The sequence below is a fragment of the Vreelandella nigrificans genome, assembly GCF_002374315.1.
GTDB lineage: Bacteria > Pseudomonadota > Gammaproteobacteria > Pseudomonadales > Halomonadaceae > Vreelandella > Vreelandella nigrificans.
The window spans coordinates 1-57,671 of sequence record NZ_NWUX01000003.1; the positions used below are offsets into that span (position 1 = coordinate 1).

A 57,671-nucleotide genomic window follows, 5' to 3' on the forward strand; every position below is an offset into this window, starting at 1 on the left:
TGCCTTGATATTTGGTGATTTATCACCCTCATCGGCAAGCGCCCACATGAATTACCTGATCAAATTGTTAAAGAGCTGTTTTCGCTGCTGAACTTCTTGTGAAGTTACTGGCCACCCGATGAACTGTTTGGCCTCAGCGAGGAAGGCGTATTCTACGCACTTCCTGGTGTTTGTCAATCACTGTTTTTCGATGAAGAAACTAATTCATCTCAAACGGCGCGCTTTCTAAAAAGCGTTAACTGCCTGACAAACCAAGGTTTTTACACCTTATTCACCGCTGGTAACGCTTGGCGTCCCCGGCAGCGGATGCGTACTTTACGGATTCGCTGCCGCTTTGGCAAGGCCTTTTTTCAATAAGTATGAAAAAGCCTCAGCTTGTGGGTTTTGCCTTGCGCATAACAGCCAATACCGGACCAGAGGCCACATAAGCACCAAACAGTAGTAACAACATTACTGAGGGCTCGACAGAGATCATCACGAAACCTAACACCACCGCCAGAAGCACTACAAAAGGCACCGGTTTTTTGAAGTCCAGATCTTTAAAGCTGTAATAGCGAATATTACTCACCATTAAGATACCTGCGGCACCAACGACAAACAGCATCAGTAGCTTGAAGCCCACAGCATCCGCATCGAAGCTATGGAAGGTCCACACACAGGCTGCCACCAGTGCCGCCGCGGAAGGGCTTGGCAACCCGATAAACCATTTCTTATCGACACTACCAATTTGCACATTAAAGCGCGCGAGACGTAAAGCGGCGCAAGCAACGTAGAGAAACGCAACAACCCAGCCGGTCTTCCCAATATCTTGCAGTATCCAGGTAAAAGCCACTAATGCAGGCGCCATACCAAACGAAACCATATCAGACAGACTGTCGTACTCAGCACCAAAGGCACTCTGAGTATTCGTCATACGGGCAACACGACCATCCAACCCATCCAACACCATAGCAATAAAGATAGCGACAGCAGCTGAGGTGAACTCACCATTGATCCCGGCGACGACCGCAAAAAAACCTGAAAAGAGTGCAGAGGTGGTAAATAAGTTGGGCAGCAGATAGATCCCTTTGCGGCGGATTTTTTTGCCGTCTTCGACGGCCTCCTCCACCACTTCCGTCTCCCGCAAAAAGACAGTGGCTAAATCCTCATTACCGATCGGCTCACTAGGGCCGTGAGCATCCGCCGAGGAGTTCATTGAATGCTCTTGATCACGAGCGTCCTGGGTCATAAGTGTCATCCGTTTAAAGTGAAGTCACGTGAACAGTGATCTCTTCATTCTACACGGTGAGCCGCGCTCAGCCAGCCTAATGCTGGTGAGTAGCTGATAGTGAGTGGTTTATAGATAGTGACAAACGACTCGGGGCGCGACAATGCGCGCCCCGAGGCTACAACTAATTTAACAGTGTTAACTAACTTAGCAGTGATAACCGCTTAGTTTTTAGATTTATCAACCAGTTGGTTGGCTGCAATCCACGGCATCATGCCGCGCAGCTTGGCACCGACCTGCTCAATTTCGTGCTCAGCATTCAGGCGACGGCGTGCAGTCATGGACGGATAGTTAGTGTTACCTTCCTGGATGAACATTTTGGCGTATTCACCAGTCTGGATACGCTTCAGAGCATTACGCATCGCTGCACGAGACTCATCGTTAATCACTTCAGGGCCCGTGACGTACTCACCGTACTCCGCATTATTAGAGATGGAGTAGTTCATGTTAGCGATGCCGCCTTCGTACATCAGGTCGACGATCAGCTTAAGCTCATGCAAGCACTCAAAGTATGCCATTTCCGGCGCATAGCCAGCTTCAGTCAGGGTTTCAAAGCCTGCTTTTACCAGCTCAACCGCGCCACCACACAGAACCGCTTGCTCGCCGAACAGGTCTGTTTCGGTCTCATCTTTGAAAGTGGTTTCGATGATACCGCTACGGCCACCACCAACGCCTGCTGCATAGGAGAGCGCCAGCTCTTTGGCGTTGCCGGATGCATCCTGGTGGATGGCAATCAGGTCAGGAATACCACCGCCTTTAACAAATTCAGAACGAACAGTGTGGCCTGGCGCCTTCGGCGCGATCATGATCACGTCGAGATCTTTGCGCGGCTCGATTTGATTGTAGTGAATGTTAAAGCCATGGGCGAAGGCTAGCGTTGCGCCCTCTTTCAGATTCGGCTCAATTTCCTGCTCATAGATAGCTTTCTGGTTTTCGTCCGGTGCCAAAATCATGACAACGTCAGCAGTTTTGCAAGCTTCCGGAACACTTGAAACTTTCAGGCCAGCTGCTTCAGCTTTAGCGGCTGAAGAGGAGCCTTTGCGCAGTGCAACGGTGACGTCAACGCCTGACTCTTTCAAGTTGTTCGCATGGGCGTGGCCTTGCGAGCCATAGCCAACGATAGTGACTTTTTTGGCTTGAATGAGAGACAGGTCGCAATCTTTATCGTAGTAAACGTGCATGGCGAAGCTCCAGAAATAGTATTTGATCAAAAAATGATCATTACATAGCGATGATTTTTTTATGACGCGTGTCAGCGTTGATGGCCACCTGCGCCGTCTTATGCAGCACTAGGATTAGGCGTTGGGATTACTCTACGCCAACACCACCATTGCGTAAAACGCTATATTTGCAACATACTATTTCACTTTATGAAATACAACTAAGGCACTGGCTACTTATGGATTTTCGTCTACTTAAGCACGTCGTAATACTCGCCGAAACGCTGCACTTTGGCCGTGCCAGTGAACTTTGCCATATCAGCCCATCAACACTAAGCCGCTCGATTCAGCAGGTAGAGAGCGAGCTGGGCACTCGCCTGTTTGAGCGTGACAACCGCCACGTCACACTCACCCCCCAGGGATTAGCATTTCAGCACTACGCAAGAGAGACGTTAGAGCAGTGGGAAACACAGAAACGCACTCTGACGGCCACCACAGCACAGCTACGCGGCGAAATCAGCATTTACTGCTCGGTAACCGCAAGCTATAGCTTCCTATACGAACTATTGAGCGATGTGCGCATCCGCCACCCAGGTATTGAGCTTAAGCTACATACTGGCGACCCCGCCGATGCCATGTCACGGGTATTGGAAGGCACTGATGACATGGCGATTACACCGCGCCCAAGGATTCCACCCAGCGCACTAGCATTCAAATCACTTACCCGCTCGCCACTGTTGTTTATCGCTCCCACCGAAATCCATGATTGGCTGCCACGCCAACCGCAAAGCTCTACCGCCGAGCAGTGGCAACACGTGCCTATGATTCTTTCGGAAGCGGGACTGTCAAGGGAGTACGCCAATACGTGGTTTAAAGCCATGGGTATTACGCCGCGTATTTATGCCCAAGTAGCAGGGCACGAAGCGATTGTGAGCATGGTGGGGTTAGGATTTGGCGTGGGTGTGGTACCAAAAATTGTGCTGGATAACAGCCCGTTGGCCGAACGGGTTCAGGTGCTCAATGTAAAACCCGAACTGCCTCACTATGACGTTGGGCTTTGCGTCCTTAATCGGCGGCTTAAAAACCCTATGATTGATGCCTTCTGGGCCACCGTTAGCCCGCGCTAATACCGTTTTACCCCTTCCATAAAAAAGCCGCTCCATAGAGGAGCGGCCTTCTCAATCAGTGTTAACCGTTTAAAGCGACAGTACCTTATCACCGCGGGCAATGCCGGAGACTCCGGTACGCGCCACTTCAAGAATGCCTACCGGCGCCATGGCCTGTAAAAAAGCATCTAGCTTCGAAGCGTCACCGGTGATCTGCACGGTGTAAAGGCTCGGCGTCACGTCAACGATCTGCGCGCGGAAAATATCTACCGTACGCTTCACTTCATCGCGGGCAGCGCCTAGTGCCTTCACTTTCACCAGCATTAGCTCGCGTTCAATATGGTTGCCTTCGGTTAAGTCAACCAGCTTCACCACATCAATCAATTTATTGAGATGTTTAGTAATTTGCTCAATTACTCGGTCATCACCAATAGTGGTCACGGTTAAACGCGATAGCGACGGGTCTTCAGTCGGGGCTACGTTAAGCGTTTCAATATTGAAGTTACGCTGGGAGAACAGCCCGACCACACGTGACAGAGCACCCGGTTCGTTTTCCATCAGAATCGAGATGATATGACGCATCAGGTACGCTCCGTTTTAGACAGCAGCATGTCACGCATGGCACCCAATGGCACCTGCATCGGATAGACGTGCTCGAAGGGGTCGACCTTCACATCCAGGAATACCAGCTCGTGCTTGTTGGCAAAGGCGCGCTCTAGCGCTGGCTCCAACTCATCAAGCGTATTCACAGTGATCGCGGTGAACCCGTAAGCCTCAATCAGCATATGGAAATCGGGTAGCGACTCCATATACGAGTGCGCATGACGAGATTTGTAGTTCAAATCCTGCCATTGGCGCACCATGCCAAGCGAGGCATTGTTGAGGTTTACAATTTTCACACCTACGCCGTACTGCTTACAGGTCGATAATTCCTGCATCATCATCTGGAAGCTGCCCTCACCAGTGACGCATACAACATCGTCCTCTGGGAAGTTTTGCTTAACACCCATGGCGGCCGGGAAGCCAAAGCCCATGGTGCCCAAGCCGCCTGACGTGATCAGTCGATTAGGCTTATCGAACTTATAGTACTGGGCAGCAAACATCTGATGCTGACCAACGTCCGTCGTGACATACGCTTCACCACGGGTGACACGGCATAGTGCTTCGATGACTTCCTGAGGTTTGAGCACTTCACCTGGCTTGGAAGGTTCATACAGCTTACCTTCACGCTCAGCACGCCAGCCGTCAATTTTCTGCCACCACTCGGCTAACGCTTCAGGCTGCGAAATTGACTGACCTTGAACGAGACTGATCATTTCATTAATAACACTAGACGCTGGCCCCACGATGGGCACATCAGCGCGCACCGTTTTAGATACCGAGCTGGGATCCACATCCACGTGAATAATTTTCGCCGTAGGACAGAACTTAGACGTGTTATTGGTCACTCGGTCGTCAAAACGCGCGCCAATCGCGATAATCAGGTCAGCGTGATGCATGGCCATATTGGATTCATAAGAACCATGCATGCCCAGCCAGCCCAGGCACTGCCTATCGCTCTGCGGATATGCGCCAATCCCCATTAGCGTGGTGGTAATCGGGAAGCCCAACTGTTTAACCAAGTCGGTCAGCCCTTCGCTTGCCTTACCAGTAACCACACCGCCGCCGGTATAGAAAACCGGGCGCTTGGCTTTCAGCATCAGCTCGACAGCTTTTTTTATCTGTCCGGTGTGGCCACGGGTAACCGGGTTGTACGAACGCAGCTTAACCTTTTTCGGGTAAACGTATTCGTAGCGCTCGGTTGGGGCGGTCATATCTTTAGGGATATCCACCACCACTGGACCAGGACGACCAGTAGACGCCAAGTAAAAGGCTTTTTTCAGCACTTCAGGAATTTCAGACGGATGACGAATCGAGAAGCTGTGCTTCACGATAGGACGGGTAACGCCCACGATATCGGTTTCCTGAAAGGCATCGTCGCCAATCAGATGACTCATTACCTGACCGCACAACACGACCATTGGTATAGAGTCCATGTAGGCGGTGGCAATACCGGTGACCGCATTCGTCGCGCCAGGGCCGGAGGTGACCAGCACTACACCAGGCTGACCTGACGCACGGGCATAACCGTCCGCCGCATGGGTCGCCGCCTGCTCGTGACGCACCAGAATGTGCTTCACTTTGTCTTGGCGGAACAGCGCATCATAAATATGCAGCGCCGCGCCACCGGGATAACCATAAATGTACTCAACGCCCTCATCTTGCAAGAAGCGGGCGATCATATCTGCGCCGGAAAGCAGTTCCACTGTGTTTCTCCCCTGAAGGTCTCGAGTGCGATCCGCAGGACATCCTGCGGTGTCGAGTGCGGCGGTATGCCGCTGCCGGCCCATGCCGGCACCTGATGCCAAACCCTGGCATATGGCCCGGTTAGGGCCTGCACTCTCATCACGACGGTTTGCCGTGTCGGGGCGTTGGCCAGGTCGAGCGGTTAGCCCAAGCCCGGAAGTCCTTCGGCGGGTAAAGGCCTTTGCCTACCCTTCGCGCGGGGATTAGGGGTTGCCCGTTGGTTCCGCGCCCGCAAATCAGGAACTCACAAGATTCTATTAGCTCTCTCAGCCTGTCAACCTCCTACCTGGACAAACGCAACAAACGTCGTAGAAAGCCATAAAAAAAGCCCTTCAAACTAAACCAGAAGGGCTTTTTAACTATTCGATTGCGCAAAAACGGTTCGATTGCGCAAAGACGGCTCAATTGCGCAAAGGCGACTCAGTTGCACAGATGCCAATTAGGCAAACACCAGTTTACCCTCCTCGGCACTGATATGGATGGTGTCGCCGGGGGCGTATTTGCCCGCTAGTAGATCCTGGGCAAGCGGGTTTTCGATGCGGCTTTGTATCGCCCGCTTAAGTGGCCGCGCGCCATACACCGGGTCGAAACCCACTACCGCAAGTTGCGCCATAGCTTCCGTACTGACCTCAAGCTTTAGGTCGTGCTCGGCAAGGCGTAGCTTCAAGCGCTCAAGCTGAATACCCGCAATCGCCTGAATCTGCTCTTGGCCAAGGGCGTGGAACACCACCACTTCATCGATGCGGTTAATCAATTCAGGCCGGAAGTGATTACCTACCACTTCCATCACCATGTTTTTCATTACTTCATAGTCACTGTCTTGATCACCACTAGAGTCACCGCCCATGCGCTGGATAATGTCCGAGCCCATATTGGAGGTCATCACAATCACGGTGTTACGGAAATCTACCGTGCGACCCTGGCCATCGGTTAAGCGGCCGTCTTCAAGTACCTGTAGCAGGATATTGAACACATCCGGGTGGGCTTTCTCCACCTCATCCAACAGCAGCACCGAGTAAGGCTTACGCCGCACTGCCTCAGTTAAATAACCACCCTCTTCATAGCCTACGTAGCCAGGAGGCGCACCAATCAAGCGAGCCACGGAGTGCTTCTCCATAAACTCAGACATATCGATACGCACCATCGCTTCTTCGGTATCAAACAGGAAGTTGGCCAGCGACTTACAAAGCTCGGTTTTACCTACACCGGTTGGGCCCAGGAACAAAAACGAGCCATTGGGTCGATTCGGGTCAGAAAGCCCTGCCCGCGAGCGGCGCACCGCGTTAGCCACTGCCTCTACGGCCTCATTTTGACCAATTACACGCTGATGCAGTGCCTCTTCCATGCGCAGTAATTTGTCGCGCTCGCCCTCCAGCATCTTGGAGACCGGAATGCCTGTCCAGCGGGAGACCACCTCGGCAATCTCCTCCTCGGTGACATTGGAGCGTAACAGTTGGTGGCTAGCAGTATCCGCTTCACCCTCGCCCGCTTCGCTGATTTTCTTCTCAAGCTCGGGGATTTTTCCGTACTGAATTTCCGACATACGCCCCAAGTCGCCTTGACGACGGGCCTGCTCTAAATCAATGCGCGCCTGCTCAAGCTCCGCTTTAAATTGGGCAGCTCCTTGAATACTGGCTTTTTCAGCCTTCCAGATTTCATCTAAGTCAGCATATTCACGCTCCAATTCGTGAATCTGGTTGTTCAGCGCCTCAAGACGCTTCTTAGTGGCCTCGTCGGTCTCTTTCTTAAGCGCCTCGCGCTCCATCTTAAGTTGGATCAGACGTCGATCCAGACGATCCATCTCTTCAGGCTTGGAGTCCAGCTCCATACGGATGCGTGAAGCAGCCTCATCGATCAGGTCAATCGCTTTATCAGGCAACTGACGATCAGTGATATAGCGGGTGGAGAGCTTGGCCGCGGCGATAATGGCCGAGTCAGTAATATCCACACCGTGATGCACTTCGTAGCGCTCTTTCAGGCCACGCAGAATGGCTACGGTATCCTCTTCGGAGGGCTCATCCACCAGCACTTTCTGGAAACGGCGCTCCAGGGCAGCATCTTTTTCAATGTACTTGCGGTACTCATCCAACGTAGTCGCACCCACGCAGTGCAGCTCACCACGCGCCAGAGCAGGCTTAAGCATGTTGCCCGCGTCCATTGCACCTTCGGCTTTGCCCGCACCCACCATGGTGTGCAGCTCATCAATAAATAAGATGACCCGCCCTTCTTCCTGGGAAAGCTCTTTGAGCACGGCTTTTAAACGCTCTTCAAACTCGCCACGGAATTTGGCCCCAGCCAGTAGTGAGCCCATATCCAGCGATAGCACGCGCTTATCTTTTAGGCCTTCGGGCACTTCGCCGTTGACGATACGCTGGGCTAAACCTTCAACAATGGCGGTTTTACCCACGCCAGGCTCACCGATCAGTACCGGATTATTTTTGGTGCGCCGCTGCAGCACTTGAATGGTGCGACGAATTTCATCATCGCGGCCAATCACCGGATCTAGTTTTCCATCTAGAGCCCGCTGGGTAAGATCCATCGTGTATTTGTTGAGCGCCTCACGCTGATCTTCAGCATTAGGGTCGTCCACCTTGGCACCACCACGCAGGCTGTTGATAGCAGCCTCCAAGCTTTTGCGGTTAATGCCCGCCTCTTTAAGCAGCTTGGTAATCGACGAATTCATTTCCAGCGCAGCCAGCAGCACCAGCTCACTCGCAATGAACTGATCACCGCGCTTTTGCGCTTCGCGATCGGTTAGATTGAAAAGTTTGATAAAGTCCCGTGAGGGTTGCACTTCACCGTCGAACTGCCCCACCTTGGGCAAGTTATCCAGTTGCTGCATTAGCCCATCACGTAGGCGAGAGCTGCTACCTTCGGCTTTTTCGACTAAGGCTTTAATGCCAGTATCTTTGGTATCTAACAGGGCCAGCAGCAGATGAGCTGGTTCAAGCTGATTATGGCCGCGGCCAACTGCCAGGGACTGCGCCTCAGCAATGGCGGCCTGCAACTTGGCAGTAAATTTATCAAATCGCATGGGTTCCTCCTGGGGGTGGCCGTGCGTTTGGACCCACGGCGTTTCCCGATAACCTGTCTTAAATGTGCTAAAAACGCTTAGCTTGACAAGTTAAATGGAGCCAGTTCCACGCTTTTCAAGAGGTCGAGGCGCAAACCACAGGCTTGCGAAATCGTTTATTAACGTTCGTTGATCCAGATCACACTTGCCATACGTCCAGTGTTGCCATTGTCACGACGGTAGGAGTAAAAGCGTGACTCGCAGGCGGTACAGAAGTGGCCGCCGCTAATATGGTGAATCCCCAACGCTTCTAGGCGAAAGCGCGCTAAACGATAAAGATCCGCCATATAGTGACCAAGGCGGTATGGGCTATGATCAAACGCCTCAGTGGTTTCGGGGTGTACCGCGACAAAGGCCCCATACACTTCAGGCCCCACTTCAAACTGAGCGTTGGAAATAGCCGGTCCCAGCCATACTAAAACTTCGTCTGGGTCACAGTTCATCGCCGCTACGGTAGCCTCCAACACCCCACCAGCCAGCCCACGCCAGCCCGCGTGAGCTACCGCCACTTGGGTGCCTCGGCGGTTACAGAACATCACCGGCAAACAGTCTGCTGTCAGCACAACACAGGCATAGTCGCTACTGCTAGCAACCGCAGCGTCGGCTTCTGGCGTATCACTTTGGTAGCGCTGTTGTACCCGCGCACCATGAGTTTGGTTCAGCCATAGCAACGGGCGCTCATCACCGACCTCTTTTTGGATAAGGCGACGGCAAAGCATCACGTGATCTTTATTATCGCCTACATGAGCCGCTGGGTTAAAAGCTGCAAAATCATCTTGGCTCGGCCCCGTTTCCCGAGTAGTGACAAACGCCCGCACATTGTCAGGTGCGGGCCAGTCGGGCAGCAGTAGCGTGGGCTTTAGATCAATCGCGTCGCTCATCGCATGGTCTCGTTGTCTTCGCGCAGGTAGTCCAACAACATTAACAGATCATCGGGTAAATCGGCATGAAAGGTAAGTGTTTCACCGCTTACGGGATGTACAAAACTGAGCTTGCGAGCATGCAGCGCTTGACGTGGAAATTCGCGCAGAATCTCTTTTAGTGGCTCGGCAGCGCCTGGCGGTAACTTGGCACGTCCACTGTATAACGGATCGCCAATCAACGGATAGCGTGCATGAGCCATGTGAACGCGAATCTGGTGGGTACGCCCAGTTTCCAGTTGACAGCGCACGTGGGTATGGGCACGAAAGCGCTCAACCACACGATAATGAGTAATGGCCGGCTTACCAGCCGTGGTCACCGCTTGGCGTTTACGGTCTTTTGGGTGCCTGCCAATAGGCGCATTGATGGTGCTGCCTGCTACCGGCTTACCAATCACCACCGCATCATACTGACGCGATACGCTACGCGCCTGGAGCTGCTCAACCAGAGCCGTTTGCGCAGGCAGCGTTTTAGCGACCATCATCAGGCCAGTAGTATCTTTATCCAGACGGTGCACGATACCAGCCCGGGGCACTTCTGCCAGGGAGGGGTGATGATGTAGTAAAGCATTCAACAGAGTGCCATCCGGATTGCCTGCCGCCGGATGAACCACCATGCCTGCTGCTTTATTAATCACCATTACCGCGTCATCTTCATAGACAATATCTAACGCGATATCTTGAGCTTCAAAACGGGTGTCTTCTTCGATGGTGGCTTTAAGTACTAGCGTTTCATGGCCATGGAGCTTTGCTTTAGGCTTTAGTTTGGCGCCGTCGACCGTTAATTCACCGGCGTTGATCCACGCTTTCAAACGCTCGCGGGAGTAATCGCTGAACAACTCCGCCGCGGCTTGGTCTAACCGGGCGCCTGCTAGCGTCGCGGGCACCCGCTGCGTGGCTTCAACAATACGAGACATGAATAACCTCTCTAAGACGCAGGACGTTTAGCCGTTACTGAGCGCTACTTTACTTCATTAGCAGCACTTCATTAGCAATAATGGAATGTCGCTAAGCCTGCGTTTTGTGTCTAGGTGATTTATAGTGGGCGAACTGCGACCTATTCTACCATTTCTACTTATGGCCATCGTCGCTTTTCGGTGATTGAGGCTTGTTTGCAACGAGGATGATGATGCGCGCTTTTTCCGCTGCCAACCGCTTTGGCGCCCTAGCCTTAAGTCTTGCCCTTTTGGCAGGCTGTGCCAGTAATAACTCCACCCCCGAAGAAGATGATGAGTTTGCGGGCGTACAAGAGCGAGAACTCTACGAGCTTGCGCGCACAGCGCTAGACAGTAACCGTTTCCCCATCGCTATTGAGCGTCTTGAAGCTCTCGACACCCGCTATCCGTTTGGCCCCCACGCCGAACAAGCGCAACTGGAGCTGATTTACGCGTATTACGAAAACAGCAATTGGGAAGAAGCACGTGCTGCAGCCAGCCGTTTTATTCGCCTACACCCAGACCACCCGCAGGTTGATTACGCCTACTACCTACGCGGCCTGTCCGCTTGGCAGGCAGGTCGCTTTAGCCTGGAACGTCTGCGCTTAATCGATATTTCCAAGCGTGACCTGGGAGCTTCTCGCGATGCCTACAACGACTTCCGTGAGCTGATCCAACGCTTCCCACAAAGCCAGTATGCCCCCGATGCCCAGCAACGCATTGTTTATCTGCGTGAGCTGCTGGCCCAGCATGAGCTGCATGTTGCCGACTACTATTTACGTCGCGGTGCCTACTTGGCCGCAGTTGAGCGAGGCCGCTGGGTGATAGAAAACTACCCCGAAGCCACCGCCACTCGTGATGCGCTTGCCACCATGGTAGAGGGTTACCAAGGGCTTGGCATGGAAGATCGCGCCAGCGAAGTGCTAGCAGTGCTACGTGAAAACGCACCCAACCACGCACAGCTACAAGGCAGCCGATTCCTGCCAAAACACAGCAGCAAGTAGCGTTCGAACTATTCAGCCTGCCAAGCTGCAAAACCTTAAAAACCACGCTTCGGCGTGGTTTTTACTATCACGCCGCAGCGTTAATTCGTGGGTAACCACCTAACCAAGGCAGCTACTTTGTAAGTCAGCACTCGTTTGTAAGCCAGTACTAGCCAAGGGAGGCAGCGAATTACTGACTCCCTTGGCACTTACTTAATTCAGCATTAATCCACTAATCGCCCGGCTGCCAACCATTCACAATCGGGTAGCGTCGGTCACGCCCAAAGCCACGGGGTGTAACTCGTACACCGACCGGCGCCTGGCGACGTTTATATTCACAGCGGTCGACTAGTCTCACCACTTTGTAAACATCGTCTTCATCAAAACCAGCGGCAATAATCGCCTCGGCGCTCATATCCCCTTCAATGTAGCTGACTAAGATCGCGTCCAGTACATCGTAATCGGGCAACGAATCACTATCTTGCTGGTCCGGTGCTAGCTCAGCACTTGGCGGGCGCTCAATGACTCGCTCAGGGATCGCCGGAGACTGAGTGTTACGCCAGCGGGCCAGACGATACACCCAGGTTTTATACACATCTTTAATAGCGTTATAGCCACCAACCATGTCGCCATAAAGCGTTGCGTAGCCAACCGCCATTTCGCTTTTATTGCCCGTGGTCAGCACCATCAAGCCTTTCTTATTAGAAATTGCCATCAACAATACGCCACGACAGCGCGACTGTAGATTCTCTTCGGTAGTATCACGCTCGGTACCAGCAAAGCTCTCCGCCAGCGTGCCCATAAACGCTTCAACCATGGGCTCAATAGGCATCACATCGTAGTGCACGCCCAGCATTTCGGCCTGTTCGGCAGCATCCTGTTTAGAAATATCCGCCGTATAGTGGTACGGCATCATCACCGCCTGCACCCGCTGTGGGCCGAGCGCATCCACCGCAATAGCCAGAGAAAGCGCTGAATCAATACCACCGGAAAGCCCCAGCACCACACCTTCAAAACCGCTTTTATTAACGTAGTCTCGTAACCCTGTCACCAGGGCGCAGTAAAGGCTCTCTTCAGGCTCAACGTCTGGCTCGATTTCACCAGGTTGGGGCTCCCAGGCGCCAGTACTGGTTTGCAGCAACTGAATTGGCATCAGCCCCGCCTGCCAATAGGGTGCAAGCACCTTTAGCTGGCCCTGGGCGTCAACACAGCTTGAGCCACCGTCAAACACCAGCTCATCCTGGCCACCGATGGTATTGACATAAATAATAGGACGCTGCACGTCTTGGGCACGCTGGGATAGCAGGCGCAGTCGCTCACGAGGCTTATCCTGGTGATAAGGCGAAGCATTTAAGCTAATTAACACCTCTGCACCCGCATCCCGGGCAGCCTGTACCGGTGTGCCCTGCCACAGATCTTCGCAAATCAACAGACCAAGCTTGATCCCTTTATGCTCATACACTAGAGGTGCGGTGCCAGGTGTAAAGTAGCGTTGTTCGTCAAACACTTGGTAGTTGGGTAGCGCTTGCTTGGCGTACTCAGCCTCCCACTGACCGTTATACAACACGCCCGCTAGGTTATAGCATTCACCTTCGCGCACGCCGGGGTAGCCAATAATAACCAGTACATCCCGGGAGATTTTTGCCGCCATTTTGGCGCGCGCTTCCCGCAACCTTGCCTCCATCGAAGGGCGTAGCAGTAAATCCTCCGGAGGATAACCGGATAAGAACAGCTCCGGAAAAACAACAATATCGGCACCATGCTCGATCCTCGCTTCACGCACGGCTTCAATTGCACGTGCGGCATTGCCAGGAATATCTCCCACCAATGGGTCGAGTTGGGCCATTACCAGCGTTAAGTCTTGCATGGGCGTTAAAATCTCTTGAGAATCTTTAGTACACGGTGTCACTAACTAAACAAGTTGTCACTTACTAGCTGCATTGTCCCGCAAGGGCTATCAACTGGCAAAGGCTAGGCAGCTATAACTTTTATATCCCACAATGGGAGCGATGGAAGGATGAACCTTTTGATCATTCGGCTGATTATTTTTGCTGTACTACTTTACGCAGGTTTAAAGCTTTATGGCATGTACCGCCAGCGTATGCTGAGCCATCAGCAACCCCCTCCTCCTCGCCATGAAGGCGGGAAAATGGTTCGTTGCCGATGGTGCGAGGTCCATGTACCTGAGGACGAAGCACTGCGAGACAACGAACAGTGGTTTTGCTCTAGCGCTCACCGCGACCGTTTTCAGCAAGAGCAGCAAGACAAAGAGAACCGCGACTAGCTCAGCAATAGTCTCTTCTATGACGGTTTAAAGGTGGGCCTTTAACCGCTCCGCAGTCGGCTGAAAGGGTGTTGGATCGATTAATGCTTCGCGCCCCAACAGTTGGTCGACTAGCACATGGGTAGATGCAGGAGCCAGCACCAAGCCGTTGCGATAGTGGCCAGCATTCACGTAAACATTTTGCCACTCAGGCAGTGCACCAATAAAAGGTAGCCCATGCGGTGAACCGGGTCGCAGGCCTGCCCAGTGATGCACAACAGGAAGTTTAGCTAATACGGGAACAATGCTTTCCGCGCTGGCTTTAAGCGAGGCTAACGCATCCGCGTCGGTGGTTTTATCGAACCCAGCCTCTTCTAACGTCGAGCCCACCAGCAGCAAGCCATCGCTACGTGGAATGATATAACGCCCATCTTTCAAAAGAACCCGCTGCACCAGCCCTGGTGGCGCTTGATAAGCAATCATTTGCCCTTTCACTGGGCGCACAGGCAGATGAACGTCTAATCCTGCCAATAATTGGGCTGTCCAGGCACCGCCACATACCACCAACTGTTCAGCCAACCTATCACCCTGGCTAGTGGCAACCCCCACCACTTTGCCTTCGCGCTGAATAAATCCATGCACACTGCACTGTTCGACCAGCGTTACACTATGCAGCGCTTCTAAACGCGCTCTCAGTGCCTGGCCTAAGCGTGGGTTACGTACGCTGCCCAGCGTTGGCATCCATAAAGCATGACCTTCAGGCGCGGCGGCAGCCAGTGGCTCTTTCTGGTGAACAAATGCTTCGTCTACACGCTCAAGCGGCTTGCCTAGTTGGCGCGCCCAGCGTAGTGCAGCGTCAGCGTCGTCAACATTGAGGTACAGTAACCCTTTTTGGCGATACTCGGGGTCAATCCCTGTCTCTTCCAGCAAGCGCAACGCAAGTGTTGGATAGACTCCTTCCGACCAGCGCGAAAGCTGAGAGACCGGGGAGGCATAACGCCAGGGATAAAGCGGTGATACAATTCCTCCCCCCGCCCAGGATGCCTCTTGGCCACATGTGCCTCGCTCTACCAGCACTACCTTTTGGCCAGCATCCGCTAGCTGCAGCGCTGTCATCATACCGATGACCCCGCCGCCAATAATTAGGAAATCGCTCACAAGAGTTGTCCGCTATCACTAGAATGGAGTCGGCCTTTCAGCCAACCAAAGAGCCAGCATAGCGACGAGATCAAGCAGGTCAAGCTACTGAGAGAAGCCATGCATGATATTCAAGTGTCATACCATTATCGCTGGCAAGGGTTCACGCTCATCGAGATGCTGATAGCACTGGCTTTGATGGGTATCCTTGCAGCCTGGGGGCTTCCGAACTTCCAAGCACTCAAAGAGCGCTCGGCGATAACGAGTGAAGTGAACCGCATACAAACCGCGCTGACACTGGCACGCAACACAGCAATTACACGCGACATAGATACGACGGTATGTCCTGTTAACAATAGCCGGAACGCTTGCTTGGCCGGAGCCGACAGTTGGGGCGGTGAGTGGGTAGTCTTTGTTGGCAGGCCGTCAGGAAGCATACCAAGTGAGGATATCGTACGTTTTTTCCCCGCCATTGCAGGGGCCACTTCGACGAGCAAAACGCACGTTAATGCAAGCTATCTATCTTATAACAGCCAAGGCCGCGTCATTTACGGCGCACGAACACTCGATATTTGCCCCACTCAAAAACGCGCTGACCAACAAGGGAAAGAGGTGTTCATCCACCCATTTGGACGCGCCAGGGTAGGAGAAGACCCCATTAATTGCTCTTACTAATGGGGCCTCTCAACAGCATGCATGCGGTTTAGCTATACCATCCAGATAATCTTAAGCGATGCTATTTAGATAATTTTAAGAGATGCCATCCAGATAACGCTCTGCATCCAGTGCCGCCATACAGCCGCTGCCAGCAGAAGTAATCGCTTGGCGGTAGATATGATCCATGACATCACCGCAGGCAAACACACCCGGTACGCTAGTGGCGGTCGCATTGCCTTCAAGACCAGACTTCACTTTGATATAGCCACCATTCATTTCAAGCTGGCCTTCAAAAATGCCTGTGTTGGGGCTATGACCAATGGCAATAAACAGCCCAGGTGCATGGATCTCTTTGGTAGCGCCATCTTTCGTCGATTTTACTCGCACACCAGTGACCCCAGTGTTATCGCCTAACACTTCGTCCACTTCATAGAACCACTCAAGCACAATTTTGCCTGCTTCAGCTTTCTCGAACAGCTTGTCTTGCAAGATCTTTTCAGCACGCAGTGTATCGCGGCGATGCACCAGAGTGACCTTTGACGCGATATTGGAAAGGTACAACGCCTCCTCAACAGCGGTATTGCCACCACCCACCACTATCACTTCCTGGTTACGATAGAAGAAACCATCACAAGTCGCGCAGGCCGAAACCCCTTGGCCCATAAACTGCTGCTCAGTCGGCAAACCGAGATAACGAGCGCTAGCACCAGTGGCAATAATCAGCGCATCACAGGTATAAATACCGCTATCCCCTTTCAAGGTGTACGGTTTTTCACCTAGGCTGACCTCATTGATATGGTCAAACAGCACTTCAGTGTTAAAGCGCTCGGCATGCTGCTTCATGCGCTCCATCAGCTCTGGCCCTTGTACACCCTGGGCATCACCCGGCCAGTTATCCACGTCAGTTGTGGTAGTCAGCTGGCCACCCGCCTGCAGACCAGTAATCAGCAGCGGCTTAAGGTTAGCACGTGCTGCATACACCGCTGCGGTATAGCCGGCAGGGCCGGAACCCAGAATAATCAAACGTTCATGACGCGTTTCCATGACACCACCTTTGGTCATAATTGAGCAGATAACATTGCGAGAGAGTCTGCCTGAAATGGCGCCAAGTACAAGCTATTGCAAGGGTTAATCTAGGCTATTAGACAAAGATGTCTTGAAAGCCCTGAATGAAACACCCATGTGCTATTAATAAGTTCAGCCATACTGTTAAGCCATACTATTCAGCCATACTGTTAATCTATACAAAGGAAAGCAGAGACCGTGCATAGCGAGTTATTCATCGCTAACCACTTAGTAATCAGAGGAGAAGGCAATGAGTAAGACACCCGATACGCTAGACTCCCTAACAGTGGGCAATCAGCAATACCACTACTACAGCCTACCTAAAGCAGCCGAAACCTTTGGCAATATCGACCGGCTTCCCAAAACGCTCAAAATTCTACTCGAAAACCAGCTGCGCTTCGTCAATGACGAAAGCGTCGCCCAAGAAGATATGCAAGCCCTGGTCGACTGGCAGGCCGAGGGGAAATCCAGCCGTGAAATAGGCTACCGTCCTGCGCGGGTATTGATGCAGGACTTCACCGGCGTCCCCGGCGTCGTTGACCTTGCTTCGATGCGTGCCGCAGTGGAAAAGCTTGGCGAAGATCCTGCACGCATCAACCCGCTTTCCCCTGTAGATCTGGTTATCGACCACTCGGTCATGGTGGATAAATTCGGCAATGCTGCGGCCTTTCAGCAAAACGTCGATATAGAAATGCAGCGCAATGGTGAGCGCTACGAATTTCTACGCTGGGGACAGCAGGCGTTCGATAACTTCAGTGTGGTGCCCCCCGGCACCGGCATTTGCCACCAGGTCAACCTAGAGTACCTTGGACGTACGGTATGGACCAAAGAGGAGGATGGCAGCACCCTCGCCTACCCAGATACATTGGTAGGCACCGACTCTCATACCACCATGATTAATGGCCTAGGCGTACTTGGCTGGGGCGTAGGTGGCATTGAGGCCGAGGCAGCCATGCTAGGCCAGCCAGTATCAATGCTGATACCCGAAGTGATCGGTTTCAAACTGACTGGCAAACTACGTGAAGGCATTACCGCGACAGACCTGGTACTTACTGTTACAGAAATGCTCCGCAAAAAAGGCGTGGTGGGTAAGTTTGTTGAGTTTTACGGTGACGGCCTGAAAGACCTACCTTTGGCAGACCGCGCCACCATTGCCAATATGGCGCCGGAGTACGGTGCTACCTGCGGCTTCTTCCCAGTGGATGATGAAACACTCAACTACCTGCGCCTAACTGGCCGTGAAGATCAGCAGGTTGCCTTAGTGGAGGCTTATAGCAAAGCCCAGGGCCTGTGGCGTGAGCCTAATGATGAGCCGATCTTCACCGATACCCTTAGCCTGGATATGAACGAGGTAGAAGCCAGCCTCGCAGGCCCCAAACGCCCTCAAGACCGAGTGGCGCTGCAAGATATGCCTAGCGCATTTCAGCAGGTCATGGAAGAGGATGGCAAAGCGCTACCCAGTGCGGAAGCAGGCAAGCTCTCTTCCGAGGGCGGGCAAACCGCAGTAGGCATTGATCGCAGCTTCGAGGGTAATTTTAAACACCGCGACAGCCAAGCAATCACCATGGACGAACGAGACTTCAGCCTCGATCCCGGCGCTGTGGTCATTGCTGCGATTACCTCTTGCACCAACACCTCTAACCCCAGCGTGATGATGGCGGCAGGGCTTCTAGCACGTAACGCGCGCGAGAAAGGCTTAACCACCAAACCCTGGGTTAAAACCTCCTTGGCACCTGGTTCTAAAGTAGTCACCGACTACTTAGCCGCTGCCAATTTAAGCGATGACCTGAATGCGCTGGGCTTCAACCTAGTGGGCTACGGCTGCACTACCTGTATCGGCAACTCAGGGCCACTCCCTGATGAGATTGAAAAAGCCATTAACGATGGCGAGTTGGCCGTTGCCTCAGTGCTTTCTGGCAACCGTAACTTTGAAGGACGCGTTCACCCACTGGTAAAAACCAACTGGCTGGCCTCGCCCCCCTTAGTGGTCGCTTACGCGCTAGCAGGCAACGTGCAGTGCAACTTAACCAAAGACCCGCTGGGCCAGGATCGCAGTGGCAACCCTGTTTATCTTAAAGATATTTGGCCATCACAAGCGGACATCGCAAACGCTGTTGAAAAAGTAAATACCGAGATGTTCCGTAAAGAGTACGGCGCCGTGTTCGAAGGCGACGCTACCTGGAAGGCGATCAAGGTACCCGAAAGCAAGGTCTACCAGTGGCCAGAATCTACCTATATTCAGCATCCGCCTTTCTTCGAGGGCATGGAGCGTGAGCCAGACGCGATCAACGATGTGGAAAACGCTCGCGTGCTCGCCATGCTGGGTGACTCGGTAACCACCGACCATATCTCTCCAGCGGGTTCTATTAAACCCGACAGCCCTGCAGGGCGTTACTTGCAAGAGCATGGTGTGAAGCCTGTCGACTTCAACTCATACGGCTCCCGCCGAGGTAACCATGAAGTAATGATGCGCGGCACTTTTGCCAACGTGCGGATTAAAAACGAAATGCTTGATGGCGTTGTGGGCGGTGAAACCCGCCACGTGCCCAGCGGCGAACAGATGGCGATTTATGACGCGGCCATGAAGTATAAAGAGGATGGCGTACCACTGGTGGTCATTGCCGGTAAAGAGTACGGCACCGGCTCCTCACGGGACTGGGCCGCAAAAGGTACCCGACTGCTGGGCGTTCGCGCCGTCATTGCAGAGTCTTTCGAGCGTATTCACCGCTCTAACCTCATTGGCATGGGTGTTGTACCACTGCAGTTCCCCGAGGGGGAAAGCCGACAAACGTTAGGGTTAACAGGTGATGAAGAGGTATCAATCGCTGGCTTAAGCGATTTAAGCCCTGGTGGCACGGTGCAAATCGTGATCAAAAATAGCGAGGGCGAACGTACCGTTGATGCCAAGTGTCGAATTGATACGGTAAACGAGCTGGCTTACTACCGTCACGGTGGTATCCTTCACTACGTGCTGCGCAAGATGATTGGCGCAGCCTAAAGGTAAAACCTTACCAATGCTTGCATGCCCCCACCTCGGTGGGGGCTTTTTTTATGGCTGCTCCGCTTGATGCAGGCTAGGCCCCTTTAGAAGGCACCACGACGGTAGATACGGTACTCAGGCAACCAGCAGGCCTTCTCGATCCGCTCACGCAGCTCCGGACCGCTGGTTTTAAGTGCCACGCCATTTTGCTGTGCCTGTGCTGCCACCTCAAAAGCAATCGATTTGCTGATATCACGAATTCGTGACAGCGGGGGTAACAATGCTCCTTTGCCCTCTTTTACCAGCGGCGCTTCGCGGGCAAGCGCACGAGAGGCACTCATTAACATCTCATCGGTAACACGGTTTGCGCCAGCCGCGATAACCCCCAGGCCAATGCCAGGGAAGATATAGGCGTTGTTGCACTGGGCAATGGGGTAAGTACGGCCGTTGTAGACGACAGGTGCAAAGGGGCTGCCGGTGGCCACCAACGCTTGACCATCGGTCCAGCGGATAACGTCTTCGGGCACAGCTTCTGCCTGAGAGGTGGGATTCGAAAGCGGCATAATCACCGGGTGTTCACAGCCCGCGTGCATCGTACGCACTACCTGCTCGGTGAAGATACCTCGCTGGCCACACACACCAATCAAAATCGTAGGTTTGATTTGTGCAATAGTTTCCTCAAGCCCCTGGCCATTCCAGCTCGCCACTAAGGCAGGGTCATGGGCCAAGCGGCGCTGGAAATCACGCTGCCAAGGCTGGTCGGAGGTCATCAAACCATCACGGTCAATAATAAAAATGCGCGCCCGTGCTTCACTTTCCGTTAAACCTTCGGCCTCCATCGACACAACAACTTGCTCGGCAATACCGCAACCAGCAGAACCACCACCGACAAACACCACACGCTGTTGGGCGATGGTCTCTTCACGGGCCTGACATGCTGCCATTAAAGTGCCAACTACCACTGAAGCGGTGCCCTGAACATCGTCGTTGAAACAGCATAGTTCGTCGCGATAACGCTCCAGCAGTGGCACCGCATTAGCCTGGGCAAAATCCTCAAACTGCAGCAGTACATTCGGCCAGCGGCGCTTCACAGCGGCAATAAACTCCGCCATAAAGGCATCGTACTCTTCCTGGCTTACCCGCTCATGGCGCCAGCCCATATACATTGGGTCGTCAAGCAGCGCCTGATTGTTAGTACCGACATCAATCATAATCGGCAGCGTATACGCCGGACTGATACCACCGCATGCAGTATAGAGCGCCAGCTTACCAATCGGGATACCCATACCACCGATTCCCTGGTCGCCTAAGCCTAAAATGCGCTCTCCATCAGTCACTACGATCACTTTGACGTTATCTTTAGTGGCACTGCGCAGGATATCGTCCAGATGCTCACGATCGGGGTAGCTGATAAATAAACCCCGATGGTTACGGTAAATGTTGGAAAATTCCTGGCATGCCTTACCCACCGTTGGCGTATAGATGATTGGCAGCATCTCTTCAAGATGCTCCGACACCAGGCGGAAATAGAGTGTTTCGTTATCGTCTTGAATAGCGCGCAGGTGAATATGCTTTTCAAGGTCGCTATGGCACTGCTGATACTGGCGGTACACACGCTCTAGCTGGTCATCGATGGTTTCTACTTTTTGGGGCAGCAAGCCAATCAAATTAAACGCCAGCCGTTCCTCCTGAGTAAACGCGCTGCCTTTATTCAATAGCGGCATTTCGAGTAAAGAAGGACCGGCGTAAGGAAGGTATAAGGGGCGTTTACTTATAGTAGACATAGGCACTCTCTTTTTATATCAATCGCTGTTGCAATGCAGCAACGCTGGGCGTTGGCGGCGTTTGCGGGTAATGTAACATGACCGTACGACAAAGGTGGAAGGGTCATAAATAATGTGCCAAAAAAACGCCTCAGCAAACTGCCGAGGCGCTAGATGTAAAACGTCTAAAACAGGCTTCTAAACAGAGTTGTTTAACAGCTCTTGGCCGTTGGCTGGCGCCCCTCCTGTCCATCAAAGAAAAACGGACGCAGTTTTACTCCGACCATGTTGCCTGCGAAGGCTGCCACCATCCACACCCAGCCATGCAGGCTGCCTGAGGCTATACCGCTAAAGTAGGCGCCAATATTACAGCCAAACGCTAAACGCGCCCCGTACCCCAGTAAAATGCCACCAATAACTGCCGCCAGCACGGATTTAAACGGTATACGAAAGTTAGGTGCAAAGCGGCCCGCTAAGCTTGCTGCTGCTAGAGCCCCTAACATAATGCCCACGTTCATCACCGTGGTAATGTCGCTCCATACACTGGCTTCTAACGCAGCGGCATTGCTAGGCGCCTGCCAATAGCCCCACTGGCTAACATCACCACCTACCAGCTCATAGCCTTTTGCACCCCACAGCGCAAACGCCGAAGTAATGCCCCATGGGCGGCCCGCCAGCGCTAGCGTCGCGAAGTTCAACAGTGCCAACGCCACCGCACCAACCAACAGCGGCCAAGGGCCAGTCAGCCAACGCTCTACCCCTGGCTTATCAATCCTTGGCGCCTGCTCTAAATGACCGTGACGACGCTTTTCCATAATCACGGTAAAGATGGCAATCGCCACAAACAACACCAAGCTAATACCGATACCGCCCCCTACCCCCGCCACATTAACAAGCGATACGGGCTGGAATGCAGGCAGGCTTTGCCACCACGCAAAATGTGCCGAACCAATCACAGAACCAACAATAAAGAACAACAACGTAATCAACATGCGGGCATTACCGCCCCCAGCCGTAAACAGGGTGCCCGAAGCGCAGCCACCACCTAGCTGCATACCGATGCCAAAAATAAACGCACCAAACAGCACCGAGAGGCCAATGGGCGACACAAATCCTGACACTGGCGTACCAAATAGCGTACCCGCGCCAAGTGCGGGGAAAAACAGCACCACCGCAATGGCCAGCATAATCATCTGCGCACGCAGACCACGCCCTCGGCGTTCAGTAATAAATACTCGCCATGCAGCAGTAAAGCCAAATGCCGCGTGATACAGCACCATCCCAAGCAAGCCGCCAACAATCATCAGCAGGCCCGTATTGGCACTAAACACCACGCCGATCAGCAGCGCGCCCAGTACAATCGCTGCAGTAGCCAATAACGGCACGCGATGCTTCACGGGTGCCGTAGCAGAGATAGTCGCCATAGTTCACCTTTTAACAACGCCAAAGCGCCTGCTAAAAGGCAGGCGCTTGGCTGAATGGGATAATCGTTAAAGCCTACCGCTAGTGGTAAAGAGCAGGAAATGCTTACTTTAGCAGTATATATATCTTCAAAGAATATAGCAGAAAACAGGGCCACAACACGCCCATAGAGCATTGGTTAAGGCACTGTTTGCCCTGTGGGTGCTAGGATTTTGCGCAAAAAATGGCGGGTCCTCTCATCTTTTGGCACGGTGAACAGTTCCTCTGGCGGGGCTTGCTCGACAATACCGCCCTGGTCCATGAATACAACTCGATCCGCCACTTCTCGGGCGAACTGCATTTCATGGGTCACTACAATCATCGTTTGATGCTCAAGGGCCAGCTGCTTCATAAGGCTCAGCACCTCTTCTACCCACTGCGGGTCAAGGGACGAGGTGGGCTCATCAAACAAAATTACATCAGCATTGGCGGCCATGGCGCGACCAATCCCTACGCGCTGCTGCTGTCCACCTGAGAGCGAAGCTGGATAGGCATCCGCTTTATCTGCAAGCCCAATGCGCTCCAGGATCTCTCGAGCCCGTGCATAGGCCTGAGCTTTCGGCAATTTATCCACCACAATCATGCCTTCGCTAATATTCTCCAACGCAGTTTTATTCGCGAACAGGCCATAGTTCTGAAATACGAACGCTGTGCGCCGACGCAGTGCCAGAATATCTGAGCGGGTAGCGCGCTGGGTATCAACACTCAGATTGCCGATTTTCAAACGACCAGAGTCAGGCTTTTCAAGAAAGTTAATACAGCGTAATAGCGTTGACTTACCCGTGCCAGAAGGGCCGATAATCACAATGATCTCGCCCTTCGAGAGGGTCAAGTCAATATCGCTAAAGACCACCTGATTACCAAAGCGCTTGGTGATACCTTGCAGCGAAATCATCGTTGATAAGCCCTGTTAAGATAAATTTCTAAGCGACGTTGCCCCCAAGAGAGCACTTCTACGACAACCCAATAAATAAGCGCTACCAACAAAAATGCTTCCAGGTAAAGGAAGCTGCCGGCGGCTTCTTTTTGCGTGGCCCCCATCAGCTCAGTCACCCCCAGTGTAAAGGCTAACGAGGTCGCTTTAATCATATCGATGAAGTAATTCATTAGTGTTGGTGTTGCAACACGAGTCGCCTGAGGCAGAATAATCCGCCGCATCAGTTGCGACTGGGTCATACCGATAGAGAGCGCAGCTTCGGTTTGACTGCGATCAATGCCAACAATCGCAGCGCGAATCGACTCAGCCATGTAGGCAGAAAAGTGTAGTGTCAGCCCCAGCACTGCAGCAGTGACGCCTGTCATCGATATTAGCGCGCTGATCAACTGCGGTAAGCCGTAGTAGAACAGAAACAGCTGAACCAGCAGCGGTGTGCCGCGGAAAAAAGAGATAAATAGAAGCGCAAAACCGTTTAAGAACGGTACCTGCGATACGCGAACGACTGCTAGCAAGCACGCTAATATTAGCGCAAAGAACATGGCGATCGTCGCCATCTGGATGGTGAGCGGCAAGTAGCGCAGCAGAACCGGCAATAGCTCCCACATATACTCTAAATTAAGCATAGCAACATCGCTTATAAGCAAACGGCCGTGGCATTGCCACGGCCGCAGAAAACGGATTTAGTCAGCCGTTACGGCTGAGTGATATCAATATTAAACCATTTTTCAGATATTTCGCGTAGCGTCCCATTTTCACGCAGCTCTGCCAGTGCCGCATCAACGCGATCGCGCTGTTCACGGCCCGCCTCGTCATCACGAAAAGGCAGCGCGTTCTCAATGGTCGAGAAGGGTTGGCCAGCCAGCTCTAACGGTAAACCACGTTCGCTGATTACCTGGGTAGCACTTACGCGATCCATGACAAACGCATCTACCCGGCCCAGTGCAACATCTTGTTCAATGTTGGACTCATAAGTACGAATATCAATCTCATCTGCATGGGGCTGCTCACGCAGCAGCTGCTCGTAGTTCGAGCCTAAATTTACTGCAACGCTTTTACCAGACAAATCCTCAACGCCGTAAATAGCATCGTTGCCTGCGCGCACTACCACCTGCGCCCCGTCATAAACATAAGGCGCCGTGAAGACATACTTAGCCTCACGCTCTGGTGTGATGGTGATTTGATTGGCGATGGTATCGATACGCCCAGACTCAAGCATACCCGCTAGCCCCGAGAAGCTTGCGGTTACAAATTCAATCTCATCACCCGATAACTCACCCACCGCATTCAAGACATCAACTTCAAAGCCCTTTAGCTCATCGCGCTCGACAAACGTAAAGGGGAAGTAGCCACCAGACATACCAACTCGTAATGTATCGGCTTGAGCTGCCGCGGCAAACAGCCCACTAGCGACGCTTAAAGAAAGCGCAGCCAGGGTGAGATTAAGCTTGCGTGTCAGTAACATAAATTCGTTTCCTCATGGTCAGCATCAAACACTAATGAGTACTATTTTAACCTCAGTCAAATGACAAATAAAAGAATATAAAAATTATTTTTTATGCGATTTGGAAATAAGAAATCATATTGATCTATGAAAGATAGCCCAAGCTGCTGATACGCGCTGCGAAGCCATACTTTCATACGTGAGTGTTCCGCAATACTCATAATGCTGCGAACGTTAGCTCCCGCCCAGAAACGAGAGTTATTGAAATCAATTTTTTGAGTCAGCTTGGCATGTAGTTTCGGCAGTTCAATCAGCGTTTCGTCCTGCGACTTGGCTTGCTAGAAGGTTCCAGACTGCTGGAAGCGCGCAAAGCTTCCAACGCGGCCATGGTTATGCACCACCATGCTCACCGCCCATAAAGTGAATCTTACCCATGCCTACTTCTCCGCTATGGCCCCTCTTAGCGAATCTAGCAAAAGCAGAAGGTACTTCATGAGCAAAGCGGCTAAACCTTGGCGTTACCTGCAATAACGGTTTTAAACCTAGTAGGTGTGGATAGTCGATAAGAACAAGCGCCACCAGCATCAAGAAGCCGCGAAAACTGCCGATAACATTGTTACACCCTACAGTGAGTGGCAGCCATGAAAGGTATCATTTTGGCGGGAGGTAGTGGCTCTAGGCTGTACCCCATCACTATGGGAGTGTCCAAACAGCTGCTGCCTATCTACGATAAACCAATGATCTATTATCCGCTGTCAGTGCTGATGCTGGCCGGTATTCAAGATATCTTGATCATTACCACACCAGACGATCAAACTAGCTTTAAACGCCTATTAGGCGATGGTAGCCAGTTCGGCATCAACCTGACCTATGCTCTACAGCCAAGACCAGAGGGGCTGGCACAAGCGTTTTTAATAGGCGCACAGTTCATTGGAAACGACAGCGTTTGCTTGATCCTGGGAGACAATATTTTTTATGGCCAAGGCTTTACACCCAAGTTACGCCAAGCATCACTGCATAAAAACGGAGCCACCGTTTTTGGCTACCAAGTAAAAGACCCGGAACGTTTTGGGGTCGTGGAATTTGATACCAGCAAACGTGCAGTCAGTTTAGAAGAAAAGCCTATAAAACCACGCTCTAACTACGCTGTTACGGGCCTCTATTTCTATGATAATGACGTCATCAACATTGCTAGGCAGGTGAAGCCCTCTAAGCGTGGTGAACTTGAAATCACCAGTATCAACCAAGCATATCTGGAGCGAGGCGACCTACACGTTGAGGTGCTTGGCCGAGGGTTTGCATGGCTGGATACAGGTACCCACGAGAGTTTGCTTGAAGCCGCCCAATTTGTAGAAACCATTGAGAAACGCCAAGGCTATAAGATCGCCTGCCTTGAAGAGATTGCTTTTAACCAGGGTTGGGTTAGCCAGGATGAAATCCTAGAGCATAGCCACAGTCTTAATAAAAACGGTTATGGCGCTTATATCAGACATTTAGTGAGAGAATCATGAGCGATAAGCCCATTTATGTTACAGAACCGTTTCTTCCACCATTAGAGGAGTTCATCCCGTATTTGGAGAAAATCTGGGAAAGTAAACGCCTCACGAATAATGGCCCCATGCACCAACAGCTGGAAGAAGCGCTGTGCGAGTATCTAGGTGTGCCTGAGATAGCGCTGTTCAATAACGGCACTATCGCGCTTCTTACGGCCTTGCAAGCATTGAGAATCACCGGTGAAGTAATCACTACACCATTCTCATTCGTGGCGACAGCACATGCTCTGACCTGGAACGATATTACACCTGTATTTGTCGATATAGACCCTAACACCTTCAATATTGACCCTAATAAAATCGAAGCGGCTATTACCCCACGGACCACGGCGATTATGCCTGTCCATTGCTATGGTAACCCATGTGATGTGGATGCCATTCAGTCAATCGCTGACAAATATAATCTTAAGGTTATATATGATGCTGCCCACGCCTTTGGGGTTCAAGATGAAGGTGGTAGCGTTCTAAGGCATGGCGATTTGAGTGCTGTGAGCTTCCATGCCACTAAAGTTTTCAATACGTTTGAGGGTGGTGCAATTATCTGCCCGGATAAAAAAACGAAACAACATATCAATAATTTAAAAAACTTCGGTATAGTTGATGAGGTGACGGTTGTCGCAGCTGGCATAAATGGAAAAATGAGCGAGGTAAATGCTGCATTTGGGTTGCTACAGCTCAAGTATATCGATAAAGCACTCGATGGCCGAAAGTTTGTCGATAGCTATTATAGAAGTACATTACATGAAGTTCCTGGGATCAGTTTTCTCACTCCGCTGGATCTGGAGAAACATAATTTCTCTTATTTCCCTATACTGGTAGAAGATGAGTATCCACTAAGTAGAAATGAGCTTTACTTTTTATTAAAAGAAAACAATATTCATGGGCGGAGGTATTTCTACCCACTGATTAGTGAGGCCAGTACTTACCGACAGCAGTCTCACATTAACCCCAGCCCTGACATAGCTCTAAGAGTAGCCGACAAAGTACTGTGCTTACCTATTTATCCACATTTATCTATCGAAGAAATAGACAAAATTATCCAATTAATACGCCAACCGACTGCGGTAGCCTCATCTCATGAAACATAATCAACACTTGCCTGACGAATATTTTCAGCAGCCTCCGCAGCCTTTCAATAAGTTCTCAGAAAAATCCATTCTGCAGAACTCCTTGGGTGGCACCCTATATATGCCCGGCACAAGAAAGATCATTGACAAGCTAATTCAAAAAGAGCTTCCTGAGCTAAAATCAATGGTTATGTGCCTGGAAGACGCCGTACCGGAACAAGATCTAGAGCTCGCAGAAGAAAATATTATCTACCACCTGGAAAGTCTCTATGAGGCGATCCAGCAGGGCGATCTTACGATAGACGAGATCCCTCTTATTTTTATCAGAGCTCGTAATACAGAGCAGTTTCTAAATTTTTCAAACAAAATAACCAAGAAAACTGCTTATGTACTAACAGGCTTTGTCTTTCCTAAGTTCTATAGTTATAACGCAAACATATATCTAGAGAAGCTTAAACAGATCAACCTGAAGCTCGACTCTAAACTGTACGCCATGCCTATTTTGGAAGGCAAGACAATCGCCTACCGTGAAAGCAGATCTAAAGAACTTGAAAAATTAAAACTCATTTTAGACCCTTACCAAGAGCAAATTCTTAATATTCGCATTGGTGGCACCGACTTTTCTTCACTATTTGGTGTACGCCGCAGCATGCACTCTACTGTCTATGACATCCTTCCTGTACGGGATGCTATTTCGGACATTTTAAACTTTTTTAATCGTATGGAAGATAGCTATACGGTATCGGCTCCTGTGTGGGAATATTTTCTTGCTTACAAAAAAGATGACCTTCTTAAATACATGCGTGATGACATTCACCGTTCGCTGCTAACCAAAGAGCCAATTCTTAACGATGCTATTGATGGGCTGCTCCGAGAAGTAGTGCAAGACAAAGCTAACGGGATGGTAGGAAAGACGGTCATTCACCCTTCTCACCTTAGATTTGTTAATGCCATGCAAGCTGTCACGCTGGAAGAGTACGAAGATGCAATACAAATACTGGAAACACATGGTGGTGTTATAAAAAGCCGAAATGGCAATAAAATGAACGAGATAGCACCACACCGCAATTGGGCCAAACGTATTACGCTTAGAGCTCAAGCGTATGGCGTTATCAATGATGAAAGCGAGTATATGCGGCTTTTTCTTAGTCCTGTGGATAAACAACATTGAGTACTCAAACTGATCAGCTCGTTGACCTTCTGTACAGTACTAGCTTGCTCCCTTTAAGTGAGCAGCAACAGTACACTTGTCGCCTGCGACTGCTGGACTATATGGGAGTTACCTATGCTGGTGCCAAGCTGCTCGAAAAAGAATTAGCCGCAAAATATCAGTTTTCCGGGGCAAACCACGGAAATTCCGCAATAGTAGGGACGCCTTGGTATACCTCGCCAGAAACAGCCTCATTAATGAATGGAATGAGTGCCCACGCTGCAGAGCTGGACGATGGCGAGCGTTACGGCATGGTGCATCCAGGTGCGCCGGTAATATCGGCGGTGCTTGCCATTGTTCAGGCACGAAAACTAAACCTTGATGCGCTCTTGAAAGGCATTTATGTAGGCTACGAAGCCTCTATATTACTCGCTAGGCTGTTACAGCCTACGATGAAAGACAAGGGGTACCATGCAACCGGAACCTGCGGCAGTATTGGTGCAGCAATGGGGGTTGCAGCCGCCTGTGATTTTACTCGCCAACAAATGAAGTCTACTTTTTGTGCTGCAGTAACCAGCTCTTCCGGGATTCTGAAAGTAATTCGTGGCGCCTCCGAGCTGAAACCCTACAACGTAGGCCAAGCGGCGATGAACGGTGTGGCTGCTGCAGGTGTCGCTGCCATGAACCTAAACAGCCCTGAAGATGTATTGGAAGGGGAGCAAGGCTTTTTCTGCATGATGACAGGAAATGCATCCCTGTCTATTGGTGACATTCAACCTGCAAATGCGGTGGAGCGCGTTTACATCAAGCCTTACGCAGCGTGTCGACATTGCCATGGCCCCATTGAGGCTGTGCTAACGCTTCGTGAACATGGTGGTTTTTCCCTACAAGATATTGAGTCCATATCAATAACAACGCATCGGTATGCAGTTTACCTGCATGATCATGTCATCATCGAGGGTAGCGCTTCCGCCAAAATGAGCGTGCCTTATAGTGTAGCTGTTGCGCTTGTCACAGGCAGGGCGGGTATGCAGGAATTTTCCGACACCAGTGTTACCGACCCTACTATCTTAGCGTTAACTCACAAGATACACATGCATGCAGATGAAGAGCTGACAGCGCTAGTGCCAGGAAAGCGAGCTGCTATTGTGGAAATCAGGACACATCAGGGAGATACGTTCACCGCCAGAGTAGATTTACCGAAAGGTGAACCTGAAAACCCGGTGAATGAGCAGGAGTTGATAGAAAAATTCTGCGACCTGGCTGTCTTTTCAGGGAAGGAGCAGGAAAAGGCTAAATGGGAAGCTCTTCAGATTCTTCAAGCAGAATGGCCTGCTGCGATCTTTAAAGGAAAAGCATAATGAAAGAAACACGTGACTTCCTAGCACGGATCGGGCTTCCTGAGGGCGACTGCTACGATCTACCAACGTCAGAAAAGCGCTTCCTTGATGGCGGACAATATCGTTTTGAAGTGCCAGGAATACAAGGCCCGGCAACCATGAAAGCCCTGTTACTTGAACTGGACAAGCACAATATACACATCCACCGGGTGACCCAGACTAAAGGCATCATGTCTCTGACAGATGAAGATATACAGGCCATGTATGAGATGGCCAAGCAACACCATGTAGAACTAATATTAGCCATAGGCCCTAGAGCAACGACCGATACAAGTGCATCAGTCAACACACCCGAAGGTCAGCGCATGGGCTACCGCCTGCGGGGGCAAGAGCAGATTGTCCGGGCAATTGAAGATGTAAAGCGTGTGGCACGTTTCGGGTGCCGCTCCTTTCTAGTCTACGATGAAGGCTGCCTATGGGTTCTGAACGAAGCCCGCAAGGCTGGTGAGATACCGGCTGACTGCAAGTTCAAAGTGTCAGCCCACTGTGGCCATGGTAATCCATGCTCCGCCAAACTGCTTGAACTTAACGGTGCTGACTCGCTTAACCCCGTGCGTGATATCCAATTGCAAATGTTATCTGCTCTTCGAAAGACCGTTGATATTCCTCTTGACGTACACACAGAGAATCCAGCCTCGACAGGTGGTTTCATTCGTCACTATGAAGTTCCTGAAATGATTCGGATTGCCGCCCCCATCTATCTGAAAACGGGTGGTTCTGTTGCCAAAACGCATAGCTGGGATACCAGCGAAGCAGAAGCAAGAGCAAGGGCCAAACAGGTACTATTAGTTAAGAGGATGATAGATCAGTACTACCCGGAAGCCATTTGGTCTGGAACAAAAAAATAATGCCGCGAATACTTCTCACAAACCACTATAGCGCTGGCCCTTTGGCGTTTATCAATAAGTTGGTTCCAACTGGCTTTGAGCTGATTGCCTTAGAGCAGCCAGGTCAAGAAGAAGTGATCCGTAAAATTCCGCATGCTGATTATTTGCTGGTAGGTGGACGCACGAGAATTGACCGTAAAGTACTTGGCTCAGCTTCAAAACTGAAGATGATTCAGCGCTCTGGCGTCGGCCTTGATTCACTGGACCTGGATGCAATTCGTGAGCGAAAGCTACCCCTATATGTGAATGAAGGTGTCAATGCTCGTAGTGTAGCCGAGCATACCGTTATGCTAATGCTAGCCACACTCAGAAAGGTGGCAATAGTCAATGCAACGACCAAAAATGGCGAGTGGGTTAAGCATGACGTAGGTATTAATTGTCATAACCTTTATGGCAAGCAGGTAGGCTTGATTGGATTAGGTAATATCGGTGAGCAGGTTGCAGCCATGCTAAAAGGTTTCGGTGTAAATCTTACCTACTTCAAACGAAAGCCTTTATCTTTTGATAAAGAACGAGAACTTAATATACGTTACCTGCCCTTGCAGGAGTTATTAGCTACATCCGATATTATTAGCCTTCATTGTTCATTGAGTACTGAAACAACCGATTTACTGAGCATAGATGAGTTAGCTAGGGTTAAAACTGGCAGCGTACTTATCAATACTGCCCGTGGCGGACTAGTCAATGAGACGGCTTTGTTAGGAGCACTGAAGTCAGGACATCTTGCTGGTGCTGGACTGGATGTCTTTACAAAAGAGCCGTTGGCTGCAGGGCATCCATTTTTTGAACAAGACAACCTGCTGCTTACTCCTCATATTGCTAGTATAACAGCAGAAACTTTTGCAGATATGATGAGTCGTGCATTTAGTAATATTGCTCTTTTCGATGCTGGGAAAGAGATAAAGATGACAGCAAAAAGAGTTATATGATGACCAAGCCAGTTGCTATCGTTTTGGGTGGGACAGTCCCACATAAATTTCTTATCGAAAACCTCAAAAAAAGAGGTTATAAAACAATACTAATTGATTATTATGAAAATCCACCAGCTGCATCCATCGCTGACGTTCACATTAAAGAAAGTGCGCTTGATGCATGCATCGTCGAAAAGATTGCACAAAAAAATGATGCGGCCCTGGTAATTTGCGCGGCTTTAGACCAACCTTTGCCTGTATCTATTACCGTGAGTGAAAAACTTAATCTTCCCATCCCTTTTAACTCTGAGGTTGCATACAACCTTACAAACAAAAGTGCGATGAAAAGAGTAATGAAAAAGACAGGCATTCCTACTCCCGAATGGCATTGTGTAGAAACGATGGAGGATGCATATGCACATAGTATTCCACTGCCGTTTATTGTTAAGCCAGAAGATGGCACTGGTTCTAAAGGTATCACCATTGTTGAAAACGAACAGAACTTTGAAGAAGCGTTGCAACTAGCCTTCAACGCAAGCATGAATGGAAAAATAATTATTGAAGAATTTTTTAACGGCTTAGAACTCAGTGTAGATTGTGTCGTCAAAGAGGGTGTTTCAAAAGTCATACTCTTCAGGGAAAGACACAAGTGTGACAAGAATGGTAGTGCAAAAGGAACACAGTGTGTAGCAACCATATCACCAGCAAACATACCTGAAAGTACAAAAAAAAGCATCACAAAAATCATGTCATTAATTGCAAATGCCTTTAATGTTAAAAATGGCGTCTTACTTGCTCAACTAATCATTAAGAGCAATCAACAGGTCACTATACTTGAAATTGCAGGCCGTGTTAGCGGTGGCCCAGGCGGATTCGTTGCGGTTAAGAAAAAAACCGGCATTGACATGTTGGATATTTTCTTAAGAGCCTATTTAGGTGAGGAAATCAACATTACCATTAATGATGACAGCCGACATTACATTACCGGAAGTCTTTATTGTAGCGAAGGCATACTTGGCTCTTTCATCAATTTTGAAGAACTAATTAAAGCTAAAATCGTTGACGGACTATTTCTTTATAAAAACAGAGGCGAGGAAGTTTCTCATGAGTTTTCAACAAAAAGCCGTGTCGCTGGTTTTTCAATTTCCGCCGACTCACGAAATGAACTTAAAGAAAAAATAAATACAATGTATAACCAATGCGACATATTAGATAAGACAGGAAAATCTATTTTTCTTCGGCAAGTCGGAGTTCACAAATGCTTATAGCCGACGACAGCATTATGGTAACAGAAAAAAAAATTGCCATCATGCAGCCATACTTTTTCCCATACTTAGGTTATTTTCAGTTAATTGCAGCATCAGATTTTTTCATCTTTCTTGATGATGTACAGTACATCAAAAGAGGTTGGATAAACAAAAACAAAATAAATACCAAACATGGAGAAGTTTTTTTTACAATACCGATTAAAAAAGCCAGCTTGGAAAATAAGATAAACGAAACTCTTTGCACAGACTTATTGATCTGGAAAAAGAAATTTTTCAAGACTCTAGAAATAAATTATTCCTCAAAAAAGCATGATATGAATTTTCTATACTTCCTAAAAGAAAACTTAATTCCACAAACTCAGATAGAACCAACAATCAGTGATATTTCTATACACTCGATTGAGCTAGTTTTACGCTACTTAGATATAGAATTTAATTATGAAAAAAGCTCGAACATCGATAAGGACTCTGAAAAAAAAGGAACTGAAAGAATCATTTCTATCGTTAAAAAAAACCAAGGGACAAAGTATATAAACCTTCCTGGGGGAAAAGATATTTACAAAAAAAGTCTTTTTAAGCACAATGGATTAGGCCTTAATTTCATTGACCCTTCAGCTGCAAAAACCACCACTTCCAATGAAATCAAAAACGCCTCTATAATTGATACAATCATGCTCTTTGGAAAGGAAAAACCCAGAGAATTAATATTAAACTACAGCCTAACTGAAGCATAGAAAATGACAGATATTATTTCTTCAGAAGTTTCATCTAGCGCCAAAATATATTGTAAAAAAATAACCTCATCAACTATTAAAGAAAACACAATCATAGGCGACGACTCAATTATCTACAGGTCTATAGTTAACGAAAATTGCGAAATAAATAGACACAACAGAATAGATAACTCTTCAATTGGAAGATTCACCTACACAGGCCATAATACTACTATAAAAAAATCTAATATCGGATCTTTCGCTTCAATAAGCTGGAATGTTTCTATCGGTGGGGCAAACCATCCTGATGATTTTGTGACGACTAGCCCACTGTGGCGTTTCGAAAACATGATTAATAGAAATGAACACCCGACTAACAATATACAGCTTCAAAAAAGAATTTCTGAACTACCTCACTGCACAATTGGTAGTGATGTATTAATATCGACAAATGTTGTTATATTAAGAAATATAAATATTGGAAATGGAGCAGTTATTGGTGCAGGTGCAGTGGTAACTTCGGATGTTGAGCCCTATACCATCGTAGCTGGCGTGCCCGCAAAACCAATTCGAAAGCGCTTTGATGACCAGATCATCGCTGCGCTGGAAGAAATTCAGTGGTGGGATTGGCCAACAGATGTGATTCGCCAACATATTGACCTTATTTATCAAAAGAAGGTCAATATGGATATTATTGAGCAGCTCAGAGAAATCAAAAAAGGTCTTAGTTAATATGGCTTCTTCATTGTTTGACTCTTTTTATTATAAAAATATGTTTAGCACCTCGGCCATGGTCGAGATTTTCTCTGATGAGGGCCGCCTTAATGCCTGGCTAGCGACAGAAGCTGCATTAGCAAAAGGCCAGGCACAAGTTGGTGTAATTCCACAACAAGCCGCTGATAACATTGTTGAAGCAGCAATATTGGATAATTTGGACTTACAAGCTATGAAGGCCGAGTTTGATAAGGTTGGCTTTCCTATCATGCCGCTGGTTCACCAATTGGCCAATGCTTGTGATCCTGAAACAGCTCGTTGGGTGCATTGGGGATCAACAACACAAGATATCATTGATACCGGTCTGGTACTGCAGATGCGCGATGGTATTTCATTACTTGAGCAAGACCTGAATGCCTTGATTAATGCGTTGGCTCAACTGGCTCGAACCCATCGAAATACCGTGATGGCGGGCCGAACCTTTCAGCAGCAGGCGGCACCCATTACATTTGGTTATAAGGTAGCCGTCTGGCTAGATGAGATGCTACGCCACAAAGAGCGCTTGTCTGAACTAAAAAAACGCGTGCTTGTGGGTCAATGCGCTGGGGCTGTAGGCACGCTAGCTACGCTAGGCCAGGATGGGATTGCTGTTCAGCAAGCAATGATGAATGAGCTAGACCTTAAGACTCCAACAGTGACTTGGCATACTGCCCGTGACAACTGGTCCGAGATGGTTAACTGGCTTGTACTGGTCACCACGACACTAGGCAAAGTAGCCACTGAAATTGCAACCTTGATGCGGACTGAAGTGAACGAAGTCCGGGAGCCTTACCAGACTGGCCGGGGAGCAAGCAGCACCCTGCCGCAGAAGCGTAATCCAATTGCCTGCCCGCGTATTATTGCCATTGCTCATCGTATGCGTGAATTTTCCGCTGCACAGTTCTCCGCCATGATTCAAGAGCATGAACGGGCCGTTGGCGCCATGCCTATAGAGTGGATGATCATTCCCGATGCTTTCATTTTGGCCTCCGGCAGTTTTTCACAAAGCTTGGATATTCTACGTAACCTGGATGTTGATTCAGCCCAGATGAGAGCTAACTTAGACATTGGCGGTGGTCTATTGATGGCTGAGGCTGTGATGATGGGGGTGGCACCCATCATTGGAAGAAACCAAGCCCATGACCTAGTTTTTGCCGCTGCTGGGCGTGCCAATGATGCGGGGAAAACCTTGCGAGAAGAACTCGTTAAGGATCCATCCATCATGCAGCACATTACTACCGAACGCCTAGATGAGCTCCTAGACCCTGCTAATTACACCGGCTCAGCTGGCGCAATGGTAGATCAGGTTCTATCAAAACTGGAAGCGATCAAGGAGCATGGATGAGTAAGCGCTGGAGCAAACGCCCAGAAGGAGCCAACTGGGGTGATTTTGGTGAAAATGACCAGCTGGGTCGGCTGAATCTAATTGATCAAGCCAAAGTGCTGCAGGGCGCAGCCGAAATACGCACTGGTAAGACGTTCTGTTTGAGTCTACCGCTGGATTACCCCGGTGGTAATCTGTTGAGTCCAGTCCGTTTCCCACCACAGCTAAGGCCGGTCATTCGTAACGATGAGCCTTATTACAACTACGAATGGCGCAAGAAAGATGCCAAGCTAACTGATATTGCGGCTGATGATGTTGTGCTGCTCCACACCCAATATTCCACACAGTGGGATGGATTGGCACATCGCGGTTCTCTTTTTGACGTTAATGGCGATAACCAGCCTGAACCTGTCTATTACAATGGTTTTTCAGCCGGTAAAGACATCATTTTATCCGATGATTCATCTGTGGCTGCCCATGCTCTCGGTATTGAGAAAATGGCGGCTCACGGTGTTCAAGGACGCGGTGTGCTGGTTGACCTATTCAGCCATTGTGGCGATTTTCCACGCAAGGAAGTAGGTTACGACGACCTCATGCGTATCCTCGAAGCGGACGGTATAGTGGTAGAAAGGGGCGATATCCTCTGCTTATGGACGGGCTTAGACCGTATGATTCTGGGAATGAAAAAGCAGCCAGATTCATCCCTGAAGGAAGCCTGCGCTGTTCTTGATGGGCACGACAAGCGTTTACTGCAGTGGATCACAGACAGCGGTATTGCCGCCATTGCTTCTGATAATCTGGCGATTGAAAACGTTGGAATAGCTATCCCTGATTGTTGTACAACAACCCTGCCATTGCATGAGCACTGCCTGTTCAAACTAGGTATTCACTTAGGTGAACTCTGGCACCTTGCAGAGCTAGCTGCCTGGCTAAAAGCCAACGGGAGATCACGTTTTATGTTGACAGCTCCTCCGCTAAGGCTGACAGGGGCAGTTGGATCCCCTGTCACACCAATAGCTACTGTATGAGAGTGTGTAGATGGCCGCCCTTCTAGCGGCATCGTCATACCACCAACGGGGAGAACATAAATGACCACGCGCACTCTCTTGGGAAAAATGGTGCGTGTGGGATTCCCTCTCACAGTTATTTGCCGCCTCTCAAAACAGGTTCAAATGAGCTAGCTAAACTGATTAATACTGAGACATCGTCACACCTTCACACCTTTTTCAAACAAATAGAAGACCATGGAGCTATTGTCTAGCAGGTATGTTTTTTTAGCATAATTTGAAAACACTTTCTTAATTTTTTCGCAAACCACATTGTCTTTCTCTTCAGGCGACATAACAACAACTGAAGATGATATTTTCACTACTTCTCTAGCAAGCTTTTCAGGCTTGTCCGAAAAACATGAATAATCACTAACAACAGCCACTTTATAATGCTTAGCAGGCGTTTTGAAATCAACACCATCCATATCTATGACAAAGGTATTAATATCACCATTACCACTCTTAACAGCATTATTACTTCCTTTAAAAAGTAGATTCCCAAGTGAAGAGAACTCTAAAATGTCGCAAGGCTTACCAATCTTCAGCCTACCAAGCTTATTCCTCAAATCGTCAGGAATTTCTTTATTTTCTATATACCCAACATTAGCAACAGCTTTTGATTTGTTGTAATAAAATTCAGAAACTTTTTTCCTACCTTCTCGCTCATGAAACACTCCTATCCAATTAAGAGAGTTACTTAACATTAGAGATTTATCAACTGAGCTTTTGCTTGACCAAACTGACTGGTTGTGCTGACGATAAACAGCTGGATTAATGCCATCTAAATACTTACCTTTTCCTAACAAACCAAGTCTTGAAATTGTTAAATTATCCCCATTGCTTACTCTAACTCGCTCAGGGATAGACTCTGCCAAAACCTCACTCTTTCTACAAAATCTTGAAAGGGTAAGTAAAAAACAATTATTTAACAAAAGATCTTCTCTAGAGAAATCTCTTTTCTCTCTACCGGGAAGCTTAGACTGACTAATCAGTTTATCACCTTTAACAACAACAGCATTATGGTAGCAAACAGAGTATTCTGGATTTGACTCCATAAAATCAAATTGCAGCTGTAATTTATTGCTATCTGTCCAGTAGTCGTCACCCTCACAGCTAGCAATATACTTTGTAGAGTTACTTACTTTAACAAGTTGGCCAACCCGCTTACCCTGAGAGTACTGGTTTTCGATTTGATATATTGGTCGAATTAACTCAGGGTATTTTCTAGCATATTTTTTTATTACTTCCTGTGTGCCATCGGTGGAAGCATCATCATGAATTATTACTTCAAAAGGAAAATCAGTTTTCTGTGCAACAAACCCCTTAATTGCATCTTCAATAAAATCAACATGATTATATGTTGCGCAGACCACACTCACTACTGGCTCACCTTTGACATGCTCATTTTGAGGAATAGAAGGGCCCGCAGGCGGTGGAATGGTATTACCGCTACTCGGTGCAGGAGTCTTCGGCAATATCTTCTGCGCCTCCAAAAACTCCAGCGCTTTCTCCTGGCTAACCTCTGCGATTAATTCAAAAGCGATATCATGGGCAGCAAAGACTGTACTCAGTATAAAAGCAAGTTTCGTCTTGTTTTCATCGCCAAGAACCGCCATTCGCTCATGGCTGGGAAGAAATAGAACATCAGCACTTTCTTGCTCAGTGGCACAAGGAGAGCGGGCATTCAGCTCTTCAGGTAAATGGCTATGGTGGCGGAGATTGTGGAAGCGATAAAAGCGAAAATTATTACGGCTGGCCCAGTGCTGAAGTTCAGCCAGGCTAGGCTGTTTTTCATGGGTAAGCTGGAAAGGCACTCGTGCCTGAATCAGTAATGTGTCGGTAAGTGATTTTTTACCATGCTCCAGAATGGCCATGGCATCACTTAGCTCATCTAGAATCAACCAATCGAGGCTTTCCAGGCCGTTAATGCTATCCAAGGCTATAGAGCTAATGGGCAACTCAGCCAAAGGTTTTGCGCCTAGATGATGGCGTTTCGGTAATTTTTCAGCCGGTAGCGGTGTCAGCGTACTGGTCATTTCAGGGGCTACGCAAGCGTACAACGTTGCAGCACTTCCATCACCTAGTAGGGCATGTTGGAATACCTGAATAGTTTCGCTGCCTTCATACTGCTTGGCATCCTTTACTTCACTGGCAGGGTCAAACGCGACAATACCGAATGCTTTCGTAGCTGCCATCTGGCCTGCAAGGCCGCTTTTAATCAAGCTGGCACGATTGTCTAACACGATGACTTTACCTTTGAACTGCCAAGCAAAATCATCTGTTAGCCACAAGCGGTTAGCTTGTGTCTCGCTGCTCTGTTGGCCTCCTGATTTAACGCTAACTAGCTGCTGCAGAGAGTTATCAACCTTGAATTTAGGTTTGGTTGCTTGGCTGGCTAGGCGCTGGCGATGGCGTTTCTTTTGGTTAATGGTAAAATCTTTGTTGCCGGCACGTAAACGTACTAAAGGCGTTAAAGCACTGAGTAGCCTGTCAGTAGCACGGTTTAGGTGATGCTTCTCTTTTCCGACCTGCCAAGCGCGGGCTACATAGTCTTGGTAAAGTGCTTCGTCATCAAAGAAGCTAATTACTGCATCTACTAGCGGTTGTAATTCTTCTTCACTCAGTAGGTGTTGATAGGGTTCTTCATAGCAAACCTTCGGGAAGTCAAAGGCGATACCAGCGCCATCAATCATTTCAGGCATACCACCGCGATTGGTAATGAGCGCTGGAATACCGTTTAGCATGGCCTCCGCCAGTACACGCCCAGAGCTTTCCCACCATAGGCTAGGTGCCACTAACACCCTAGCCCGGCTGTAAGGGCCACGCATATCGCTGGTATTGGCGGTTATGGTCACATTGCTTAACGCACTGCACTGCTTCCCCATCCTCTGGGTGGTTTCACGTAGCACAGCTGACCAGTCGGCTCGTGCTTCTACGACCTCAAGCTCGATATCGGGCCTTTCTCGTTCCAGTTTTTCTGCCAGCTGCACAAACACGCTGGCTCCTTTTTGCCAGCTAGGGTTAACAAACAGCAGACGTTTACGCTCATGATGATCAGCAATAAAGCTTTCCGGAGCGATGAACTTGCCCACCGGCTTCGCGACGTAGCCAACAGCTTTACGGTACATATCCGCTGTCGCTTGGCTGTCGGTGAGGATCAAATCCACATCACGACACCAGTTGGGTGCTTTATAGTGACCGTTCGCCAGATAGAACGCGACCGGAATACCACGGTCACGGGCCTCATTGGCAATTAGCATTTCGAGTGTTTGACCGCCAAAGTACCACACCACATCTGGCTTAAATGAATCCAGCATATAGAGATACTGGCTGTACCAAAGGCCCTCTTCATGGGAGGTCAAATGGCTGCGGTTATGGCTGTAGCCAACGACCAACTGATGGGTCAGTGGGCCATCTTCAGCTTTAATTAGTTGATGAAGATGGCTGCTTAGGTCTGGGAATTGTTCTTTGAGCCGCCCCATCCCTTTCGGATTATCGAATACAGTCGCACCTAGCACTTGAACATCATAGCCAGAAGCCACCAATTGCAGCAGCATTTGGCGTACGGTCATGCTAGCACCACTGGAGGTATCCAGCAGGCAGAAAGGGTTAGCCCAAAGTATACGGGGTCTGCGTTTATGGGTGTCTGGCTTAGCTGGGGTCTTAACCATGAAGCGGCTCACATAAAAAGATGGCAATGTAGCTAGTTTACTGTGCTGGCACTGTTGGCAAAGGCGCAAATGCGCCCGTATTTAAGTAGGTATTCTTGCGATCATGTCCCCCACCAAGCTGGAGCGAGTAAAAGCGTTGTAATAACCACATTGATACTGAACGATAAGGCTTAAAAAACTATAAGACTTAAAAATAAAAAACGGGGCCAATTGGCCCCGTCGTTACTTTCTTTATCTAGCCATTTACTGGCTAAGGTCTTAACCCAGCAGAGACAGTACAGACTGCGGAGTCTGGTTAGCCTGTGCCAGCATGGAAGTGCCGGCTTGCTGGAGGATGTTAGCGCGGGTCATGTTAGACACTTCTACCGCGTAGTCAGCATCTTCGATACGCGAACGAGCTTCAGACAGGTTGTTGGACGTCGTCGCCAAGTTCTCAATTACCGAGTCGAAACGGTTAAGGGTAGCACCCAATGTTGCACGGCTGGTGTCTAGCGCTTTAGTTGCGTCATCGACAGCATTAATCAAGGATTGGAAACCAGCTGCTGCACCACCACTCATATCATCGATAGCAAATTCTGCACCGGTAATAGTTGCACCCGAGCCAATATTAGTCAGCTCCAGCCCAGCAACGGTAGCGTCCAATCTTTCTACAGTGATAACGTCATCACCTTCAGTATTGGAGCCAACCTGAATATTTAAGGTAGTACCAGAGCCACTCGCGACATTCAGCAGGTTAGTGCCGTTAAAGTTGTTGCTGCCCGCTACACGATCAATTTCCTCTAAGCGCGCGTTGATTTCGGTAACGATAGCATTACGATCTTCTTCAGCGTTGGTGTCATTGGCACCCTGAACCGCTAGCTCACGAATACGCTGTAGGTTGTCGTTAATTTGGTCAAGGCCGCCTTCCATGGTTTGCACCAAGGAGATACCGTCACTTGCGTTACGGCTAGCCTGCTCCATGCCTTTAATCTGAGCGGTCATTTTGTTGGCGATAGCTTGACCAGCAGCATCATCAGCAGCGCTGTTGATACGCAGACCAGAAGACAGACGCTCTTGGGCTTTGGCCAGCATGGACTGGGACTTGGACAGGTTGTTCTGGCCAATCAGGGCAGTAATGTTAGTGTTGATTACAGACATGTGAGTGCTCCTCGAAAATTAACTGGCCTTATGGCCTACTTTGCGGCGCTTGCGTCGCCGTTATTACAATTAACGGCAGCCTCACCAAATTCTTTAGAAAAAATCGCTCTTTTTTATGTAAAACACTGTAACTTTCTTATTTGCTTCTTTGCATAGCACCGAGCATGTCAAACTGCTGGGTGAGGTAGTTGCTCATAGAGTTCATTTGGGCAATCATGCCGTCTAGTTGCCCAAACTGCTTACGATAACGCTCCATGCTTCTCTCGATACTACTTTCCATACGCAGCTTACGTTCTTCCAAGCTATCAATGCGTTGCTCAGCACTATTCTTTGAGCTTTGAATGATGCCTTCATCCGACGTGATGGACTCAAGCGTTGCATTTAGCCGCCCTGCAAAACCACCCTCTTTGCTATCACCGGCGAAAAAGGTAGCTAGTCCTTCAGGGTTATTGGCTACGGCATCATCCAACTTCTCTTCATCAACTCTTAACCGCCCACGCACGTCAATGGTGATCCCCATTTGCGAAAGTCGTGAAATATCACCCTCTCCCAGGCTGTCAGTAATATCCCGGCGCAGGCGGTTCTCAATGGTGCGCACAGTGCGGTCACCTATTAGCTCGCCCGATGTTTCGCCTTCACCATTGAATGCCGTCATGCGGCCAACAGTGGATTTCATTTCATTGTAGTTTTTAACAAAGTCGTTGATGGCCTCTTTCAGCGAGTCTTCATCACGCTCAATCACTAGCGTAACGGGGCTATCAGATACGGCGGTGAGGTCAAGTGTGACCCCTTGAATGGCCTCTTCAACTCGATTGGTTTTACTGGTAATGGCAATACCGTTTACGTTCAGCTCCGCATCCTGACCTACACGTAGCGTAGCTGCATCCATCGTTAATGAGTCTAGGCCTGAGAAACCAACCAGCGAGGCATCTTTGCCTGTCTCTTTGGAACTCAGTGCCAAGCGATAGCCAGTGCCATCATTAACGATAGAGGCAGTGACACCGGCCTCTTTATCCGCATTAATTTGGTCACGAATATCGGCAAGCGTGCTGCCTGCTGCAATATTGACGTTGTAGCTTGTTTGCGTATCGCCAGCACCAAAGTTAAGTGACAGCGTTGCATCGGCTGCTGTTAGCGCTTGGTCGAGCGCTACGCTGTTGGAAGCAGCGCTGCCTGAGCGTGCCAATTGCGAAACAGTCACTTCATAGCGACCTGCATTAGCCGTTTCACCCGCGGTCGCCAACACTCCAGTGCCTGTCACTGTGCTTTTTTGCTGCTTAAACGTAGAGGCATCATTCAACGCAGCAATAGAGGTTTGCACTCTATCCATGGCTGACTCAAGGCGCCCATAGGCAGAAATTTTAGTTTGCTGAGCACTTTGCTGTTGAAGGATAGGTACAAGCTTTTGACGCTCAGCCGCTCTAAGCTCATCTACCAAACCAGAAAGATTCAGCCCAGAGCCTACGCCGAGTGAAGTAATCGTTGCCATATGGGTCAGTCCCTTATAAGCCTTAGAGAGCCAAGTGATGAGAATACTAGTTAGGTATGTTATCGGCTGCTGGAGAGAGAACTTTAGCGATTGTGTCGATTTAAGCGGTTGCAAAAAAAATGCCCAGCACTGTGTGCCGAGCATTTTGCAGGTCAATACTGGATTCTTGTATCTATTTAATTTTGGCTAGACTGCCCTAGCACTGCAAACTGCTGAGTTAAGTAGGCACTCGTTTGATTCATTTGCGCCACCATGTTATCCATCGCTGCAAATTGCGTACGGTAACGCTCAATGGTTTGGTCGATACGGCTCTCAGTGGTCGCAAAACGTGCATCTAGCGAAGCTGCACGGCTCTCAGATGAACTAATAGCGCTTTCAATGCGGCCGCCAGAGCCTACAAAATTCTCAAGGGTCGTGTTCACCTGGCCCGCTATGCCACCCTCGCTATCATTGCCTGCGAAAAAGCTGGCCAATTGATCAGGCTGGTTAGCAATAATGCTATCCAGCCGATCCTCATCAATGGATAGTTTGCCGTTCACTTGAAGTGAAATGCCAATATCCGATAACACATTAAAGCCATCCCCCTCGACCACACTACTGACGGTTTGGCGCAGAGCCATTTCAACAGAGCGGGTTGTCGAGTCGGCGTTTAGCCCTCCTGCCAGACCAGTTTCCGGGTCAAAGGCTGTCAAATGGTTAATGGTATCTTTGAGCGCGTTGAAGTCGTCAACAAATGCTGTGACCTGCTCACGTATGGCGTCGGTATCCTGCTCAACAGTTACCGTGCTCGTGGCACCAGCCTCGGTAAGGTTTAGCGTAATGCCTTGAATGGCACCTTCCACGTGATTGGTAGGGCTAACAATATCGATACCATTGACGTTGAACGCGGCATCTTGCCCTGCTTGAACTACCTGAGTATCTGAAGTCTGCACTCCATCAGCAAGAATGCTTGAAAAATTGGTGCTTTCAATACTTGCATCTGCCCCCGTATCAGTGGCATTCACAGAAAGCCGATAGCCTTCACCATCGTTGATAATCGAGGCGCTTAAACGGCCATCACTCTGTTGATTGATAGCATCCCGCATATCTTCAAGTGAACTGCCATCTGCAATAGTAATGGGATCCATGGTCCCATCAGCGAGAGCAAAACTTAACGACTGCTCGCCAGTCACTATGCTTTCATCAGCGGCTTCAAGACGCTCCGTTACTAAGCTACCTGCCGTCGCAAGACGGTCCACCTGCACTTCATATTGGCCAGGTTGGGCCTCATTACTGCTGGCCGCACTAACTGCGCTGCCTTCCACATTCGTCGTAAGACTCTCAAACGAAGACGCGTCATTGAGAGCGGCAGCAGAGCTTTGGAACTGGGAAAGCGCGCTTTGCAACTGGCCATAAGCCGATATTTGCGCCTCTACAGACTGCATTTGTTCCGCAATAGGCGCCAGCTTTGCGCGCTCGGCCTGCCTCAGCTCATCAAGCAAGCCGTTGAGGTCTAAACCAGAACCAATACCTAATGATGTAATCGCCGCCATAACACAAACACCTTGTATATATGCATGTTGCTGCGCGTTCTCCTCTTTATAACTCGCTTTTAATAAAGCAATACGCAGCACTTTTCCTATTTAGCTCTCTTAACCCATCGGCTGCATAAAGGAAATCTTGAGCCTAATAGGATATTTTATAGACCTTGGTCTAATGCCATCCATGCTTTATAATGCACTGCAACAAGCCCGTTTTGGTGCTGTGTGCAGGAGAATATATATGCTTTCCCCGGTGTTTCAGCCCGCACCCCCAGTTGCTACGGCCGCTTACCATGTACAGCGCAGCCTGCGCCACTGTCTTTCTACCGTTGCCGAGCTGCTTTACGACAATGGCCATGTACTAGAAACCGTTACTCTCCCTCAGCGTGGCCTTACTCAGCGCGAACTGGCCCAGTTGAGCTCTCAGGAGCATTGGAAAGCCTGCCAGCAGGTGCTTGAAGAGAGTGGTGCGGCACAATTTAACGACTACGGTCGCTTGGTACTAACCGCCATGGGGCGGGAGATCATGTTCGATATGTTTGGCCAAGGGGCAGCAGATTGCGCTTAGCTGACTGCAGCTAACCTTTAAATGGCACGAGCTACTTTTCAAGAGCTACTTTTCACGGGCTACTTTTAAGTCATGCTGAAAGCAAAGCGCCCGCAGGGGCTGAGTGGAAGGCTGATACCTGCGGGCGCTTTGAGAGTAGCGGGACGTGCCGGATTAACGTAAGCCAAGCATCGATAGAATAAATAGAACGACCACAACCAAGCCTACAATATAGATAATGCTACGCATAACGGCGCTCCTTGCTTATTGCGTTTCATGGAAATCAACGGGTTGCTTACCTTCAAAGCCAACAATCCAAGCCTAGCAGTGTTTTTCTATTTTTGCGTAATGCCCACATCACTTCGTGATGGAACCTCCCCCTTTTCTCAGCCTCGAAGCTTTTATCCAGAAGTTTTTTTCCAGAACCTTTTCCAGACCTTTTGCCCTGACCTTTACTTGCTCTGCCAAAGGGCTCTACCAAAGAGTTCTGCCAAAGGTCTATACCAATGCTCTTTGCCAACGGTGTTGCCATGCGTTTACCTGTGCGCCTAATTTCCTGTGCCGCTATTTCGCTGCTGTTTAGCTTTGCTGCGATGGCCAACCCACCCAACCCTGGTGCACTGCAAGTACTTGACCAGCAAGCTGCTGAGCTAGATCGTGTGCATACGGTAGTGGTGGCACATCAAGGACGTATCGTTCATGAGCTTCACCAGGAAGGCCCTGGTGTCACGGCACCAGCTAACATCAAATCACTTTCTAAAACTGTGCTCGCAGCATTGACAGGAGCGGCCATTGAGGCGGGAGTGATTGAGTCTACCGAGCAGTCCATGGTGGCGCTGTTAGGCCAGCTGCTTAGTAACATAGACAGTAACGTAGACAGTAATATAGACCCGCAGATAAACGACATTACCGTGGCGCATTTGCTGGCCCAGCAGGCGGGCTTGGAGCGTACCTCGGGGGGTAACTACAGCGCTTGGGTGGCTAGCAGCAACTGGGTACACGATGCGCTCACTCGCCCATTTGTTGATAAGCCCGGTGGGCGCATGCTCTACTCCACGGGCACCAGCCACTTACTTTCCGCTGCACTTACGCAGGCTAGCGGTGAAACCACCCTCTCCCTTGCTCAGCGCCTGTTGGGCGAGCCACTGAACATTGCGATCCCCCCCTGGCCACGAGACCCCCAAGGAATCTACTTCGGCGGCAACGACATGCAGCTGTCGCCTAGGGCGTTAATTGAGGTAGGTGAGCTGTACCGTAACGACGGCCTAGTCGATGGCCAGAGGGTGCTACCAGAAGGCTGGGTGGCGGCCTCCTGGATGCCCAGAGGCCAATCCCCCTGGACAGGCGATGGTTACGGCTATGGCTGGTTTATTACTACACTTGCAAATATGCCAGTTTATTATGGTAGAGGATACGGTGGACAGGCGCTCTATGTGATCCCAGAACGGGAAATGACCATTGTGATCACGTCTGATCCCAACCCACCTTCACCAGGCGGTCAATTCCAGCAACAGTTACATCAACTGGTGGTTGGCTTGCTGGAACAGGCGCAGCAGTAAACAGGCTGAACACCGTTTGTGGCTGAGCTGCATGCCAGTACCTCTTACTGGCACTTTATACCGATGGCTGGCTAGCCAGTTTGCTGCGAATAAAGTCGCTGTGGCTAACGTGCAACAGATCCGCCAGCCGCCGGATACGGTGCTCTTCAAGCGGGTCAAGCGATCCGTCAGCCCAGGCAAGCTGCCACATTAACACCACCAGTTCGCAGCGCTGCTCATAGCCATAGTGCTGCTTAATTAAGCTGACAAATTGATAGTGATCCACTGCATCGTCAACTTCCGCTTCAGCCAGCGCCATTAACTCGGTGACTTCACTTTCGCTTAGGTGATAACGAGTGGTTAACATCTGTTTCAACGCGGTGCGCTCGGCGTCGCTTTGGTCATAGTCAGCGCGCATCACTTCGCACAGCAGCGCCGCTGTGGCCAACTCTAGTGTAATCGCTCGATTCTCACGCTGCTCTGGCTCCGCCAGCGCCCGTTGGAAGAAGTTACTAATGGCGTCCAGCACGGTTTTCTCCTATTAACAAACCTGCCTCTTCGACTACCAATATGACGCTTAGTGCCCTCTCATCCAAGGAGCTTCACGCCAACCTCTTCCCTCACTCCTTACGCTTGGCCAACTGCTCTTTTAGCTGCTTGGGCACTTGCTTGATGATGAGACGGTCTTGGCTTTCATCATACTCAATGCTGGAACCCAGCAGGTGCGAATCAAAGCTAATTGAAACGCCCCCAGCGCGACCGGTAAAGCGGCGAAACTGGCTAATAGTGCGTTTATCCGGCGGGATTTCTGGGGAAAGACCGTAGTCTGCGTTGCGAATATGCTCGTAAAACGCCTTAGGCTGCTTTTCATCTACTAACCCTGAAAGCTCTTCCAGAGTCATTGGCTCACCACGACGCAACTGCTCGTTGGCATAGTCCACCAGGGTATCAGTTTTTTCCCGGCTGGCTTCTTCGTCGTAATCCTCTTTCTCGACGTAGTCGCTGAAGGCCTTTAACAACGTACGGGTTTCAGCGGGGGCATCAATGCCCTCTTCCATTCCGAGCAGTGCCACTAAGCCATCGGCAAGCTTTTTACCGCCGCGATCCTTTAAAAACGACACATACTGCGCGCTTTCGGAATCACTCTGCCATTGGGTAAGGTTAACCCGTGCCGCCAGGGTTAGCTGGCTAGTATTCAGTTGGGCAGCAGGTACTGCTTGGTGCTCAGCGTTGATGCCAATGCCTTCACGCTGGTGTACCAAACCCAGAAACAGGGTTTCAGTATCCCCCTGGCGCAGGTGGGCAAATACCAGGTAGCCACTAACGGAGAGCTGCTCTTGAAGCGTTTGCGCAAGACGCTCGGCCATCGCCGTAGAGAATTGGGCAAAATCCTGCTCGCCAGCCATGTAATCCCTCAGCCAGGCTACTAACGGCCCAGCCTGCTCACCCTGTTCGGCAAACCGCCCCCACCCCTTGGCTTTGGTGTTATAGGTGTCGTTTAGCGCGTTCACCAAGCTTGCCATCACCGGATCGTCGTTGGCCTCCTGTCGTGAGGCCGGTGCCGCCGTGACGGTTAAGCGCTCTCCGTCTAACGACGGGTCAAGGCGGTGCACAGTGCTTTGCAGTAGCGGCATAAGCGGGAGTTACCTTTTAAGCAGAAAGCGGATAAACAGAAAACGAGCAGCTAGAAACCACTAGGGTTTTAAGCGGTAACCGGTGCGGAAAATCCAGGCAATGGTGGCAAGACTCGCGATGAGAAACAGCAAAATCATCGCTACGCTGGCGCCAAGGCTAACGTCACTAATACCGTAGAAGCTCCAACGGAAACCACTTACCAAATACACCACCGGGTTCGCCAGCGTGACGGTTTGCCAAAATGGCGGGAGCATATCAATGGAATAGAAACTGCCTCCCAGAAATGTCAGCGGCGTTATCACCAGCAGCGGCACCAATTGAAGCTTATCGAAACCATCAGCCCAGATACCAATGATAAACCCCAGTAGACTGAAGGTAACCGCGGTAAGCACCAAAAAAGTAAGCATCCAGATGGGGTGGGCGATCTCCAGCGGTACAAACAAGCTGGAGGTAGCAAGAATAATCAGCCCCAATAGAATTGACTTTGATGCCGCCGCACCCACATAGCCCACAACAATCTCCAGGTAGGAAATGGGGGCTGATAAAATCTCGTAAATGCTGCCAGAAAACTTGGGGAAGAAAATCCCAAAGGAAGCGTTAGACACACTCTGGGTGAGTAGCATTAACATAATCAGCCCTGGCACGATAAAAGCGCCATAGCTGACCCCGTCAATCTCGCTTATACGCGAGCCAATCGCTGCGCCAAACACCACAAAATAGAGCGAGGTAGAGATCACCGGTGAGACAATGCTTTGCAGCAGGGTACGCCGAGTACGCGCCATTTCCGCCATATAGATGGCACGAACGGGGTAGAGATTCATGAGCGCTCCTTGACTAGGTCGACAAAAATATCTTCCAGAGAACTCTGCCGCGTGTGCAGGTCTTTAAAACCAATGCCTTCTTTTTCCAGCTGCGTGAGTAAAGCGGAAATACCCCGCCCCTCCTCCTCCTGACGACCATCGTAGGTGTAGACCAGTTCATGGCCATCTGCCGCTAGGCTCAGCTCGTCTTGGTCGAGGGCCGAAGGAATCACGTTGAGTGGCGTTTGCAGCTGCAGCGTTAGCTGTTTGCTGCCGAGCTTTTTCATTAGTGCTGCTTTCTCTTCCACCAATACAATCTCACCGCGGTTAATCACACCGATGCGGTCAGCCATCTCTTCAGCTTCTTCGATGTAGTGGGTGGTAAGAATAATCGTAACGCCGTTATCCCGCAGCCCGCGCACTACGTTCCACATATCCCGGCGTAACTCAACGTCAACGCCTGCGGTGGGCTCATCAAGAAACAGGATACGTGGCTCGTGGGAGAGCGCTTTGGCAATTAGCACTCGGCGCTTCATGCCCCCTGAAAGGGTCATCAAACGGTTATTGCGCTTATCCCACAGGCTGAGGGATTTAAGCACCTTTTCGATATGAGCAGGGTTAGGTGGCTTACCAAACAAGCCGCGGCTAAAACTGACTGTATTCCATACCGTTTCAAAGGCTTCGTTGGTGAGTTCTTGGGGTACTAGCCCAATCCGCTCACGGGCTTGACGATAATGGCTAATACTGTCGAAGCCATCCACCACCACCGAGCCCTCGGAGGGGTTTACCAGCCCACAAACTACACTGATCAAGGTAGTTTTACCTGCCCCATTTGGGCCAAGCAGGGCAAAAATCTCGCCGCGCTGGATGGTTAAGTCCACACGGGTTAACGCTTGAAAGCCACCTTCGTAGGTTTTGTTCAAGCCTTCGATAGTAATAATGGGATCGTTCAAGGCGTGCTCCTCACACCGCGGCACAGAGGCCGCGGTGCTCGACGGCCATTTGGCGTCATTAGCTGCGGCTAGTGATTTCCAACAGGTGGTAGCCAAACTGGGTTTGTACGGGTCCGTGTACTTTGTTTAGTTCACCACTGAAAACAACTTTGTCGAACTCAGGCACCATTTGGCCGGGACCAAAGCTACCTAAGTCACCGCCTTGGCGGCCAGATGGGCAGCTTGAGTGCTGCTTGGCGACATCAGCAAAGTCACGACCATTTTCGATCTCTTGTTTCAGTGCATTGCACTGCTCTTCACTGCTTACCAAAATATGACGGGCGCTGGCACGTGCCATAACAAACTCCTAGATAGAAATAAAAAGACCCAACAAGATCTGTTGACGTTTCATCTGGCGGTTTTCAATACTTTCGCGGGTACGCTTCGCTTACTACGCGCTACAACAGCCTATTGCCTTACTGTAGCGCGGGTAACGCATCTCGCGAGGTACGAGCGAATACGGCACCCGTGTTGTCAGCTACTAGCCACCATCGCGAGTGCGCTTCGCTTACGCTCAGTTTATCACGCTGGCATGGGTTGTTGGCGTTCGCGCACTGGTTAAGGGTCGGCTAGCGCACCGCTATCGCGCAGTGCTTCCCCGACCCTTGCCATCGCTTGTTCGTGGGCACTTGCAGCAAGCGGGCCACGGCCACATGCGACAATCACCCATGGTCCCGCTTCAGAGCCATGCTGAGAGGCAATGCCAGCATCGCAACTACGCCGGTGCTGAGTGCCTGTCTTATGGGCAAAGTGAAAAGCGCTACCCATACCCTGCTTCAGGCGATGTTCTCCTGAACGGGTGCGGCCCATGACTGCCAACAGTAGTTGGCGCTGCGCGGCATCGAAGTCGGCCATGCCACCGTGGTGCAGGCTGGCCAACACATCGCCATAGCCACGTAGTGTGCCTCCATTCTCGCCCGTTGCCTCATAAGCATTAAAGGCATGGTCGTAGTCAGGCTGCGCCAACGATTCACGGCCTACACCAAGCCTACGTGCCAGCGCTGCAGGGCGTTGATTAACGCTATGTTCCCGCAGGGCGATAAAATCTAGCCCTGCCAAGCCATGGGCATCGGGGTGTAATTGCCCATACACTCCTTGGCGAACACCTACCAGTTTACCGATGGGGCCTAACGCTTCAGAATTGCCACCACTGGCCGCTACCATTGCCCTGGCTCGGGCATTCACAGCATCAAGCCCTACTCGGTCAATCAACATATCCGAGGCAGTATTGTCGCTAACAGTAATCATCTGCTCTAGTAAGTAGCGAATAGTGATCGGTGTGCCGGGGTCATGCCAGTTAACCGGCCCTGCACCGTCTACGTAGTCGCTGCGGGCAAGCGTCAGCCGTTCATCAAGGGAGAGCACACCTGCCTGGCGCTCGGCTAATACCTGGGCTGCCACCGGTACTTTAACCAATGACGCTAAGTACCATGGCTGGTCAGCTTGCCAGGAGTAGGCTTCTCCACTGGCCAGATTCTGTACATAGACACCCAACTGGCCGCCAAACACCTCTTCAATGGCAGCTATTCGCGCATTTAAATTACCCTGCCAAGCACTCTGTTTATCGACTTCATAGTACCAATGTGTGTCGTAGTCGTGGTTATGTATGTCATCGCTATATGTGCTGTCATACCCAGCGGCATAGGCAGGAAACACTAGTAATAGCGTAATACCTATCAGCCAGCGGTGTAATGCTTTCAAAATAGTGACCTCTTATTTGTGGCGAGCAACCCAGCGGGTCAGCCAAATCCATAGCGCGGCCCCAACTATTAACAACCCACCCACGCCAAGCGCCTGTGGATAAGTGTAGGCGCCCTGGCCTTCAAGCAAAAAGCGCAGCACCAGAAAGATCATCACAATGTGGAAAATAAATGCTTTGAGGGCGTCGCTACCCACTATTGTTAGCGGCCGTAGCGCTTTGGCAGCCATGGATCCCCCTGCAAGAGCTAACCCCAACAGTATCAAAGCGCCCCCGACGCTAAACAGCATAAATTGCAGCCCAGGCGGGTGCTTACCGACGTTTCGGGCAACCGCCATCATGGCGCTATATACATCGCCATGGATGATTGCCAAACCATAAAAACCAACCACCATCAGCGTGCCTATGCTGACTAGCACAAGCACCAAGCGGCGGCGCAAAACTTGGTCAAAATAACAGCGCAGGATGGCCTCGCCAATCAATAAACCTGACAAAACTAACGGCGCCCGGCCAAGCTGTCCCCAGGCGTAGTGGTCTTCATGATCCACTAGCAGGGCTTTCAGAATATCGTTACCGCCAAAGGTAAGCCCCTGTAACCATGCGGAAAGCACCGTTAGGCCAACAATGGTAGCCACACGGCCCCATAGTGGCGTTCGTGCCCAAAGCGGCAGTATCAACGGCACCCATAACAAAGCAATGGCGTAGAAGCCGAGGATCTCCACCCAGATGGCAAAACGCCCGTAGAGCAGCGTATTAACGATATCGCCAGGTGAGCTGAAGGGCAGCATTTCAACAACGGTAAGCACCTTGTACCAAAACCAAACCTCAAGCGCTCGCACCCATAACTTTAGGCGCCGTTTGGGCCAGTCATCACTCTGAGTATGGGATAGAAACGCAACCGCCAGTGCGATGCCAAATACTAAAATAAATAGCGATGAGGAGAATTTGGTTAAAAAGTGAATAGGCACCATGCCCCAATCGGGCACGTTACGAATGCCCACTAGCCCGCTAACGGCGTGGCTAACAATCATCAACCCGATGGCAACCCCGCGGGCGAGGTCAATAGCCTCAATCCGCCCTTCCGCTTTGGGAAGCTGTGGCACTTCCTTCCAGTTGAGCATGTCGACTGAGTCCTTATGGTAAATAATGGCCATAGTAAGCTAACCATAGACTATGCCCTACAGGCACCCATCAACCCAGCCTCTTGGTAACGCCAAGCCTTCCAAAGCAAGCCGCCCCCGCAACCAAGGGCTGCGGGGGCGGCTGATGTGTCGCTAACTAGCGACACTGTCACAACCGATCGTTACTCGGTAACTTCTAAAGGGGCGGCGGCAAAGGCCGCTTTCTCTTCTTCAGTGATCTCTTTAATGGAGAGTTTCACGCGGTTGCGGTTATCAATATCCAGCACTTTAACGATCACATCGTCGCCTTCATTTAAGAAGTCGCGGACATTGTTAACGCGCTCAGCAACAATTTGTGAGATATGCACTAAGCCATCGGTACCCGGCATAATGTTCACAAACGCGCCAAAGTCAGCGATACGTACCACTTTGCCGTTATACAGCTTGCCGATTTCCGCTTCTGCGGTGATCGCCAGTACGGTGTCGATGGCTTTTTTCGCTGCAGCTTTATCTTCCGCATAGATGCGTACGGTACCGTCATCATCTAGGTCGATAGAAGCGCCGGTATCTTCACAGATTTTACGAATTGTCGCGCCGCCTTTACCAATCACGTCACGGATCTTATCCGGGTCGATTTTGATAGTGGCCATGGACGGTGCATTTTCCGACACATCAGTACGGCTTTGGCTGATCACGTCATTCATCTGCGCAAGAATGCTGATGCGAGCATCATGAGCCTGCTGCAGTGCTTTTTCCATGATCTCTTCGTTGATGCCTTCGATCTTAATGTCCATCTGCAGGGCAGTTACGCCCTCTTCAGAACCAGCAACTTTGAAGTCCATGTCGCCCAGGTGATCTTCATCACCTAAGATATCAGTGAGAACGGCGTAGCCGTCTTCATCTTTCACCAAGCCCATGGCAATACCCGCCACTGGCGCTTTCAGCGGCACACCGGCATCCATTAGCGCGAGCGAAGAGCCGCACACAGAAGCCATGGAGCTTGAGCCGTTAGATTCGGTAATTTCTGATACGACACGAATGGTGTAGGGGAAGGCTTCTTCGGAAGGTAGCATCGCTTGCACACCACGACGCGCCAAACGGCCGTGACCAATTTCACGACGCTTGGGTCCACCCATAAAGCCTGCTTCACCCACACAGTAGGGAGGGAAGTTGTAGTGCAGCATAAAGCGATCTTTACGCTCGCCTTCCAGGGACTCGATCAACTGCGAATCACGCAGGGTACCCAAAGTAGCAATCGCAATCGCTTGGGTTTCACCACGGGTAAATACCGCAGAACCGTGAGTTTTTGGCAGCACACCTACTTCAATGGCCAACGGACGTACGGTAAAGTTATCGCGGCCATCGATACGCGGCTCGCCTTTCACCACACGTGAGCGTACAACGCGCTTTTCAAGGCCGGCAAAGGCACCTTTCACGTCATCTTTGCTGAACTTGCCTTCTGCTTCTTCGCCTTCAGCAGACGCTAGCTGCTCAACAGCTGCATCTTTAAGTGCTGAAAGTGCGTCTTGGCGGGCCATTTTGTCGGTAATGCGGTAAGCATCGCCCACTTTGGCTTCAAAGGCATCGGCCATGGCAGTTTTTAGCGCCACGTTCTCTTGGGGCGGCTGCCACTCCCAGCGCGGTTTGCCTGCTTCAGCGACCAGCTCTTTAATCGCGTTGACGGCAACCTGCATCTCCTGGTGGCCGAACAGTACGGCACCCAGCATTTCGTCTTCGAGCAGCTCTTGGGCTTCTGATTCCACCATCAGCACAGCGTTTTCAGTACCGGCCACTACCATGTCCAGCTCAGAAGTGGCTAGCTCTTCAACGGTCGGGTTCAGGAAATACCCTTGCTCTTCGTTAAAGCCAACGCGCGCGGCGCCGATCGGGCCATTAAACGGCACACCAGAAATACCCAGCGCCGCGGAAGTACCCAGCATGGCCGCGATATCCGGATCATGGTTACGGTCGGTAGACAGAACGGTACAGATCACCTGCACTTCGTTCATAAATCCCTTGGGGAACAGCGGGCGAATCGGCCGGTCGATCAGGCGAGATGTGAGGGTCTCTTTCTCTGTAGGGCGCCCTTCACGCTTGAAGAAACCGCCAGGGATCTTACCGACTGCGTAAGTTTTCTCTTGGTAGTGCACAGAGAGAGGGAAGAAAGGCTGGTTAGGGTTCGCTTCTTTTTTAGCTACCACCGTACACAGTACGACAGTCTCGTCCATGGTCACCATTACGGCACCAGTGGCCTGGCGAGCAATGCGGCCAGTTTCTAGAGTGACGGTGCTACGACCGTATTGGAACGTTTTTTTTACCGGATTCACGGCGACTTCCTTTAACATTAATATCTACTTGTCTTTTCGCTTGGGTCGTTTTGACTCGTCACCATTCTAGGCGCTGGCGGGCCATACGGCTACCAGAAAGCTAAAATCGCATGCGGGGGATGGCCATAAAAAAACGGGCAGCCCACAAGGGGCTGCCCGTTTTCGATCGTTATCGCAGAGCTTTTTTCTAAGAGCTTAGCGACGCAGACCTAAACGCTGAATCAGAGACTGGTAGCGTTCGAAATCTTTACGCTTCAGGTAGTCCAGCAGTTTACGACGCTGGTTTACCATGCGGATCAGACCACGACGTGAGTGGTGATCCTGCTTGTTGGTTTTGAAGTGGTCCTGCAGGCCATTGATGTTGGCGCTCAGCAGTGCAACCTGTACTTCAGGGGAACCGGTATCGTTATCGCCGCGGCCGTATTCGTTGACGATCTCGGCCTTCTTTTCAGCGGTTAATGCCATCTGTCTCTCCAGTAAGCAATATGCCTAAAATTGAATGGGTGAGACCACGCATATTTGCAGTCTCATGCTACTATCTACTAGCTATTTTCGCGTAAATCGCACCATCCTTGCAACGTTTTACGAGATAGCAACTGTACTTAACAGTCGCTTAGGTGCCACTTCCTGGGCACTTTTTACAACACCAAGGCCGATAAACGTCTCGGCGTAATAAAGTCTTGCCAGCGCATCGGGCGCAAGCGCTTCAATGGGCACATTGGCTGACTGCCCGTGGGCAAGACACCCATAGGCTGTTTCATCGACGTTCAGCGAAGGCAAATGGCCCACCAATATATCCACAGGCATTAGCTCAGCCTCGCGGCTAGCTTGGCTTGCAAGCGCTTCAAGGCCTTCTAGTGTCCACATAGCGTCGCTAGTGAAAGGCCCGGTTTTGAGCCTTCTCAGCTGGCTAATATGGGCACCGCAACCCAATGCTTGGCCAATATCTTCGGCCAACGTGCGAATATAGGTACCTTTGCTACAGCTAACTTCAAGCTCAAAGGCGGTGCCCTCAAACCCAAGCAGCCGCGCATCATACACGCTTACCCGTCGCGCTGCACGCTCAACGTGCTTGCCTTCTCGGGCTAGCTCGTAAAGCTTTTTACCCTGGTGCTTGAGGGCAGAGTACATTGGCGGGATTTGTTCTATCTCTCCACGAAAACGCGTTAAAACAGCTTCAATGTCCTGCGCGGTAAGGCTTGGCACCTCCCGCTGCTCAATGACAGTGCCTTCAGCATCGCCGGTGTCGGTGATCACCCCCAACTCTACACGGGTGCGATACATCTTGTCGGCTTCCAGCAAGTGCGCGGAGAACTTAGTGGCTTCCCCTAAGCAGATAGGCAGTAAGCCCGTTGCCATAGGGTCAAGCGTGCCGGTATGCCCGGCTTTCTGCGCCTCGAAAAGACGACGCACACGCTGCAGCGCGTGGTTACTGGAAATGCCCTTGGGCTTATCCAGTAGCAACACACCATTGACCGGTAACCCGCGACGGCGACGTGCCATTAGCGCGTCTCCTCACCATTTTCGCTATCACCTTCGCTCTCATCATCCTGCTGTCGGGCACGATCGGTGGAGACCGCTTCGGCAATCAGCGACGAGAGATGCTGGCCGCGCACTACGCTTTCA

Annotated in this window: 48 protein-coding genes (1 of these 48 running past the window's edge); 18 read left to right on the forward strand and 30 right to left on the reverse strand. The window is 50.4% G+C overall.

Annotation, left to right across the window (positions count from 1 at the left end; translation table 11 throughout):
* Positions 1–370: 370 nt before the first annotated feature.
* Both pssA and ilvC read right to left on the reverse strand, forming a co-directional pair.
* On the reverse strand, positions 371–1,228 hold the full coding sequence (gene pssA, locus CPA45_RS05415) for a CDP-diacylglycerol--serine O-phosphatidyltransferase (RefSeq protein ID WP_096650605.1): 858 nt from the start codon (positions 1,226–1,228) through the stop codon (positions 371–373).
* 203 nt (positions 1,229–1,431) lie between these two features.
* Positions 1,432–2,448: a ketol-acid reductoisomerase gene (gene ilvC, locus CPA45_RS05420; RefSeq protein WP_078090041.1), complete on the reverse strand. Its 1,017-nt coding sequence runs from the start codon at positions 2,446–2,448 to the stop codon at positions 1,432–1,434.
* A gap of 218 nt (positions 2,449–2,666) precedes the next feature.
* On the opposite strand from ilvC, the gene ilvY reads away from it, so the two are divergent.
* A complete protein-coding gene (gene ilvY / locus CPA45_RS05425; RefSeq protein WP_096650606.1) occupies positions 2,667–3,554 on the forward strand; it encodes an HTH-type transcriptional activator IlvY in 888 nt (295 codons plus the stop codon).
* Between the two features lie 69 nt (positions 3,555–3,623).
* On the opposite strand, the gene ilvN is transcribed toward ilvY, so the two are convergent.
* The 5 genes from ilvN to rluD all read right to left on the reverse strand — a co-directional run bounded on the left by ilvN (position 3,624) and on the right by rluD (position 10,789).
* Entirely contained in the window at positions 3,624–4,115 is a 492-nt protein-coding gene (gene ilvN, locus CPA45_RS05430; protein ID WP_078090039.1) for an acetolactate synthase small subunit, read from the reverse strand.
* Positions 4,115–5,839: an acetolactate synthase 3 large subunit gene (locus tag CPA45_RS05435; RefSeq protein ID WP_096650607.1), complete on the reverse strand. Its 1,725-nt coding sequence runs from the start codon at positions 5,837–5,839 to the stop codon at positions 4,115–4,117. Before CPA45_RS05435 ends, ilvN begins: the two co-directional genes overlap by 1 nt.
* A gap of 479 nt (positions 5,840–6,318) precedes the next feature.
* A complete protein-coding gene (clpB, locus tag CPA45_RS05440) occupies positions 6,319–8,913 on the reverse strand; it encodes an ATP-dependent chaperone ClpB (protein WP_096650608.1) in 2,595 nt (864 codons plus the stop codon).
* Positions 8,914–9,071: 158 nt separating this feature from the next.
* Positions 9,072–9,833 (reverse strand): peptidoglycan editing factor PgeF, encoded by a 762-nt coding sequence (pgeF, locus tag CPA45_RS05445; RefSeq protein WP_096650609.1) that lies wholly within the window; start codon positions 9,831–9,833, stop codon positions 9,072–9,074.
* Positions 9,830–10,789 carry a 23S rRNA pseudouridine(1911/1915/1917) synthase RluD gene (gene rluD / locus CPA45_RS05450; protein WP_078090035.1) on the reverse strand — a complete coding sequence of 320 codons (960 nt, stop codon included), beginning with the start codon at positions 10,787–10,789 and terminating at the stop codon, positions 9,830–9,832. Before rluD ends, pgeF begins: the two co-directional genes overlap by 4 nt.
* Before the next feature lie 212 nt (positions 10,790–11,001).
* On the opposite strand from rluD, the gene CPA45_RS05455 reads away from it, so the two are divergent.
* Positions 11,002–11,811, forward strand: a complete 810-nt coding sequence (locus CPA45_RS05455; RefSeq protein WP_096650610.1) for an outer membrane protein assembly factor BamD — start codon at positions 11,002–11,004, stop codon at positions 11,809–11,811.
* Between the two features lie 211 nt (positions 11,812–12,022).
* On the opposite strand, the gene CPA45_RS05460 is transcribed toward CPA45_RS05455, so the two are convergent.
* Positions 12,023–13,657: an NAD+ synthase gene (locus CPA45_RS05460; RefSeq protein WP_096650611.1), complete on the reverse strand. Its 1,635-nt coding sequence runs from the start codon at positions 13,655–13,657 to the stop codon at positions 12,023–12,025.
* A 150-nt stretch (positions 13,658–13,807) separates the two neighbouring features.
* Between CPA45_RS05460 and CPA45_RS05465 the strand changes: the two genes are divergently transcribed.
* Positions 13,808–14,074, forward strand: coding sequence for a PP0621 family protein (locus CPA45_RS05465; protein ID WP_096650612.1), 267 nt, complete (start codon positions 13,808–13,810; stop codon positions 14,072–14,074).
* Positions 14,075–14,101: 27 nt separating this feature from the next.
* Here the strand turns inward: CPA45_RS05465 and thiO are convergent, their stop codons facing one another.
* Positions 14,102–15,211 carry a glycine oxidase ThiO gene (thiO, locus tag CPA45_RS05470; RefSeq protein WP_096650613.1) on the reverse strand — a complete coding sequence of 370 codons (1,110 nt, stop codon included), beginning with the start codon at positions 15,209–15,211 and terminating at the stop codon, positions 14,102–14,104.
* 99 nt (positions 15,212–15,310) lie between these two features.
* On the opposite strand from thiO, the gene CPA45_RS05475 reads away from it, so the two are divergent.
* Entirely contained in the window at positions 15,311–15,865 is a 555-nt protein-coding gene (locus CPA45_RS05475; protein WP_096650811.1) for a GspH/FimT family pseudopilin, read from the forward strand.
* A gap of 75 nt (positions 15,866–15,940) precedes the next feature.
* Here CPA45_RS05475 and trxB read toward each other — a convergent pair whose 3' ends face one another.
* Entirely contained in the window at positions 15,941–16,891 is a 951-nt protein-coding gene (trxB, locus tag CPA45_RS05480; protein ID WP_096650614.1) for a thioredoxin-disulfide reductase, read from the reverse strand.
* Positions 16,892–17,162: 271 nt separating this feature from the next.
* Here trxB and acnA point away from each other — a divergent pair, with 271 nt between their 5' ends.
* Positions 17,163–19,910, forward strand: coding sequence for an aconitate hydratase AcnA (gene acnA, locus CPA45_RS05485; RefSeq protein ID WP_096650615.1), 2,748 nt, complete (start codon positions 17,163–17,165; stop codon positions 19,908–19,910).
* An 86-nt stretch (positions 19,911–19,996) separates the two neighbouring features.
* Here the strand turns inward: acnA and CPA45_RS05490 are convergent, their stop codons facing one another.
* The 5 genes from CPA45_RS05490 to CPA45_RS05515 form a co-directional block, all read right to left on the reverse strand.
* Complete coding sequence (locus CPA45_RS05490; protein WP_096650616.1) at positions 19,997–21,676, reverse strand: NAD-dependent malic enzyme; 1,680 nt, start codon at positions 21,674–21,676, stop codon at positions 19,997–19,999.
* 191 nt (positions 21,677–21,867) lie between these two features.
* Complete coding sequence (locus CPA45_RS05495; protein ID WP_096650617.1) at positions 21,868–23,079, reverse strand: YeeE/YedE family protein; 1,212 nt, start codon at positions 23,077–23,079, stop codon at positions 21,868–21,870.
* Between the two features lie 176 nt (positions 23,080–23,255).
* The gene (locus CPA45_RS05505; RefSeq protein ID WP_096650619.1) at positions 23,256–24,011 is read right to left on the reverse strand and encodes an amino acid ABC transporter ATP-binding protein; all 756 of its coding nucleotides are present in this window, start codon (positions 24,009–24,011) and stop codon (positions 23,256–23,258) included.
* Positions 24,008–24,676 carry an amino acid ABC transporter permease gene (locus tag CPA45_RS05510; protein WP_096650620.1) on the reverse strand — a complete coding sequence of 223 codons (669 nt, stop codon included), beginning with the start codon at positions 24,674–24,676 and terminating at the stop codon, positions 24,008–24,010. The genes CPA45_RS05505 and CPA45_RS05510 overlap by 4 nt, the downstream gene beginning before the upstream one ends.
* Before the next feature lie 68 nt (positions 24,677–24,744).
* Positions 24,745–25,515: an amino acid ABC transporter substrate-binding protein gene (locus CPA45_RS05515; RefSeq protein WP_096650621.1), complete on the reverse strand. Its 771-nt coding sequence runs from the start codon at positions 25,513–25,515 to the stop codon at positions 24,745–24,747.
* Positions 25,516–26,135: 620 nt separating this feature from the next.
* Here CPA45_RS05515 and rfbA point away from each other — a divergent pair.
* Genes rfbA through CPA45_RS05575 form a run of 11 tightly spaced genes read left to right on the forward strand, consistent with a single transcriptional unit; the run spans position 26,136 to position 37,548 of the window.
* Positions 26,136–27,005 carry a glucose-1-phosphate thymidylyltransferase RfbA gene (rfbA, locus tag CPA45_RS05525; RefSeq protein ID WP_096650623.1) on the forward strand — a complete coding sequence of 290 codons (870 nt, stop codon included), beginning with the start codon at positions 26,136–26,138 and terminating at the stop codon, positions 27,003–27,005.
* The gene (locus tag CPA45_RS05530; RefSeq protein ID WP_096650624.1) at positions 27,002–28,135 is read left to right on the forward strand and encodes a DegT/DnrJ/EryC1/StrS family aminotransferase; all 1,134 of its coding nucleotides are present in this window, start codon (positions 27,002–27,004) and stop codon (positions 28,133–28,135) included. Before rfbA ends, CPA45_RS05530 begins: the two co-directional genes overlap by 4 nt.
* On the forward strand, positions 28,125–29,285 hold the full coding sequence (locus CPA45_RS05535) for an HpcH/HpaI aldolase/citrate lyase family protein (protein ID WP_096650625.1): 1,161 nt from the start codon (positions 28,125–28,127) through the stop codon (positions 29,283–29,285). Before CPA45_RS05530 ends, CPA45_RS05535 begins: the two co-directional genes overlap by 11 nt.
* Positions 29,282–30,625, forward strand: coding sequence for an MmgE/PrpD family protein (locus CPA45_RS05540; protein WP_096650626.1), 1,344 nt, complete (start codon positions 29,282–29,284; stop codon positions 30,623–30,625). The genes CPA45_RS05535 and CPA45_RS05540 overlap by 4 nt, the downstream gene beginning before the upstream one ends.
* Positions 30,625–31,512, forward strand: coding sequence for a peptidase (locus CPA45_RS05545; protein WP_096650627.1), 888 nt, complete (start codon positions 30,625–30,627; stop codon positions 31,510–31,512). Before CPA45_RS05540 ends, CPA45_RS05545 begins: the two co-directional genes overlap by 1 nt.
* A complete protein-coding gene (locus tag CPA45_RS05550; protein ID WP_096650628.1) occupies positions 31,512–32,480 on the forward strand; it encodes a 2-hydroxyacid dehydrogenase in 969 nt (322 codons plus the stop codon). Before CPA45_RS05545 ends, CPA45_RS05550 begins: the two co-directional genes overlap by 1 nt.
* A complete protein-coding gene (locus tag CPA45_RS05555; protein WP_208858457.1) occupies positions 32,480–33,730 on the forward strand; it encodes an ATP-grasp domain-containing protein in 1,251 nt (416 codons plus the stop codon). Before CPA45_RS05550 ends, CPA45_RS05555 begins: the two co-directional genes overlap by 1 nt.
* Positions 33,721–34,464 (forward strand): WbqC family protein, encoded by a 744-nt coding sequence (locus CPA45_RS05560; RefSeq protein WP_096650630.1) that lies wholly within the window; start codon positions 33,721–33,723, stop codon positions 34,462–34,464. Before CPA45_RS05555 ends, CPA45_RS05560 begins: the two co-directional genes overlap by 10 nt.
* Before the next feature lie 3 nt (positions 34,465–34,467).
* Complete coding sequence (locus CPA45_RS05565) at positions 34,468–35,175, forward strand: xenobiotic acyltransferase family protein (protein ID WP_096650631.1); 708 nt, start codon at positions 34,468–34,470, stop codon at positions 35,173–35,175.
* A gap of 1 nt (position 35,176) precedes the next feature.
* Positions 35,177–36,541: a class-II fumarase/aspartase family protein gene (locus tag CPA45_RS05570; protein ID WP_096650632.1), complete on the forward strand. Its 1,365-nt coding sequence runs from the start codon at positions 35,177–35,179 to the stop codon at positions 36,539–36,541.
* The gene (locus tag CPA45_RS05575; RefSeq protein ID WP_096650633.1) at positions 36,538–37,548 is read left to right on the forward strand and encodes a cyclase family protein; all 1,011 of its coding nucleotides are present in this window, start codon (positions 36,538–36,540) and stop codon (positions 37,546–37,548) included. The genes CPA45_RS05570 and CPA45_RS05575 overlap by 4 nt, the downstream gene beginning before the upstream one ends.
* Before the next feature lie 179 nt (positions 37,549–37,727).
* Here the strand turns inward: CPA45_RS05575 and CPA45_RS05580 are convergent, their stop codons facing one another.
* The 4 genes from CPA45_RS05580 to fliD (CPA45_RS05595) all read right to left on the reverse strand — a co-directional run bounded on the left by CPA45_RS05580 (position 37,728) and on the right by fliD (CPA45_RS05595) (position 45,398).
* A complete protein-coding gene (locus tag CPA45_RS05580) occupies positions 37,728–41,141 on the reverse strand; it encodes a glycosyltransferase (protein WP_165771508.1) in 3,414 nt (1,137 codons plus the stop codon).
* A 357-nt stretch (positions 41,142–41,498) separates the two neighbouring features.
* Positions 41,499–42,377: a flagellin N-terminal helical domain-containing protein gene (locus CPA45_RS05585; protein ID WP_096650635.1), complete on the reverse strand. Its 879-nt coding sequence runs from the start codon at positions 42,375–42,377 to the stop codon at positions 41,499–41,501.
* Between the two features lie 136 nt (positions 42,378–42,513).
* Positions 42,514–43,866, reverse strand: a complete 1,353-nt coding sequence (fliD, locus tag CPA45_RS05590; protein WP_096650636.1) for a flagellar filament capping protein FliD — start codon at positions 43,864–43,866, stop codon at positions 42,514–42,516.
* A 176-nt stretch (positions 43,867–44,042) separates the two neighbouring features.
* The gene (gene fliD / locus CPA45_RS05595; protein ID WP_096650637.1) at positions 44,043–45,398 is read right to left on the reverse strand and encodes a flagellar filament capping protein FliD; all 1,356 of its coding nucleotides are present in this window, start codon (positions 45,396–45,398) and stop codon (positions 44,043–44,045) included.
* A 229-nt stretch (positions 45,399–45,627) separates the two neighbouring features.
* Between fliD (CPA45_RS05595) and CPA45_RS05600 the strand changes: the two genes are divergently transcribed.
* Positions 45,628–45,954, forward strand: a complete 327-nt coding sequence (locus CPA45_RS05600) for a hypothetical protein (RefSeq protein WP_096650638.1) — start codon at positions 45,628–45,630, stop codon at positions 45,952–45,954.
* Between the two features lie 509 nt (positions 45,955–46,463).
* Positions 46,464–47,492: a serine hydrolase domain-containing protein gene (locus tag CPA45_RS05610; RefSeq protein ID WP_096650640.1), complete on the forward strand. Its 1,029-nt coding sequence runs from the start codon at positions 46,464–46,466 to the stop codon at positions 47,490–47,492.
* A gap of 55 nt (positions 47,493–47,547) precedes the next feature.
* Here the strand turns inward: CPA45_RS05610 and CPA45_RS05615 are convergent, their stop codons facing one another.
* The 11 genes from CPA45_RS05615 to rbfA all read right to left on the reverse strand — a co-directional run.
* Positions 47,548–48,000: a tellurite resistance TerB family protein gene (locus CPA45_RS05615; RefSeq protein ID WP_096650641.1), complete on the reverse strand. Its 453-nt coding sequence runs from the start codon at positions 47,998–48,000 to the stop codon at positions 47,548–47,550.
* 91 nt (positions 48,001–48,091) lie between these two features.
* Positions 48,092–49,105: a nucleoid-associated protein YejK gene (gene yejK / locus CPA45_RS05620; protein WP_096650642.1), complete on the reverse strand. Its 1,014-nt coding sequence runs from the start codon at positions 49,103–49,105 to the stop codon at positions 48,092–48,094.
* Positions 49,106–49,165: 60 nt separating this feature from the next.
* The gene (locus CPA45_RS05625) at positions 49,166–49,927 is read right to left on the reverse strand and encodes an ABC transporter permease (protein ID WP_096650643.1); all 762 of its coding nucleotides are present in this window, start codon (positions 49,925–49,927) and stop codon (positions 49,166–49,168) included.
* The gene (locus tag CPA45_RS05630) at positions 49,924–50,859 is read right to left on the reverse strand and encodes an ABC transporter ATP-binding protein (RefSeq protein ID WP_078090008.1); all 936 of its coding nucleotides are present in this window, start codon (positions 50,857–50,859) and stop codon (positions 49,924–49,926) included. The genes CPA45_RS05625 and CPA45_RS05630 overlap by 4 nt, the downstream gene beginning before the upstream one ends.
* 58 nt (positions 50,860–50,917) lie before the next feature.
* Positions 50,918–51,196, reverse strand: coding sequence for a peptidylprolyl isomerase (locus CPA45_RS05635; RefSeq protein ID WP_078090007.1), 279 nt, complete (start codon positions 51,194–51,196; stop codon positions 50,918–50,920).
* Positions 51,197–51,456: 260 nt separating this feature from the next.
* A complete protein-coding gene (locus CPA45_RS05640) occupies positions 51,457–52,602 on the reverse strand; it encodes a serine hydrolase (protein WP_096650644.1) in 1,146 nt (381 codons plus the stop codon).
* A gap of 9 nt (positions 52,603–52,611) precedes the next feature.
* Positions 52,612–53,718 (reverse strand): heparan-alpha-glucosaminide N-acetyltransferase domain-containing protein, encoded by a 1,107-nt coding sequence (locus CPA45_RS05645; protein ID WP_096650812.1) that lies wholly within the window; start codon positions 53,716–53,718, stop codon positions 52,612–52,614.
* Positions 53,719–53,900: 182 nt separating this feature from the next.
* Positions 53,901–56,063 carry a polyribonucleotide nucleotidyltransferase gene (gene pnp, locus CPA45_RS05650; RefSeq protein WP_096650645.1) on the reverse strand — a complete coding sequence of 721 codons (2,163 nt, stop codon included), beginning with the start codon at positions 56,061–56,063 and terminating at the stop codon, positions 53,901–53,903.
* Between the two features lie 177 nt (positions 56,064–56,240).
* Positions 56,241–56,510, reverse strand: coding sequence for a 30S ribosomal protein S15 (gene rpsO, locus CPA45_RS05655; protein WP_009723734.1), 270 nt, complete (start codon positions 56,508–56,510; stop codon positions 56,241–56,243).
* A gap of 117 nt (positions 56,511–56,627) precedes the next feature.
* Positions 56,628–57,548 carry a tRNA pseudouridine(55) synthase TruB gene (gene truB / locus CPA45_RS05660; protein WP_096650646.1) on the reverse strand — a complete coding sequence of 307 codons (921 nt, stop codon included), beginning with the start codon at positions 57,546–57,548 and terminating at the stop codon, positions 56,628–56,630.
* On the reverse strand, positions 57,548–57,671 hold the final stretch of the coding sequence (gene rbfA / locus CPA45_RS05665) for a 30S ribosome-binding factor RbfA (RefSeq protein WP_096650647.1). Its footprint extends 293 nt past the window's final position; 124 of the gene's 417 nt are visible here — the last part of the coding sequence; its start codon lies off the right edge, out of view; it ends in the stop codon at positions 57,548–57,550. The genes truB and rbfA overlap by 1 nt, the downstream gene beginning before the upstream one ends.

Bases quoted from the DNA above. Each gene is read 5' to 3' on its own strand.
- rluD (WP_078090035.1), bottom strand. From the start codon at position 10,789: ATGTCTCGTATTGTTGAAGCCACGCAGCGGGTGCCCGCGACGCTAGCA.
- CPA45_RS05560 (WP_096650630.1), top strand. From the start codon at position 33,721: ATGCTTATAGCCGACGACAGCATTATGGTAACAGAAAAAAAAATTGCC.
- CPA45_RS05465 (WP_096650612.1), top strand. From the start codon at position 13,808: ATGAACCTTTTGATCATTCGGCTGATTATTTTTGCTGTACTACTTTAC.
- CPA45_RS05455 (WP_096650610.1), top strand. From the start codon at position 11,002: ATGCGCGCTTTTTCCGCTGCCAACCGCTTTGGCGCCCTAGCCTTAAGT.
- CPA45_RS05490 (WP_096650616.1), bottom strand. From the start codon at position 21,676: ATGTCTACTATAAGTAAACGCCCCTTATACCTTCCTTACGCCGGTCCT.
- ilvN (WP_078090039.1), bottom strand. From the start codon at position 4,115: ATGCGTCATATCATCTCGATTCTGATGGAAAACGAACCGGGTGCTCTG.
- fliD (WP_096650637.1), bottom strand. From the start codon at position 45,398: ATGGCGGCGATTACATCATTAGGTATTGGTTCTGGTTTAGACCTCAAC.
- ilvY (WP_096650606.1), top strand. From the start codon at position 2,667: ATGGATTTTCGTCTACTTAAGCACGTCGTAATACTCGCCGAAACGCTG.
- clpB (WP_096650608.1), bottom strand. From the start codon at position 8,913: ATGCGATTTGATAAATTTACTGCCAAGTTGCAGGCCGCCATTGCTGAG.
- trxB (WP_096650614.1), bottom strand. From the start codon at position 16,891: ATGGAAACGCGTCATGAACGTTTGATTATTCTGGGTTCCGGCCCTGCC.
- CPA45_RS05475 (WP_096650811.1), top strand. From the start codon at position 15,311: ATGCATGATATTCAAGTGTCATACCATTATCGCTGGCAAGGGTTCACG.
- CPA45_RS05580 (WP_165771508.1), bottom strand. From the start codon at position 41,141: ATGACCGTACGCCAAATGCTGCTGCAATTGGTGGCTTCTGGCTATGAT.
- CPA45_RS05535 (WP_096650625.1), top strand. From the start codon at position 28,125: ATGAAACATAATCAACACTTGCCTGACGAATATTTTCAGCAGCCTCCG.
- CPA45_RS05600 (WP_096650638.1), top strand. From the start codon at position 45,628: ATGCTTTCCCCGGTGTTTCAGCCCGCACCCCCAGTTGCTACGGCCGCT.
- CPA45_RS05610 (WP_096650640.1), top strand. From the start codon at position 46,464: ATGCGTTTACCTGTGCGCCTAATTTCCTGTGCCGCTATTTCGCTGCTG.
- rfbA (WP_096650623.1), top strand. From the start codon at position 26,136: ATGAAAGGTATCATTTTGGCGGGAGGTAGTGGCTCTAGGCTGTACCCC.
- CPA45_RS05550 (WP_096650628.1), top strand. From the start codon at position 31,512: ATGCCGCGAATACTTCTCACAAACCACTATAGCGCTGGCCCTTTGGCG.
- CPA45_RS05625 (WP_096650643.1), bottom strand. From the start codon at position 49,927: ATGAATCTCTACCCCGTTCGTGCCATCTATATGGCGGAAATGGCGCGT.
- truB (WP_096650646.1), bottom strand. From the start codon at position 57,548: ATGGCACGTCGCCGTCGCGGGTTACCGGTCAATGGTGTGTTGCTACTG.
- ilvC (WP_078090041.1), bottom strand. From the start codon at position 2,448: ATGCACGTTTACTACGATAAAGATTGCGACCTGTCTCTCATTCAAGCC.
- CPA45_RS05635 (WP_078090007.1), bottom strand. From the start codon at position 51,196: ATGGCACGTGCCAGCGCCCGTCATATTTTGGTAAGCAGTGAAGAGCAG.
- pgeF (WP_096650609.1), bottom strand. From the start codon at position 9,833: ATGAGCGACGCGATTGATCTAAAGCCCACGCTACTGCTGCCCGACTGG.
- CPA45_RS05545 (WP_096650627.1), top strand. From the start codon at position 30,625: ATGAAAGAAACACGTGACTTCCTAGCACGGATCGGGCTTCCTGAGGGC.
- CPA45_RS05460 (WP_096650611.1), bottom strand. From the start codon at position 13,657: ATGCAAGACTTAACGCTGGTAATGGCCCAACTCGACCCATTGGTGGGA.
- rpsO (WP_009723734.1), bottom strand. From the start codon at position 56,510: ATGGCATTAACCGCTGAAAAGAAGGCCGAGATCGTCAACGAATACGGC.
- CPA45_RS05495 (WP_096650617.1), bottom strand. From the start codon at position 23,079: ATGGCGACTATCTCTGCTACGGCACCCGTGAAGCATCGCGTGCCGTTA.
- yejK (WP_096650642.1), bottom strand. From the start codon at position 49,105: ATGCCGCTACTGCAAAGCACTGTGCACCGCCTTGACCCGTCGTTAGAC.
- CPA45_RS05570 (WP_096650632.1), top strand. From the start codon at position 35,177: ATGGCTTCTTCATTGTTTGACTCTTTTTATTATAAAAATATGTTTAGC.
- pssA (WP_096650605.1), bottom strand. From the start codon at position 1,228: ATGACCCAGGACGCTCGTGATCAAGAGCATTCAATGAACTCCTCGGCG.
- fliD (WP_096650636.1), bottom strand. From the start codon at position 43,866: ATGGCAACGATTACTTCACTCGGCGTAGGCTCTGGGCTGAATCTTTCT.
- pnp (WP_096650645.1), bottom strand. From the start codon at position 56,063: ATGTTAAAGGAAGTCGCCGTGAATCCGGTAAAAAAAACGTTCCAATAC.
- CPA45_RS05565 (WP_096650631.1), top strand. From the start codon at position 34,468: ATGACAGATATTATTTCTTCAGAAGTTTCATCTAGCGCCAAAATATAT.
- CPA45_RS05645 (WP_096650812.1), bottom strand. From the start codon at position 53,718: ATGCTCAACTGGAAGGAAGTGCCACAGCTTCCCAAAGCGGAAGGGCGG.
- acnA (WP_096650615.1), top strand. From the start codon at position 17,163: ATGAGTAAGACACCCGATACGCTAGACTCCCTAACAGTGGGCAATCAG.
- CPA45_RS05505 (WP_096650619.1), bottom strand. From the start codon at position 24,011: ATGATTTCGCTGCAAGGTATCACCAAGCGCTTTGGTAATCAGGTGGTC.
- CPA45_RS05575 (WP_096650633.1), top strand. From the start codon at position 36,538: ATGAGTAAGCGCTGGAGCAAACGCCCAGAAGGAGCCAACTGGGGTGAT.
- CPA45_RS05515 (WP_096650621.1), bottom strand. From the start codon at position 25,515: ATGTTACTGACACGCAAGCTTAATCTCACCCTGGCTGCGCTTTCTTTA.
- CPA45_RS05530 (WP_096650624.1), top strand. From the start codon at position 27,002: ATGAGCGATAAGCCCATTTATGTTACAGAACCGTTTCTTCCACCATTA.
- CPA45_RS05585 (WP_096650635.1), bottom strand. From the start codon at position 42,377: ATGTCTGTAATCAACACTAACATTACTGCCCTGATTGGCCAGAACAAC.
- CPA45_RS05555 (WP_208858457.1), top strand. From the start codon at position 32,480: ATGACCAAGCCAGTTGCTATCGTTTTGGGTGGGACAGTCCCACATAAA.
- CPA45_RS05510 (WP_096650620.1), bottom strand. From the start codon at position 24,676: ATGCTTAATTTAGAGTATATGTGGGAGCTATTGCCGGTTCTGCTGCGC.